Origin of the sequence: Streptomyces sp. CB01635, assembly GCF_002803065.1 — a bacterium.
GTDB lineage: Bacteria > Actinomycetota > Actinomycetes > Streptomycetales > Streptomycetaceae > Streptomyces.
On the sequence record NZ_NNBL01000012.1, the window covers coordinates 1 to 56164 of the forward strand.

The 56164-nt window shown below is 72.0% G+C and carries 53 protein-coding genes (1 of these 53 cut by a window edge); 29 read left to right on the top strand and 24 right to left on the bottom strand.

All coding sequences use genetic code 11. From position 1 onward, the window contains the following. The first annotated feature begins 353 nt into the window (after window positions 1–353). From CG723_RS26455 to CG723_RS26470, 4 genes are all read left to right on the top strand, one after another. Window positions 354–605 (top strand): DUF6400 family protein, encoded by a 252-nt coding sequence (locus CG723_RS26455; protein WP_100596003.1) that lies wholly within the window; start codon window positions 354–356, stop codon window positions 603–605. Continuing rightward, complete coding sequence (locus CG723_RS26460; protein WP_100596004.1) at window positions 589–828, top strand: hypothetical protein; 240 nt, start codon at window positions 589–591, stop codon at window positions 826–828. Before CG723_RS26455 ends, CG723_RS26460 begins: the two co-directional genes overlap by 17 nt. Window positions 829–985: 157 nt before the next feature. After that, window positions 986–1732: an enoyl-CoA hydratase family protein gene (locus tag CG723_RS26465; RefSeq protein ID WP_234374524.1), complete on the top strand. Its 747-nt coding sequence runs from the start codon at window positions 986–988 to the stop codon at window positions 1730–1732. Further along, complete coding sequence (locus CG723_RS26470; protein WP_100596005.1) at window positions 1720–2322, top strand: TetR/AcrR family transcriptional regulator; 603 nt, start codon at window positions 1720–1722, stop codon at window positions 2320–2322. The genes CG723_RS26465 and CG723_RS26470 overlap by 13 nt, the downstream gene beginning before the upstream one ends. Window positions 2323–2398: 76 nt before the next feature. On the opposite strand, the gene CG723_RS26475 is transcribed toward CG723_RS26470, so the two are convergent. Continuing rightward, complete coding sequence (locus CG723_RS26475) at window positions 2399–3529, bottom strand: citrate synthase 2 (RefSeq protein WP_100596006.1); 1131 nt, start codon at window positions 3527–3529, stop codon at window positions 2399–2401. 232 nt (window positions 3530–3761) lie between these two features. On the opposite strand from CG723_RS26475, the gene pdxH reads away from it, so the two are divergent. Continuing rightward, window positions 3762–4502, top strand: coding sequence for a pyridoxamine 5'-phosphate oxidase (gene pdxH / locus CG723_RS26480; RefSeq protein ID WP_100596007.1), 741 nt, complete (start codon window positions 3762–3764; stop codon window positions 4500–4502). 31 nt (window positions 4503–4533) lie between these two features. On the opposite strand, the gene CG723_RS26485 is transcribed toward pdxH, so the two are convergent. Continuing rightward, complete coding sequence (locus CG723_RS26485) at window positions 4534–5394, bottom strand: alpha/beta fold hydrolase (protein ID WP_100596008.1); 861 nt, start codon at window positions 5392–5394, stop codon at window positions 4534–4536. Between the two features lie 573 nt (window positions 5395–5967). Next, window positions 5968–6660 carry a metal-dependent transcriptional regulator gene (locus CG723_RS26490; protein ID WP_100596009.1) on the bottom strand — a complete coding sequence of 231 codons (693 nt, stop codon included), beginning with the start codon at window positions 6658–6660 and terminating at the stop codon, window positions 5968–5970. Between the two features lie 203 nt (window positions 6661–6863). On the opposite strand from CG723_RS26490, the gene CG723_RS26495 reads away from it, so the two are divergent. Then, window positions 6864–7619: an SIS domain-containing protein gene (locus tag CG723_RS26495; RefSeq protein ID WP_100596010.1), complete on the top strand. Its 756-nt coding sequence runs from the start codon at window positions 6864–6866 to the stop codon at window positions 7617–7619. A 14-nt stretch (window positions 7620–7633) separates the two neighbouring features. On the opposite strand, the gene CG723_RS26500 is transcribed toward CG723_RS26495, so the two are convergent. From CG723_RS26500 to CG723_RS26510, 3 genes are all read right to left on the bottom strand, one after another. After that, window positions 7634–9031: a PAS domain-containing protein gene (locus CG723_RS26500; protein WP_100596011.1), complete on the bottom strand. Its 1398-nt coding sequence runs from the start codon at window positions 9029–9031 to the stop codon at window positions 7634–7636. Window positions 9032–9532: 501 nt separating this feature from the next. After that, window positions 9533–10417: a formyltetrahydrofolate deformylase gene (purU, locus tag CG723_RS26505; RefSeq protein ID WP_100596012.1), complete on the bottom strand. Its 885-nt coding sequence runs from the start codon at window positions 10415–10417 to the stop codon at window positions 9533–9535. A gap of 70 nt (window positions 10418–10487) precedes the next feature. Beyond that, on the bottom strand, window positions 10488–10988 hold the full coding sequence (locus tag CG723_RS26510) for an SCO4402 family protein (protein ID WP_100596013.1): 501 nt from the start codon (window positions 10986–10988) through the stop codon (window positions 10488–10490). Window positions 10989–11105: 117 nt separating this feature from the next. Here CG723_RS26510 and CG723_RS26515 point away from each other — a divergent pair, with 117 nt between their 5' ends. Then, window positions 11106–12401, top strand: coding sequence for an ABC transporter substrate-binding protein (locus CG723_RS26515; protein ID WP_100596014.1), 1296 nt, complete (start codon window positions 11106–11108; stop codon window positions 12399–12401). 25 nt (window positions 12402–12426) lie between these two features. Here CG723_RS26515 and CG723_RS26520 read toward each other — a convergent pair whose 3' ends face one another. Together CG723_RS26520 and CG723_RS26525 are read right to left on the bottom strand one after the other, a co-directional pair. After that, window positions 12427–13956, bottom strand: a complete 1530-nt coding sequence (locus CG723_RS26520) for a hypothetical protein (RefSeq protein ID WP_100596015.1) — start codon at window positions 13954–13956, stop codon at window positions 12427–12429. Between the two features lie 216 nt (window positions 13957–14172). Beyond that, window positions 14173–15555: a transcriptional regulator gene (locus tag CG723_RS26525; RefSeq protein WP_100596016.1), complete on the bottom strand. Its 1383-nt coding sequence runs from the start codon at window positions 15553–15555 to the stop codon at window positions 14173–14175. Window positions 15556–15868: 313 nt separating this feature from the next. Here CG723_RS26525 and CG723_RS26530 point away from each other — a divergent pair, with 313 nt between their 5' ends. The 3 genes from CG723_RS26530 to CG723_RS26540 all read left to right on the top strand — a co-directional run bounded on the left by CG723_RS26530 (window position 15869) and on the right by CG723_RS26540 (window position 19045). Then, window positions 15869–16540 (top strand): bifunctional DNA primase/polymerase, encoded by a 672-nt coding sequence (locus tag CG723_RS26530; protein WP_199841905.1) that lies wholly within the window; start codon window positions 15869–15871, stop codon window positions 16538–16540. 112 nt (window positions 16541–16652) lie between these two features. Further along, window positions 16653–17465, top strand: coding sequence for an ABC transporter ATP-binding protein (locus tag CG723_RS26535; RefSeq protein ID WP_234374525.1), 813 nt, complete (start codon window positions 16653–16655; stop codon window positions 17463–17465). Continuing rightward, window positions 17462–19045: a transporter gene (locus tag CG723_RS26540; protein WP_234374526.1), complete on the top strand. Its 1584-nt coding sequence runs from the start codon at window positions 17462–17464 to the stop codon at window positions 19043–19045. The genes CG723_RS26535 and CG723_RS26540 overlap by 4 nt, the downstream gene beginning before the upstream one ends. A 42-nt stretch (window positions 19046–19087) precedes the next feature. Here CG723_RS26540 and CG723_RS26545 read toward each other — a convergent pair whose 3' ends face one another. Both CG723_RS26545 and CG723_RS26550 read right to left on the bottom strand, forming a co-directional pair. Then, a complete protein-coding gene (locus CG723_RS26545) occupies window positions 19088–20422 on the bottom strand; it encodes an MDMPI N domain containing protein (protein WP_100596017.1) in 1335 nt (444 codons plus the stop codon). Further along, window positions 20419–21006: a sigma-70 family RNA polymerase sigma factor gene (locus tag CG723_RS26550; protein WP_100596018.1), complete on the bottom strand. Its 588-nt coding sequence runs from the start codon at window positions 21004–21006 to the stop codon at window positions 20419–20421. Before CG723_RS26550 ends, CG723_RS26545 begins: the two co-directional genes overlap by 4 nt. 279 nt (window positions 21007–21285) lie before the next feature. Here CG723_RS26550 and CG723_RS26555 point away from each other — a divergent pair, with 279 nt between their 5' ends. Together CG723_RS26555 and CG723_RS26560 are read left to right on the top strand one after the other, a co-directional pair. Next, complete coding sequence (locus CG723_RS26555) at window positions 21286–21660, top strand: STAS domain-containing protein (RefSeq protein ID WP_100596019.1); 375 nt, start codon at window positions 21286–21288, stop codon at window positions 21658–21660. Window positions 21661–21849: 189 nt separating this feature from the next. Beyond that, entirely contained in the window at window positions 21850–22377 is a 528-nt protein-coding gene (locus CG723_RS26560) for an EF-hand domain-containing protein (protein ID WP_100596020.1), read from the top strand. Here CG723_RS26560 and CG723_RS26565 read toward each other — a convergent pair. After that, on the bottom strand, window positions 22361–23941 hold the full coding sequence (locus CG723_RS26565) for a class I adenylate-forming enzyme family protein (RefSeq protein WP_100596021.1): 1581 nt from the start codon (window positions 23939–23941) through the stop codon (window positions 22361–22363). The genes CG723_RS26560 and CG723_RS26565 overlap by 17 nt on opposite strands. A 156-nt stretch (window positions 23942–24097) precedes the next feature. Here CG723_RS26565 and CG723_RS26570 point away from each other — a divergent pair, with 156 nt between their 5' ends. From CG723_RS26570 to CG723_RS26590, 4 genes are all read left to right on the top strand, one after another. After that, window positions 24098–25297 carry an amidohydrolase family protein gene (locus CG723_RS26570; RefSeq protein WP_100596022.1) on the top strand — a complete coding sequence of 400 codons (1200 nt, stop codon included), beginning with the start codon at window positions 24098–24100 and terminating at the stop codon, window positions 25295–25297. Between the two features lie 11 nt (window positions 25298–25308). Further along, the gene (locus CG723_RS26575; RefSeq protein ID WP_100596023.1) at window positions 25309–26505 is read left to right on the top strand and encodes an acyl-CoA dehydrogenase; all 1197 of its coding nucleotides are present in this window, start codon (window positions 25309–25311) and stop codon (window positions 26503–26505) included. Between the two features lie 2 nt (window positions 26506–26507). Next, window positions 26508–27371, top strand: a complete 864-nt coding sequence (locus CG723_RS26580) for an acyl-CoA dehydrogenase family protein (RefSeq protein ID WP_100596024.1) — start codon at window positions 26508–26510, stop codon at window positions 27369–27371. Window positions 27372–27798: 427 nt separating this feature from the next. Continuing rightward, entirely contained in the window at window positions 27799–28260 is a 462-nt protein-coding gene (locus tag CG723_RS26590) for an ATP-binding protein (protein ID WP_100596026.1), read from the top strand. A 353-nt stretch (window positions 28261–28613) separates the two neighbouring features. On the opposite strand, the gene CG723_RS26595 is transcribed toward CG723_RS26590, so the two are convergent. Continuing rightward, window positions 28614–29540 carry a cyclase family protein gene (locus tag CG723_RS26595; RefSeq protein WP_100596027.1) on the bottom strand — a complete coding sequence of 309 codons (927 nt, stop codon included), beginning with the start codon at window positions 29538–29540 and terminating at the stop codon, window positions 28614–28616. A gap of 84 nt (window positions 29541–29624) precedes the next feature. On the opposite strand from CG723_RS26595, the gene CG723_RS26600 reads away from it, so the two are divergent. From CG723_RS26600 to CG723_RS26610, 3 genes are read left to right on the top strand one after another with little or no spacing between them, the layout of a single operon-like run. Continuing rightward, window positions 29625–30536 carry an SDR family NAD(P)-dependent oxidoreductase gene (locus tag CG723_RS26600; RefSeq protein ID WP_100596028.1) on the top strand — a complete coding sequence of 304 codons (912 nt, stop codon included), beginning with the start codon at window positions 29625–29627 and terminating at the stop codon, window positions 30534–30536. A gap of 27 nt (window positions 30537–30563) precedes the next feature. Further along, a complete protein-coding gene (locus CG723_RS26605) occupies window positions 30564–31763 on the top strand; it encodes an acyl-CoA dehydrogenase family protein (RefSeq protein ID WP_100596029.1) in 1200 nt (399 codons plus the stop codon). After that, entirely contained in the window at window positions 31760–32809 is a 1050-nt protein-coding gene (locus CG723_RS26610) for a Zn-dependent alcohol dehydrogenase (protein ID WP_100596030.1), read from the top strand. The genes CG723_RS26605 and CG723_RS26610 overlap by 4 nt, the downstream gene beginning before the upstream one ends. 7 nt (window positions 32810–32816) lie before the next feature. On the opposite strand, the gene CG723_RS26615 is transcribed toward CG723_RS26610, so the two are convergent. Further along, window positions 32817–33839 (bottom strand): GlxA family transcriptional regulator, encoded by a 1023-nt coding sequence (locus CG723_RS26615; protein ID WP_100596031.1) that lies wholly within the window; start codon window positions 33837–33839, stop codon window positions 32817–32819. Between the two features lie 86 nt (window positions 33840–33925). Here CG723_RS26615 and CG723_RS26620 point away from each other — a divergent pair, with 86 nt between their 5' ends. Continuing rightward, complete coding sequence (locus tag CG723_RS26620; RefSeq protein ID WP_100596032.1) at window positions 33926–35266, top strand: MFS transporter; 1341 nt, start codon at window positions 33926–33928, stop codon at window positions 35264–35266. Here CG723_RS26620 and CG723_RS26625 read toward each other — a convergent pair whose 3' ends face one another. From CG723_RS26625 to CG723_RS26640, 4 genes are all read right to left on the bottom strand, one after another. Continuing rightward, window positions 35267–35884: a flavin reductase family protein gene (locus CG723_RS26625; protein ID WP_100596033.1), complete on the bottom strand. Its 618-nt coding sequence runs from the start codon at window positions 35882–35884 to the stop codon at window positions 35267–35269. Between the two features lie 83 nt (window positions 35885–35967). Next, window positions 35968–36756, bottom strand: coding sequence for an enoyl-CoA hydratase/isomerase family protein (locus CG723_RS26630; RefSeq protein ID WP_100596034.1), 789 nt, complete (start codon window positions 36754–36756; stop codon window positions 35968–35970). A 64-nt stretch (window positions 36757–36820) separates the two neighbouring features. Continuing rightward, window positions 36821–39037 carry an acetate--CoA ligase family protein gene (locus CG723_RS26635; RefSeq protein ID WP_100596035.1) on the bottom strand — a complete coding sequence of 739 codons (2217 nt, stop codon included), beginning with the start codon at window positions 39035–39037 and terminating at the stop codon, window positions 36821–36823. Between the two features lie 219 nt (window positions 39038–39256). Further along, entirely contained in the window at window positions 39257–40408 is a 1152-nt protein-coding gene (locus CG723_RS26640; protein ID WP_100596036.1) for a flavin-containing monooxygenase, read from the bottom strand. A 149-nt stretch (window positions 40409–40557) separates the two neighbouring features. Between CG723_RS26640 and CG723_RS26645 the strand changes: the two genes are divergently transcribed. Genes CG723_RS26645 through CG723_RS26660 form a run of 4 tightly spaced genes read left to right on the top strand, consistent with a single transcriptional unit; the run spans window position 40558 to window position 42917 of the window. Continuing rightward, on the top strand, window positions 40558–41010 hold the full coding sequence (locus CG723_RS26645) for a DoxX family protein (protein WP_100596037.1): 453 nt from the start codon (window positions 40558–40560) through the stop codon (window positions 41008–41010). Next, window positions 41007–41423, top strand: coding sequence for a Zn-ribbon domain-containing OB-fold protein (locus tag CG723_RS26650; RefSeq protein WP_234374528.1), 417 nt, complete (start codon window positions 41007–41009; stop codon window positions 41421–41423). Before CG723_RS26645 ends, CG723_RS26650 begins: the two co-directional genes overlap by 4 nt. 24 nt (window positions 41424–41447) lie before the next feature. Next, window positions 41448–42335, top strand: a complete 888-nt coding sequence (locus CG723_RS26655) for a GNAT family N-acetyltransferase (protein ID WP_100596039.1) — start codon at window positions 41448–41450, stop codon at window positions 42333–42335. Window positions 42336–42341: 6 nt separating this feature from the next. Next, complete coding sequence (locus CG723_RS26660; protein ID WP_100596040.1) at window positions 42342–42917, top strand: GNAT family N-acetyltransferase; 576 nt, start codon at window positions 42342–42344, stop codon at window positions 42915–42917. Between the two features lie 10 nt (window positions 42918–42927). Here the strand turns inward: CG723_RS26660 and CG723_RS26665 are convergent, their stop codons facing one another. From CG723_RS26665 to CG723_RS26680, 4 genes are all read right to left on the bottom strand, one after another. Further along, the gene (locus CG723_RS26665; protein ID WP_100596041.1) at window positions 42928–43581 is read right to left on the bottom strand and encodes a pyridoxine/pyridoxamine 5'-phosphate oxidase; all 654 of its coding nucleotides are present in this window, start codon (window positions 43579–43581) and stop codon (window positions 42928–42930) included. A 98-nt stretch (window positions 43582–43679) separates the two neighbouring features. After that, window positions 43680–45131, bottom strand: a complete 1452-nt coding sequence (locus CG723_RS26670; RefSeq protein WP_100596173.1) for an amino acid permease — start codon at window positions 45129–45131, stop codon at window positions 43680–43682. A 153-nt stretch (window positions 45132–45284) separates the two neighbouring features. After that, window positions 45285–46241, bottom strand: a complete 957-nt coding sequence (locus CG723_RS26675) for a hypothetical protein (protein ID WP_100596042.1) — start codon at window positions 46239–46241, stop codon at window positions 45285–45287. A 223-nt stretch (window positions 46242–46464) separates the two neighbouring features. After that, window positions 46465–47643: a thiolase C-terminal domain-containing protein gene (locus tag CG723_RS26680; protein ID WP_100596043.1), complete on the bottom strand. Its 1179-nt coding sequence runs from the start codon at window positions 47641–47643 to the stop codon at window positions 46465–46467. A 203-nt stretch (window positions 47644–47846) separates the two neighbouring features. On the opposite strand from CG723_RS26680, the gene CG723_RS26685 reads away from it, so the two are divergent. Together CG723_RS26685 and CG723_RS26690 are read left to right on the top strand one after the other, a co-directional pair. Continuing rightward, window positions 47847–49055: an acyl-CoA dehydrogenase family protein gene (locus CG723_RS26685; protein ID WP_100596044.1), complete on the top strand. Its 1209-nt coding sequence runs from the start codon at window positions 47847–47849 to the stop codon at window positions 49053–49055. Continuing rightward, the gene (locus tag CG723_RS26690; RefSeq protein ID WP_100596045.1) at window positions 49055–49531 is read left to right on the top strand and encodes a nitroreductase family deazaflavin-dependent oxidoreductase; all 477 of its coding nucleotides are present in this window, start codon (window positions 49055–49057) and stop codon (window positions 49529–49531) included. The genes CG723_RS26685 and CG723_RS26690 overlap by 1 nt, the downstream gene beginning before the upstream one ends. Window positions 49532–49629: 98 nt before the next feature. On the opposite strand, the gene CG723_RS26695 is transcribed toward CG723_RS26690, so the two are convergent. Then, the gene (locus CG723_RS26695) at window positions 49630–50277 is read right to left on the bottom strand and encodes a TetR family transcriptional regulator (RefSeq protein ID WP_100596046.1); all 648 of its coding nucleotides are present in this window, start codon (window positions 50275–50277) and stop codon (window positions 49630–49632) included. Window positions 50278–50576: 299 nt separating this feature from the next. Between CG723_RS26695 and CG723_RS26700 the strand changes: the two genes are divergently transcribed. Both CG723_RS26700 and CG723_RS26705 read left to right on the top strand, forming a co-directional pair. Then, complete coding sequence (locus tag CG723_RS26700; RefSeq protein ID WP_100596047.1) at window positions 50577–51263, top strand: VOC family protein; 687 nt, start codon at window positions 50577–50579, stop codon at window positions 51261–51263. 225 nt (window positions 51264–51488) lie between these two features. Continuing rightward, the gene (locus CG723_RS26705; protein WP_100596048.1) at window positions 51489–53894 is read left to right on the top strand and encodes an outer membrane protein assembly factor BamB family protein; all 2406 of its coding nucleotides are present in this window, start codon (window positions 51489–51491) and stop codon (window positions 53892–53894) included. Here CG723_RS26705 and CG723_RS26710 read toward each other — a convergent pair. Beyond that, a complete protein-coding gene (locus tag CG723_RS26710) occupies window positions 53891–54721 on the bottom strand; it encodes a hypothetical protein (RefSeq protein WP_199841906.1) in 831 nt (276 codons plus the stop codon). The two genes, CG723_RS26705 and CG723_RS26710, sit on opposite strands and share 4 nt — an antisense overlap. Window positions 54722–54863: 142 nt before the next feature. On the opposite strand from CG723_RS26710, the gene CG723_RS26715 reads away from it, so the two are divergent. Then, a complete protein-coding gene (locus CG723_RS26715) occupies window positions 54864–55448 on the top strand; it encodes a hypothetical protein (protein ID WP_100596049.1) in 585 nt (194 codons plus the stop codon). Window positions 55449–55470: 22 nt separating this feature from the next. On the opposite strand, the gene CG723_RS26720 is transcribed toward CG723_RS26715, so the two are convergent. After that, window positions 55471–56164: the 3' portion of an enoyl-CoA hydratase/isomerase family protein gene (locus CG723_RS26720; RefSeq protein ID WP_100596050.1), read on the bottom strand. The gene runs 80 nt beyond the window's last position; 694 of the gene's 774 nt are visible here — the last part of the coding sequence; its start codon lies off the right edge, out of view — the gene reads right to left on this strand; the stop codon is at window positions 55471–55473.

Here is a 56164-nt window from a genome sequence, read left to right on the forward strand (position 1 = left end):
GCACATCTGAAGAAGCAGTCATACACAAACTAACGACGGATCTCCGGCGCAGGACACTAGCGACCTGAGCCGGAGGTTCGGGCCCCTGGGGGGTGTCCGGCGGATCATGGCCGGGCTCGCCCCGTGGGGCGCCGTGAAGTACGTCATAGTTCCGTCGGCGGATCGTGCCGGTCTCTTCGGGGCTGTCATCGGCAACGGCCCACCCCCGTAGGCGAATCCGAGGCCGTCCCGTCGACTGTCCGGGCGGTATGTCACCCTCGGCCACGACAAGGCAACTTAGGTAACCCTTTCCTGTGGCCGGGGGTGCCTGGTACTGATGGTCGGGTTCTGCTCGGCTCGTCGGAAGTCTCGCCATGAATCAAGACAATTCACCCGGCCTCATACCCTTCACGATCGACCTGACCTTCGAGGAGGCCCGGCGCCGTGCCGAGGTCGTGGCCGCGCTCGGCCCCGACTGGGATCCGGCGGCCGTCCTGCGGGGCGAGGACGAGGCGCACGCCCTCCTCTACTCGGGCCTGGACGCCGAGCAGCAGCGCACCTACGACCTTCTGGTGGCAGCCGGTGTCCTGCCGGGGGAGGAGTCGGGCCGTGCGTCTTCCCATTGATCCGCAGGCGGACATCGCCCGGCGCGCCTGGGTGGCGTGTCCCGTCTGTGACGACGCCCGCCACTGCGTGCCCTGCGCCGACCGCCGCAACTGCCGCGAGCACTGGCGCTACCTGATCTCCAACCAGGGGCCGGTCCTCCACCTCCAGTGCCCGCAGTGCACCCATATGTGGTCCCTGAACACCCGGCCGGGCGTGACCGGGCCCGACGGCAGAACGCTCTGACCCGCGACAGGACGGCCGGATCCTGATTCATGCAGGCGTGCTTGATTGTTTCTGTGGCCGCTGCCACTCTCTGAACGTCGCACCCACGTGACCGGAGAGGGGCCGTGCCGCGCGCCGCCTCCGGGATGATCCTCCGCCGACAGCTCCGGGAGACGTCGTGAGCATTGAAAAGCCCCTGGTCCACGCCTCGCACGAGCGCGGGATCACCACCCTCAGCCTCGACTCCCCGTCCAACCGCAACGCCCTGTCCGCCGGGCTCGTCGCCGAGCTGGCGGACGCGTTCACGGCGTGCGCCAAGGACGACGCCGTACGGGCCGTCGTCCTCACCCACACCGGCAACACGTTCAGTGCCGGCGCCGACCTGAAGTCCCCGCCCCCGCCGGCGGCCCTGGTCGCGCTCCTGCGGCAGATCGTCGCGCTCGACCGGCCCGTCGTCGCGCGGATCGCCGGGCATGTGCGGGCGGGCGGGCTCGGCCTGCTCGGGGCGTGCGACATCTCGGCCGCCTCGCACGCCGCTTCGTTCGCGTTCACCGAGGTCCGCATAGGGGTCGCGCCCGCCGTCATCTCGCTGCCCCTGCTCCCGCGCACCGACCCGCGGGCCGTCGCCCGCTACTACCTGACGGGAGAGCGCTTCGACGCGGCGGAGGCGGTCCGCATCGGGCTCCTGACGGCGGCGGGCGACGACGTCGACGCGGCCCTCGCCCCCGTCCTCGACGGGCTGCGCAGGTCGTCCCCGCAGGGCCTGGCCGAGACGAAACGGCTGCTCACGGCTAAGGTGCTGGAGGCCTTCGACCGGGACGCGGCCGACCTGAGCGCGCTCTCGGCCCGGCTGTTCTCCTCCGCACAGGCAAGCGAAGGGATGACGGCCTTCCTCGAACGACGGGATCCCGCATGGGTGCTGTGACCTCATCCGGTACGGCGGTGGAGCGCGCACCCAAACAGGACCGCAGCCGCGCCACCCGCCGACGCCTCCTCGAAGCCGCCGTGTCCTGCCTCGCCGAGCGCGGCTGGTCGGGCTCCACGGTCTCCGTCGTCGCCGAACGGGCCGGGGTCTCGCGCGGCGCCGCCCAGCACCACTTCCCGACCCGCGAGGACCTGTTCACCGCCGCCGTCGAGTACGTCGCCGAGGAGCGCTCGACCGCGCTGCGCGGCCTGCGTCCCCGGGGCCGCACCGAGGTCGTCGCCGCCCTCGTCGACCTGTACACGGGCCCGCTGTTCCGGGCCGCCCTGCACCTGTGGGTGGCGGCGTCGAACGAGCCGCAGCTGGGCGGCCGCGTCACCGAACTCGAGGCCCGCGTCGGCCGCGAGACCCACCGCATCGCCGTGGAACTCCTGGCCGCCGACGAGGCGCGCCCCGGCGTCCGCGAGACGGTGCAGGGGCTCCTCGACATGGCGCGCGGCCTCGGCCTCGCGAACCTCCTCACCGACGACGGGCCCCGCCGCGAGCGGGTCGTCGCGCAGTGGGCGGCGATCCTGGACGGGGCGCTGGGGTGACGCGGGGCGGATGACGTACGCGAACGGCGCCGCACGGAAGACCGCGCGGCGCCGCTCGCTGTGCCGAGGGCAGTACTCAGCCCGAGATGTCCCCGTACCCCTCGATGTCGCGCGGGTCGCGGGTGCCCGGGCCGATGTAGCGGGCCGAGGGGCGGACGAGGCGGCCCGTGCGCTTCTGCTCCAGGATGTGCGCCGACCAGCCGGCCGTGCGGGCGCACGTGAACATCGACGTGAACATGTGCGCCGGGACTTCCGCGAAGTCCAGCATGATCGCCGCCCAGAACTCCACGTTCGTCGCCAGGACCCGGTCGGGCCTGCGGGCGTGCAGCTCCGCGAGGGCCGCCTTCTCCAGCGCCTCGGCGACCTCGAAGCGCGGGGCGCCCAGCTCGCGGGCCGTGCGCCGCAGCACGCGCGCGCGGGGGTCCTCGGCGCGGTAGACGCGGTGCCCGAAGCCCATGAGGCGCTCGCCCTTGTCGAGGGCACGGCGGACGTACGCGTCCGCGTCGCCGGTGCGCTCGATCTCCTCGATCATGCCGAGGACGCGGGAGGGCGCGCCGCCGTGCAGGGGGCCCGACATGGCGCCGACGGCGCCCGAGAGCGCGGCCGCGACATCGGCGCCGGTGGAGGCGATGACGCGCGCGGTGAAGGTGGAGGCGTTCATGCCGTGCTCGGCGGCGCTCGTCCAGTACGCGTCGACGGCGGCGACATGCTTCGGGTCGGGCTCGCCGCGCCAGCGCTTCATGAACCGCTCGACGACGGTGTCCGCCTTGTCGATCTCGCGCTGCGGCACCATCGGCCGGCCCTGTCCGCGGGCCGACTGGGCGACGTACGAGAGGGCCATGACGGCGGCGCGGGCGAGGTCCTCGCGGGCCTGCGCCTCGTCGATGTCGAGCAGCGGTTTCAGGCCCCACACGGGCGCGAGCATGGCGAGCGCGGACTGCACGTCGACGCGGATGTCGCCGGAGTGGACGGGGATGGGGAACGGCTCGGCGGGCGGCAGGCCCGGGTTGAAGGCCCCGTCGACGAGCAGGCCCCAGACGTTGCCGAACGAGACATGGCCGACCAGATCCTCGATGTCGACGCCCCGGTACCGGAGGGCGCCGCCCTCCTTGTCCGGTTCGGCGATCTCCGTCTCGAACGCGACGACTCCCTCGAGGCCGGGCACGAAGCCGGGGACAGGGCCGGGGTCAAGGCCGGGGTCGGACATCAGGCGGCTCCTCTGAATGTGTACGACTCTGCGTCTGTACGACTCTGCATCTATCTGTACGACGGTGGACCGCGGTGGTGGCGCGGCCCCGGGGGCTCGCGGGCCGGATCGGTCACCCCGGTGATGCCCCGTTCGGCAGGCGGTCACCCAACCGAAGGGGCGGCGGGACCGACGACGATATCCGCTGGTGCCACCCTTGGGGAGAGCTCGCGGCACTCAGTGCCACTCAGTGATGAACTCCACGCGCCCGACTGCCCCATGCGTACGGCAGGATGACCGCGTGAGCGACCACCACGACCACCACGACCACCACGCGCCCCCGAACCCGGCCGTCATGCGTGCGCAGTACCGCCTGCCGGGTGAGGGGCTCCTGGAGGAGGACGTCCCCGCGCGCCCGATGGAACTGTTCGAGCTCTGGTTCAACGAGGCCACGCGGGCGCGCGGCGTGCTGTACGAGCCGAACGCGATGGTGGTCTCCACGGCGGACGCGGCCGGCCGGCCGAGCTCGCGCACCGTGCTGCTCAAGGCGTACGACGACCGGGGCTTCGTCTTCTACACGAACTACGGCTCCCGCAAGGCCCGCGACCTGGCGGCGAACCACGAGATCGCGCTGCTCTTCCCCTGGCACCCGATGGCCCGCCAGGTCATCGTCTCCGGCACCGTCGCCCACACGAGCCGCGAGGAGACGGCCGCGTACTTCCGCTCGCGTCCGCGCGGCTCCCAGCTCGGCGCGTGGGCCAGCGCCCAGTCACAGGTCCTGGCCACGCGCGCCGAACTCGACGCCGCGTACGCCGAACTCGCCGAGCGCTACCCGGAGGGCGAGAACATCCCGGTGCCCGACCACTGGGGCGGCTTCCGCGTCACCCCGCGCACGGTCGAGTTCTGGCAGGGCCGCGAGAACCGCCTCCACGACCGGCTCCGCTACGTCCACGAGCCGTCCGGCGCCTGGCGCGTCGAACGCCTGGGCCCCTGAGCTCCGGGTCCGCCGGTACGAGGTTCCGCCGCTACGAGGTGAGCACGCCGTCCAGGAAGGGCTCGATCGCGGAGCGCAACGCCTCCGGCCGGTCGTAGTGCACGAGATGCCCGGCGTCCGCGATCTCCGCGTACTCGCCCCTGGGCAGGACGCGGACCATCTCCTGCGACTCGGCGCGGCCCAGCTCGCCGTCGAGGCCGCGGACGACGAGGGTGGGACAGCGGACCTGGGCCAGCTCCTCCCAGTGCGCGTCGTAGACCCACGTGGCCCGGGAGACGAGCATCTGCCGGTGGTCGAACACGGGCCGCCAGCCGTCGGGGCTCTCCGCCATGACCTCGGCGTAGAACTCACCGCGCGAGGGCTGGGGCCGCTCCACCCACGGGTCGTCCTCGCCGAACCACTTCCGTACGTCGCCGAGCGTGGCGAAGGGCAGGGGCCAGGCGTCGAACCAGTCCTCCCACTCCCGCTGGGACGCCGCCCCGAGCGCGGAGGCCCGCATATCGCAGATGATCACGGCCCGTACGAGGTCCGGGCGGCGCGCGGCGAGCTGCCAGGCGGTGAGCGCGCCCATGGAGTGGCCGATGACGACGGCGGGCGCGAGGCCGAGCTGCACGAGGGCGGCCTCGGCGTCCTGGACGTACGCCTCGCGGTCGTAGGGACCCTCGGGGGGTTTCTGGCTCTGGCCGTGGCCGCGCTGGTCGAGCGCGACCGCACGATGGCGCTCCGAGAGCCAGCGGGCGGTGTTCGCCCAGTGCGAGGCGCGGCCCATGAGGCCGTGCAGTAACAGCACGCCGGGGGACTGGTCGACCTCACCCGTCTTGGGAGGGTCGGCGAACTCCCAAGCGGCGAGGCTCACGCCGCCCGCCCCGGTCACGTCGATGCGCCGCACCATAGGCCCTGGCACCCCCTTTTGGTCGCGCCTGCAGTCGCGTACCCGCGCACGCTATCGAACTCTTTTTCGAAAACGCGGTCGTTCTCGGCAATACCCCTCGTTCGAGTGACCACGCTCAAGGATTGATCGCCGTCGCCGAGGGGAGATCTTCAGCGGGAGGCGGACCGCTCGGGGAAATCGGTCCGAAGGGGATGACCCTGGGAGCTCGGGGCTCCGGGTCAGCACAGGGGAGGACAGGCCCCGGCGCCGCAAGGCGCCGGGGCCCTCTGTCTGAGTGCGCCCCGCCTGGGTGCTCCCCACCTGGGTACGTCGGCACATCGTCCTGCCCCCTCCCCGCCCGCGCGGCCGGACCGGTGCGGACCCGAAACCGAGACGGTCAGGAGTCCTCAGGTCATATGCCTCTCGCGACAGCCTTGCACGCAAAACGTCCGCGCGCTGCGATTCCACGCAGGGAATCCTGGTTTCTGCGAGAGTTCTCAGGGAATGCGATGACGTCCCAACTGTCCCTGTGGGAACAGGAGTTGACGCGTCGGTAAGTTGCCCGGACGCCTTTTGTCGCGCCCGGCGCCCGGCTCAGCGCTTGGCGACGAACACGTGCGAGGCGACATCTGCCACCAGCTCCGCAGCCTCACCGCTGCTGCCCACCAGGACCCCGCCCGGCGACGCCGTCACGCTGACCACGGAGCCCGGCTGGATGCCCGCACGCCGCAGCGTGTACATCAGCTGCGCGTCCGTCTGGATCGGCTCACCGATCCGGCGCACCACGACCGTCTTGCCGTCCGTGCCCGGGTCGAGGTCGGCGAGGGACACCATGCCCTCGTCGAGGAACGGGTCCGCGCCGTCCTTCTCGCCCAGCTCCTCGAGCCCCGGGATCGGGTTCCCGTACGGCGACTCGGTCGGGTGCCGCAGCAGCTCGAGGACGCGGCGCTCGACCGCCTCGCTCATCACGTGCTCCCAGCGGCAGGCCTCGGCGTGCACCTGCTCCCACTCCAGGCCGATCACGTCGACGAGCAGGCACTCGGCGAGGCGGTGCTTGCGCATGACGCGCGTGGCGAGCCGGCGGCCCTCGTCCGTCAGCTCCAGGTGGCGGTCCGTGGCGACGGCCACCAGGCCGTCGCGCTCCATGCGGGCCACGGTCTGGCTCACCGTCGGGCCGCTCTGGTCCAGCCGCTCGGCGATCCGGGCGCGCATGGGGACCACACCTTCCTCTTCGAGCTCGAGGATGGTGCGGAGATACATCTCCGTGGTGTCGATCAGTCCGGACATACGTGCCCCTCGATTAGCTCTGCTAGCTCACCGCTAGCTCGTGCGCTGGCCCTGAACCCAATTCTGACGCATAGCGCCGACAACCGTGCCGCGCCGGGGGAACCGGGCTCCGTACGGCAGGAACGTATTGACAGGGCACTGGTCCGGACCGCAACGTGATGCGCGGCACGCGGGCAGTAAGGGACGACGAAGGGGCTCCGCCGATGAGCGACAGCAAGCTGGCCGGTCAGTACCTCGACGCCGCGATCGGCCTGCTGAGGCGGGTGCGCGACGAGGAGGACCGCAACATCGCGGCCGCCGGCACGCTCATCGCCGACACGGTCGCCGAGGGCGGCCGGCTCTTCGCGTTCGGCGCGGGGCACTCCTCGCTCGCCGCGCAGGACGTCGTCTACCGCGCGGGCGGTCTCGCCCTGATGAACCTGCTCTCCGTACCGGGGGTCGTCGGCGTCGACGTCATGCCCGCCACGCTGGGCTCCGCCCTGGAACGTGTCGACGGGCTCGCGGGCGCCGTCCTCGACTCCAGCCCGGTCCGCGCGGGCGACACCCTGGTGATCATCTCGCTGTCCGGCCGCAACTCTCTGCCCGTGGAGATGGCCATGAACGCGCGCGCACTGGGCCTGCGCGTGATCGGCGTGACGTCCGTGGCGTACGCCGAGGAGACGAAGTCCCGCCATGTGTCGGGGACGTTCCTCAAGGACCACTGCGACATCGTCCTCGACTCGAAGATCGAGGTCGGCGACGCGGAGCTCACGTACGACACCGTCGACGCCCCCTTCGGGCCGGCCTCCACGATGGTGGCCAGCGCGCTGATGCAGGCCACCATGGCGACGGCCGCGGCCGAGCTCGCCGACCGCGGCATCCAGCCGCCGCTCCTGCGCTCCGGGAACGTGGACGGCGGCCACGAGTGGAACGGCCGCGTCTTCAGCGAGTACGGCGACCGGATCTTCTACCGGTACTGACGCGTGGCGCGCGGCTACCGGTCGAGCACCCTCGCCAGGTCGAGCGTCCCGGCGATCCGGGCCGCGACGCTCTCCGCGTACGTGGCGTCGGCCCGCTCGAACTGCGTACGGCTGGGCCCGCGCAGGAACGTCACCACGCCCAGAGTCCGCGCCCGGCTGCGCAGCACCGCGCACAGGGCGTGCACCGTGCCCTCGGGCCACTGTCTCGCCTCGGCCCACTCGCGCGCCCGCGTGGCGTCGCGCCCGCTCGCGCCGGCCCGCACCGAACCCGTGCGCTCCACGCACTGCAGCGCCGGGTGGCCCTCCAGATAGCGCACGGGCAGCGTCGTACGGGGCACCAGCAGGCTCGGCCCCGGCGCCCCCGAAGGCGTCGCGGCGGCCCGCGCCAGGCGCACCGGACCGGTACGTTCCCCGTCGGCCCCCCCATCGGCCTGCTCGTCCCCGACGACCAGATCGATCAACGCGTGGTCGGCGAACCCGGCCAGCGCGAAGTCCAGATGGATGGTCGCCGCCTCCGCCGGGTCCTCGCACTCGGCGGCGGCCCGCGAGGCCCGGTGCAGCTGGTTGGCCCGGAACCGCAGCTGCGCCGCCTCCTGCTCCGTCTGCTTGGCCTCGGTGACGTCCTGGAACAGCCATCCGACGCCCAGCGGTACGGGTTCCTCGGTCAGCGGTGAGGCGAGCCGCACGAAGCCGCTGCGCCAGCACCTGCGCGCGTCGCCCTCCGGGAGCCGCACCGTCACCCACAGCTCGGCGGGGGCCGGCGGCGCGCCCTCCGCGAGCACATGGGCGAGCGCGCTCTCCAGCTCCTCGACGCCCTGCGAGATCAGGTCGCCGAGGGGGCGTCCGAGCAGCGCGGTACGGCCGGAGCCGAGCGCTCGCGCGGCATGCACGTTCACGACGGCGGGCCGCAGGTCGGCGTCGACGAGGACGACTCCCCAGGCCGCGTCCTCGAAGAGGGCCTCGCTCAGGGCGATCGACCGCTCCAGGTCGATCTGTGTGTGCACCTCGCTGAACGCGCAGTACAGCCCGGCCGGCTTGCCGTCGGGCCCGCGCACGGCGGAGGACTGTGTCCGTACGAGGACGCGCCCGCCGTCCTTGGTGAGGAGGGCGAATTCGTGGACCTGCCGGCCCGGCGCCCGCATCGCGGCCATCAGCCGGGCCTCGACCTCGTCGGCGTCGGCGCTGCGCACCGCCCATCCGGAGAACCCGCGCCGTCCCACGGCCTCGGCCGCGGACCAGCCGAGGATCCGCTCGGCCTCACGGTTCCAATGGGTCACGATCCCGTCGGCGTCGAACGCGCAGAGCGCGGCGTCCATCCCGTCGAGCAACGCGGCAAGAAGATCGGCCCCGTCCCGCTCGGGCTCGTCGGGCCCGAGCTCGTCGGTGGCCCCACTACGCCGGGAAGCACTCACCTGGCACCCCCTGCAGGCTGTGTCCGCGTGTTCCGCACTTCAGATCATTCAACTCGAACGTGACGCAGCACACGCGGAGTTCGGGGAAATCGTTGCGTCCCGGAGATCCGGGGGGAACGTTCCGTCCTTGATCACAGCGTACGACCTCGCGGACGGGCCGAGTGTTGGGCCCGTTAATTCGCTTGAAGGCTCCCCGGACCCTTTTTAGAGTGGGGGTACACACGAAGGGAGGTGGTTCGGCAGATGTATGAATACCGGACGCGTGAGGTGACTGCGGGCTAGCAGCCCGGCGTCGCATCTCGATTTCGGCGCCGGACCAGCACGTGAGAGCTGCGTGCAGCCGGCCCCAATCCCAAGCAGTCACCCGACCCGCGAGCCGCCGGTACGTCCGGCCGGCTTCCGCCCGTCTCGTACGGGAGGAGACCTGGCTCGCGGGTCGTCTGCGTGTGAGCACAACCCGCGGGCGCACCACCCACGAGCCGACGACCCGCGCGCGGTGGATCAGGTGAAGACGACCGTCCGGCGCCCGTTCAGCAGGATCCGGCGCTCCGCGTGCCACTTCACGGCGCGGGCGAGTGCCTGGCACTCCACGTCACGGCCGATCGCCACGAGCTGGTCCGGTGTCACGTCGTGGCCGACGCGCTCGACCTCCTGCTCGATGATCGGGCCTTCGTCGAGGGCGGCCGTCACATAGTGCGCGGTCGCGCCGATCAGCTTCACGCCCCGCGTGTGTGCCTGGTGGTACGGCTTGGCGCCCTTGAAGCTCGGCAGGAACGAGTGGTGGATGTTGATGATCCGGCCGCTCAGCTCCTTGCACAGGTCGTCCGAGAGGACCTGCATGTAGCGGGCCAGGACGACCAGTTCGACATCCTCCGCGCGCACCAGGTCGAGGATCTGCGCCTCGGCCTCGGGCTTGTTGTCCTTCGTCACCGGGATGTGGTGGAAGGGGATGTCGTACGACTTCACGAGCTCGGCGAAGTCCGTGTGGTTCGAGACGACCGCCGCGATGTCGACCGGCAGGGCGCCGATGCTGGCGCGGAACAGCAGGTCGTTCAGGCAGTGGCCGAACTTCGACACCATCAGGACGACGCGCATCCGCTCCGCGGAGCGGTGGATCTGCCAGTCCATGTGGAAGGAGTCGCCGACCGCTGCGAAGCTGGCCCGCAGCTTCTCCGCGGTGACGGGCGCGTCCGCCGAGAAGTGGACCCGCATGAAGAACAGGCCCGTGTCGTGGTCGCCGAACTGCTGGCTGTCCTCGATGTTGCAGCCGGTCATGAAGAGATAGCTCGACACGGCGTGCACGATGCCCCGCTTGTCGGGGCAGGAGAGAGTCAGGACGTACTGCTCGCCGCCGGCGACGCCGGACGCGGGGGACTGCTCATTCATGCAGGCAAGGGTCCCATACACGTAACCCGCGCCGGGCCGCCGTCCCGCTGGTCGGACGGGCTCGCGGCGCTCAGGCCGCCCGCGTCATGATCCGCAGGACCTCGAGCGTGCGGGGCGCCGCGTCGGGGTCGTCGCCGTCGCTCGTGGCGAGCACGACGTGCGCGACCCGCGCGGACTGCACCGCTTCCGGCCACGCGTGGTGGTCGAGATAGGCGGAGACGGGGGCGTCCGGGCCCACCTGGTGCATGATCCGCAGCACGCGCAGCACCGCGGTGTCGACGAGCTGCGCCTCCTGGGAGTCCCGGAAGATCGTGCCGACGTATTTCTCGGCGGACCAGTTGTCGAGCCAGGTGTCCTCGACGAGGCGGTACACGGCGTCGGTGACGTCCCCGAACCCGTCCACGCCCGCGAGCCAGACGTCCCGCTGGAACGCGGGGTCGGAGAGCATGTGCAGCGCGGAGCGCACATTGCTGCGCCAGCGCCACCACGGCATGTCGTTGAGTGGCATGCCGCCCATGGTGGAGGAGCGACGGCCGCGACGGGAAGAGTTCTCCGAGCTTTGCACGGTCATCGATCGTACGTGCCGTCCCCGCCGGCCCGTCCGGACCCCCGTAATTCACCTCCACGTCACCGCACGTTGACCGCAGGTCACTCGCGGGTTAGGGATGCGGCGGAATCGTGCAGGTTCATGACTGGCCGTCGCCGCACCACCACCTCGCGCACCTCGCGCTCCCTCCGTTCCACCGTGCTTTCGGCGGCGGTGTGGGCGGCTTGCGCGTCGCTCGTCGCCGGGTGCGGACTCGTCTCCGACATCACCGGGAGCTCCAAGGACCCCATCACGGTGATGACGTGGGCGCCCGAGAAGACCCAGGCGACCAACATGCCCGGCATGCCCGCCATGGCGCGCGCCTACGCGCGCTGGGTCAACGCCCACGGCGGCATCGGCGGCCGCGACCTCAGGGTCATCACCTGCAACGACAACAACGACACCGTGGGCGCCGCCCGCTGCGCCAGGGACGCCGTCGAGCAGCAGGCTGTCGCGGTCGTCGGCTCCTACAGCCAGCACGCCCGCTCCTTCCTCGCCCCGCTGGAGTCCGCCGGCATCCCGTACATCGGCGGCTACGGCGTCACCGACGAGGAGTTCGCCAGCCCCCTGTCGTATCCGGTCAACGGCGGCCAGCCCGCCCTGATGGCCGGAAACGGACGGCAGCTGGCCGCCGCGGGCTGCGACCGCACCTCGCTCGTGCGCCCCGACACCGTCGCCGGCGACCAGCTGCCGCTGCTTCTCGACACGGGCCTGTCCGCGGGCCGCGACAAGGCCTTTGACGTGCGCGCCGCCGAGGACGCCACCGACTACACGGAGCAGGCCCGCCAGGCGCTCCAGCGGGCCGGTGCCGACCCGGTCGGGAAGGGCTGCGTGACGGCGGTCCTCGGCGACCGCACGGACACGTTCTTCGACTCGTTCCGCCGCACCCGCGACTCGTATCCGAAGGTGCGGATCTCGACCGTCCTCGGCAGTGTCGACCAGACGGTCATAGACCGCTCGGGCGGCAAGTCGGGCGTCTACGAAGGGGCGTACGTCACCGGCTGGTACCCGGTGGCGACCGACCGGCGGTGGGCGACGATGCGCAAGGTCATCAGCGAGCAGGCGTTCGGCGACAACCGGATCGACCCGGCGGATGCCGGCGTGCAGACGACCTGGATCGCGTACACCGTCCTGAAGCAGGTCATCGAGTCACTCGGCAACGGTGACGTGACGTCGCACACGGTGCGTGAGGCGCTCGACGGCGGCCTGAAGGTGCGTACGGGCGGCCTGACGCCGACGCTGAGCTGGCGCTTCGAGGACATGATCGCGGCCCGCGGCTTCCCGCGGCTCGTCAACGCCGACGTCACCTTCCAGGTGGTGCGCGACGGGCGGCTCGTGGCCGCGCGCCGCGGACTCGTCGACGTGTCGAGGACGCTGGAGGCGACCCCGACGGGCTGAGCCCGCCCGGCCGCCCCCGTATCAGCTAGAGCTGGAACGGCTTGCGCTGCGGAAGGTTCCACTGCGTCGCGATGGTGTTCCACAGCTTCGACGCCTGGGTCTTCTGCGTGGAGGCCGTGCCGCTCGCCTGGTCGCCCGCGCGGCGCTGCGGGGTGGGCTTGGCGCGGCCCTTGTGGCAGCCGCCCTTGCCCGCGACCTGGTCGGCCCACGCCGCGTAGTGGCTGTCCGCGGAGGCGGAGGCCTGCCACGCCTTGGTGAGGGACTGTGTGAGCGCCGCGTTGCTGGGCAGCTTGTCCACTTCGAGCGCGGCGAGCCGGGTGACGAGCCCGGTGCGCTGGGTGGCGGCGCCGCGCAGGTCACTGGCGGCCTTGCCGAGGTCCTTGCAGGCGCCGATGTTCGCGACGGCCCTGATGACCGTGTCGCGGCTGTTGTTCGAGTCGGCGAGGAGCTTGTCGAGCGCGACGGCCTGCGCCTTGGCGGGGTCGGCGGGCGTCGGGGACGAGCTGCCCGGCTCGCCGGTCGCGGCGGCCGGCTTGGCGTCGTCGCCCTTGTTCTCTTCGCCCCCGCCGCTGATGAGGGCGCCCGCGCCGATGCCGACGACGAGGATGCCTACGCCGATGGCGGCGATGAGCGGCACCTTCGAGCCGGTGCGGTTCTGGCCCTTGCGGGCCGCGGCCCGCCCGGTGGGCTCGTACGGGCCCTGTGGCTGCGCGGCCGGACCGGGTCTTCCCGGCCCGCCCGGTCCCGAGGGTCCGCCGGCGCGCGGGTCGAAGCGGGGCATCTGCTGCGTCGAGGCGGGTGCGTCCGGCTCCGGCTCGGTGCGGAAGAGGCTGTCGAACTCGGCCGGGGGCTGCCGGTCGCCGGGGGCGCCGGGGCGGATGCCGTAGGGCGCGCTCGGCGGCGGCGAGGGCACGGGCGCGATGTACTGCGTGGCATCGCTGTCGGTGCCCGCGGGCGGCATGGGCATGGAGCCGTACGGCTGCTGTTGCTGCTGGGGCGGCATCTGGCCGGGTGCGTTCGCGCGGCCCAGGTACTGGGTGGCGTCGGCGGGCACCTCGGGCGGCAGGGCCCCGGGAGCGACCGGCGCTATGTACTGCGTGGCGTCCGCGTCGGAGGGCGCGGTGGGGGCCATGTACTGCGTGGCGTCCGAGGCGGAGGCGGGCGGCAGTGGCGCGGAGCCGTACGGGGCGGCGTGCGGCGGCAGCGGGGCGGCCGGGGCTCCGGCAGGCGGCAGCTGCGCCGAGTACTGCTGCTGCGGTGCGGCCGGGGGCAGCGGGGCCGCGGCGTGCGGCGCGTTCTCACCCGGCAGCGCGGGCGACGCGGACGGCGCGCCCCACTCGTACGTGGGCATCGGGCCGCCGGAGGCCGCCTGCGCGGACTCGGGGCCCCACGGCTGGCCCCAGGGGCTGCCGCCCGAGGGGGCGACGTGCGACTGGTCGCCGAAGGTACCCGGCAGCAAGGGCTCGCTGCCGTCGGCGGGCAGCACGACGCCTTCGTGTGCCTGCCGCACCGAGGGAAGGTGCGGATCCTCGCCCTGTCCGCTCTGCTGCGTCACCGGGACTCCTACGACTGGGGGACCTTCGGAATCGTCGGCTCACGCTACCGGGTCCCCGCACACACGTGCCACGCAGCTCAGAACCCCACAGCCTCCCCACACCCTCAAGTAACAAAACAGGCCTGCGGAACGCTGATTAGCGCCCTCCCCAAGCGGGTTGAGGCGTCCGTCACACAAGCTTCACCCGTACGTCTCCTGCGCGCCGCCCACCAAACTTCACGCTGCCTGAAGATCAAGGCGCGCACCGAACTCCCGCACCACGGGTTCGTCCCGGTACGGCTCAAGGCGCTGCCTGAAGTCGTCCAGGTACTCGGCGCCCCGGTTCGAGCGCAGCGTGCCGAGGAGTTCCACCGCGCGCGTCCCCGTCTGACAGGCCTGCTCGACCTCGCGCTGCTGCACCTGCGCCGTGGCGAGCAGCACAAGGCCGATCGCCCGGCGCCGCGCCCGCGACTGAGGATGCCCGGCCAGGGACGCCTCGGCCTGCCGCCGCGCCGCCTCCGCCTGCCCCAGATCCCGGTAGCAGTGCGCCAGTTCGTCCGCGAGATACGCCGCGTCGAAGTGCGCGATCCAGGCCGGGTCGTCGCCCGAGTCCGGCTCGGCCCGCTCCAGCGCGGCCAGCGCGCTGCCCGCCACCGCCTGCGTGGCCCGCGCGTCCCCGAGCAGGGCGTGGCCCCGCGCCTCGGCCGCGTAGAACATCGCCTCCGCGCGCGGGGTCACCCGCCCGCGCGCCCCCTCCTGCGCCGCGCGCGCCAACTGGGCGATCTCGCGCGGGTTTCCGAGCTGCGCCGCCAAGTGGCTCATGGACGCGGCCAGTACGTATCCGCCGTACCCGCGGTCCCCGGCGGCCTGGGCGAGGCGCAGGGACTGGATGTAGTACCGCTGGGCGAGGCCCGGCTGTCCGGTGTCGACGGCCATGTAGCCGGCCAGCTCCGTCAACCGGGCGACCGCCGCGAAGAGTTCACGCCCCACGGCCTCCCGGTACGAGCCCGCGAGCAGCCCCGACACCACGCTGTTCAGATAGTGGACGACCACCGGCCGCACATGCCCGCTGCCGTACTGGTGGTCAAGGTCCGTCAGCGCCTGGGTCATCGCCCGCACGGCCGCCACGTCCGACGCCCCGACCCGCGGCCCCGCCGACCGCGCGACCTGCGAGTCGGGTACGGAGATCAGCCAGTCCCGGCTCGGTTCGACCAGCGCGGACGAGGCCACCGACGACCCGGACAGGAAGTCCCTGCGCCCCACGTCGCTGCGCCACAGCTCGCACACCTGCTCAATGGCGCCGAGGACGGTCGGCGAGAACTGGAGGCCGACGCCCGAGGCGAGGTTCTTGCCGTTGGCCATGCCGATCTCGTCGATCGTGACCGGGCGGCCGAGCTTGCGGCCGATGGCCTCGGCGATGATGCCGGGCGCCCGGCCGCGGGGCTGCTGCCCGCGCAGCCAGCGGGCCACCGACGTCTTGTCGTAGCGCAGGTCGAGGCCGTGCTCCGATCCGCACATGTTGACCCGGCGGGCCAGCCCGGCGTTCGAGCAGCCTGCTTCCTGGATGAGCGCCTGCAGCCGTTCGTTGGGCTGTCGCGCTACGAGAGGCCTTGCGGCCATGGCGTACCCCCCTGTGTGCACCGTGGACCATCGGGCTGGCTCGGGCAGAGCCCGCCTTGAGGTGATCAATGCCCTGAGATCAAACGGAAGATGCGCCACAAAGGAGGGCAAAAACAAGCAAGAGCCCCAACTGGTAGCCGGTCGGTGGACAACACCCTCGTCTGGTCCTCCGGGCTGGCTACCCCCCAGCCGGGGCCATTCCTCCCGCGCGCCCCCGCCCATGCATCCATGCGCCCCACGTGCCGGATCGGTGCTGCAGGCCCCCGCGCGCGTGCGGCCGTAACCCCGGGTGGCGGCGGGAGTTGAGAACGTCGTGGAAGAGACCATCGGAGTCACCTCGGCAGTCACCTCGCCTCCCCAGATCCCCAAGCAGCGCGGGGAGACCCTCCTCGACGCCGCCGTGCGCTACGCGGAGGAACGCCACTGGGACGTGTTCCCCGGCACCTGGCTGGAGGTCGACGAGGGCAGGCAGCACTGCTCCTGCGGCGACGCCAGGTGCGCGGCCCCCGGTGCCCATCACGCCCGCGAGGACTGGGCGAACCAGGCGACCGGGAGCGCGACCGCCGCCCGCCGGCTGTGGTCCAAGCACCCCGCCGCCTCGATCCTGCTGCCGACGGGCCGCACGTTCGACGCGATCGACGTGCCCGAGACCGCCGGGTTCCTGGCCCTGGCCCGCATGGAGCGCATGGAACTCACTCTCGGCCCGGTCACCTGCACCCCCGACCGCCGGATGCAGTTCTTCGTCCTGCCGGGCGCCGCCTCGAAGGTCCCCGACCTGGTCCGCAAGCTGGGCTGGCCGCCCGCCTCCCTCGACCTGGACGCGCTCGGCGAGGGCGCCTACGTCGCCGCGCCGCCCACCCGCGTCGGCGGCCGGGGCGCCGTCCAGTGGGCCTGCCGCCCCACCGCCGCGAACCGCTGGCTGCCCGACGCCGAGGAGCTCATCTCCCCGCTGGCGTACGCGTGCGGGCGGGAGGGCCGCCGGTAGACACCCGACAGTGATCCGCGCGGCCACGTATCGTGCGATGGGGTCCCCCCTGCTCGAGCGGAGCCGAGAGTTTGGGGGACGGTGACGGCGACGAAGGGCGGCGGGCGGCACAGTGACCGAGGCGGGGATCAGGACCGAGGCGGGGACCGAGGCCGGGGCGCCGGCCGTACGCGTACAGGACCTCTGGAAGGCGTTCGGCCAGAGCGTCGCCGTCGCGGGGATCGATCTCGCCCTTCCCGCGGGCAAGTTCATCGGCCTCGTCGGGCCGAACGGCGCGGGCAAGACGACCACCCTTTCCATGGTCACCGGCCTGCTCCGGCCCGACCGGGGCACCGTCGAAGTCGTCGGCCACGACGTGTGGCGCGACCCTGTCGAGGTGAAGGCCCGCATCGGGGTACTTCCCGAGGGACTGCGCCTGTTCGAGCGGCTCTCGGGGCGCGAACTCCTCGCGTACACGGGCAGGTTGCGCGGCCTGCCCGGCGCCGAGGTCGACAAGCGCGCCGCCCAGCTCCTCGACGTGCTCGACCTCACCGGGGCCCAGCACAAACTCGTCGTCGACTACTCGACCGGCATGCGCAAGAAGATCGGGCTCGCCGCCGCGCTCCTCCACAACCCCGAAGTCCTCTTCCTGGACGAGCCGTTCGAGGGCGTCGACCCGGTCTCCGCGCAGACCATCCGCGGCGTCCTGGAGCGCTACACCGGCTCCGGGGCGACCGTCGTCTTCTCCTCCCACGTCATGGAGCTCGTCGAGTCGCTCTGCGACTGGGTCGCCGTCATGGCCGCCGGCCGCATCCGCGCACAGGGGCCCCTCGCCGAAGTGCGCGGCGACGCGCCCTCCCTCCAGCAGGCGTTCCTCGAACTCGTCGGCGCGAACAGCCGCGACACCACCTCCGACCTGGACTGGCTGGGAGGCGGCAGCCGGTGACCACGACGACCGTCACGCTGGTCCGCCTCAAGCTGGCGCTCCTGCGCAACGGACTGCGCGGCTCCACGGGCCGCCGCGCCGCCTACATCGCCACGCTCGTCGTCGTACTGCTCGTCGCCGCGCTCCAGCTCATCGGCCTGATCGCCCTGCGCGGCAGCACCCACGCGGCGACCCTCTGCGTCATCCTCACCGCCGTACTCGCCCTCGGCTGGGCGGTGATGCCGCTCTTCTTCCCCTCCGGCGACGAGACCCTCGACCCGACCCGCCTCGTCATGCTCCCGCTGCGGCCACACCCCCTCGTACGGGGTCTGCTCATCGCGTCCCTCGTCGGGATCGGCCCCCTGTTCACGCTCTGTCTCGCGGTCGGCGCGGTGATCGCCCTGGCGCACGGGGCCGCCGCGTCCGCCGTCGCGGTCCTGGCCGTCGCCCTCACCCTGCTCACCTGCGTCGCCCTCGCCCGCGCCGTGGCCGCCGCCAACATCCGGCTGCTCACCAGCCGCAAGGGACGCGACCTCGCCGTCCTCAGCGGGCTCGTCATCGCCGTCGGCGCGCAGGTCGTCAACTTCGGTGCGCAGCGGCTCGGTTCGTCCGGCGGCCTCGGGGCGCTCGACCCGGCGGGCGACGTGCTGGCCTGGATCCCGCCCGCGTCCGCGATCGGCGCCGTCGACTCCGTGAGCCACGGCTCGTACGGCGTCGCGGCGGCCCGTCTCGTCGTGTGCGTGGCCGCCCTCGCCGGACTTCTGTACGCGTGGCAACGCGCCCTGACGCGTCTCATGACGTCCCCCGACGGCTCCACGCTCCAGGCCGCCGAGCCCACCCGCCGCAGGCGCACGTCCCGCGGCCCCCGCCTCCTGCCCGACGGCCGCACGGGCACGGTCATGGAGCGCGCCCTGCGCTATGTGTGGCGCGACCCGAAGACCAAGGCGGCCTGGGTGACGTCCCTGGCCATCGGCCTGATCGTGCCGGTCTTCAACGCTCTCCAGGGCACCGGCTCCATCTACTTCGCGTGCTTCGCCGCCGGAATGCTCGGCATCCAGATGTACAACCAGTTCGGGCAGGACACCTCGGCGTTCTGGATGGTCGCCATGACCATCTCCTCGCCGCGTGACGCCTACGTCGAACTGCGCGGCCGCGCCCTCGCCCTCCTGACGATCACCCTGCCGTACGCGACGCTGGTCACCGTCGTCACGACCGCGATGCTCGACGACTGGCGGGCCCTGCCCGAGGTGCTCGGCCTCTCCTTCGCGCTCCTCGGCGCGATGCTGGCCACCGGCGCCTGGTCGTCGGCCCGCTTCCCGTACTCGATCCCGCAGGAGGGCTACAAGAACGTCGCCCCGGGGCAGGCGGGCCTCGCCTGGATATCGATCTTCGGCGGGATGGTCGCGGCGGCCCTGCTGTGCGCGCCCGTCATCACCCTCGCGATCTGGCTGCACGTGTCGGGCGCCGAGTCCGCGACCTGGCTGCTGCTGCCGATCGGCGCCGCGTACGCGGCGGGGATCACCCTGGCGGGCCTGCGCCTGGCCGCCCCGCGCACGGCGGCCCGCCTGCCGGAGATCCTCGCGGCGGTCAGCAAGGGATGACGCGTGCCGCAGGGCGTATCCCGCGTATCACCCTGGAGCTCGTCACATCCGGCTGAGCGCCGCCGTCGCGTACAGGACGTCGTGGATGGCCTCGCGGTCGCCGTCCTGTCCGGCGGCCGCCTCCTCCGGAGTGACGTGACCGGCCGCCAGGCGGCAGAACTCGGCGCCGTCCAGGGCGACATGGGCAACCTCGTGCTCCTCCGAGCCGACCGCGCCGGGCGAGTCCAGGGCGATGAGCCACTCGCCGCCGCCCGCCCCCTCGACCTCGAGGCGCAGCGTGCGGCCCGGCGCGCCCGCGGCGACCAGGCTGCGGGCCGGTGCGGCGAGGCCCGCGCGGCGGCGCCCGGCGAGGGAGTCGGGAAGCAGCCGGGCCGCCAGATCGATCATGCGGTTCAGATGGCGGGCCGACGGCGGCTCGTACGGGTAGTCCACCGCCTCGGCGATGTCCTCGGCGTGCACCCAGCACTCGAAGGCGCGGTCCAGCATCGAGTCGCGCAGTGGCAGAGTGAAGTCCCCGTACGGGACCGCCAGTTGACCCGACGTGCGGGTGCGGCCCGAGGAGCTGCCCGGGTCGGCCGCGAACGACACCGTGCGGATCACGGCGTGCGACTGCTCGCGCCAGGGGCCGCGGACGGCACGGGTCGGCGGGAAGTGCGAAGCCTTCCAGAACGTCTCCGTGCGGCTCTCCGGCGTGCGGCGCTCCTCGGGTGTGACGCCGAACAGCGGGTCGTCGAGGCCGAGCGCGACGGCGACCAGGCCGTCCACGCTCATCAGGTGCGTGAGGACGCCGGCGACGGTCGTCTTGCGGCTGACCCGGTCGTCCCCTTCGTACCAGCGAAGCCGTACGGGCGCGTGCCACTCGGAGTCGCCGATGTCCTGGAGCAGGGCGTCGAGGCGGGCGGTCTCCGCGTCGTACGGGGCGGCCCACTCGGGGACCGGGATGCGGGGCGGGCGGCGGGTGAGGCAGCCCTCCAGGACGCGGGAGCGCAGCATCGGGTCGAGGTCGAGGCTCTCCTCGGAGTGCAGCAGGCCCACGGCGTCCCGCAGCCGCAGCGCCTCCTCGGCGCAGGGGCCGCAGTCGCCGAGGTGCTCCTCCACGGCGACGCTCTCCGCGGCCGAGCACGCGGCGAGCGCCCACGCGCCGAGGAGTGACTTGAGGACGCGGTGCTCCAGGACGAGCGGCTCGGGGAGGTGGTCCGGCAGCGGGCGCCGGGTGTCCTCCACGGAGGAGCGCGGCGTCGGTATCCGGGCGTTCGCGGCGGCGTCGGGACGCTCGGCGCCCTCGAAGCCTTCGGGTTGCCCGGCGCCCTCGCGGTTGTCGCGGTTGTCGGGGTTGTCGGGCTGCTCGGCGTTGCCGAAGGGGTTGGGCCCGCTCACAGCGCCCTCCCGTGTCCGGGAGATCCCGGCGGGGTGCCGGACGTGCCGCTGTCGTGGGCCGTGGACAGGAGCTGGAGTCCGAGGCGCAGGCGGCGGCGCGCCTCGTCCTCGGTGACGCCGAGGTCGACCGCGGTCTGGCGGTAGTCCCTGCGCTGGAAGTAGGCCAGCTCCAGCGCGGCGCGCAGCGGGGCGGGCATCGAGGTGACGATGTAGTCGGCGCGGGCGGCGGCGGAGGCGTGCCGCACCTTGCGCTCCAGGTCCTCCGTGGTGCCCTCGCCGCTGCGGACGAGGGCGGCGGACTCGGTCTGGCGCAGGCGGTGGACCGCGCGCCGGTGGGTGAGGGTGGCGATCCAGGAGCGCAGGGGCCCCTGCTTGGGGTCGTACGCGTCGGGGTTCTCCCAGACGTGGGTGAAGACGTCGCGCGTGATGCGGTCGGCCGCGTCCTCGTCGCCGAGTACGCGGTGCGCGAGCCCGTGCACGAGCGACGCGAAGCGGTCGTACAGCTCACCGAGCGCCGCGGCCTCCCCGTGCGCGAGCCGCTGCTGCATCCTCCGGTCCCACCGGGTCGGAGTCTCCTTGGCCATGCGGCCCCCTCACCGTGTGCCTTCCCTCGAATGTAGTCGGACGCACCGACAACGCACCTGCCTTTGCGTCAAAGGTCGACCTGGCCGGATGCGGATGGTAAGGAGGCAGTCACGTTGCGCGGACCTTTGGCGCCGAAAGCAGTGCAAAATCCGATCACTTGGGTCTTAACCGGGCCATATGTGATACGTCTGCAGTGGTGTTTCAGCACCTCGCGGTCGGGCAGCCGCGAGAGAAGACAAGCGTAAGCAGGGGTTCCGGATCAACGGGAGGAGTGGCGCGTGACGCTCAGAGTGACCGAGGGACAGCAGGGTGGCTGGGCCGTCGTGCGGGTGTCGGGCGAGATGGATCTCGCCACCTCTCCCGCGCTGCGCCAGCAGGTGCACGACGCGGTCGCGGACGGCCGGCACAGCCTCGTCCTCGATCTCTCGCAGGTCCTCTTCTGCGATTCGAGTGGGGTCGGCGTACTGATCGCGGCCCGCCGGCTGATGCGTTCCTGCCGCGGCGAGCTCCGGCTGATCCTGCCCGCCAAGGGGGCCGAGGACGGCTCGCACGTCAACCGCGTCCTGTCGGCGCTCGGCGTGCGCCGCCTCTTCGAGGTGTACCCGGACGTGCTGAGCGCCGTGAACGACGAGGCGTCGCCCCTCTCGGCCTGACCGCGCGGATCCGACCGGCGCAGACCCGTGCGTCCGGGCCGCCCGGCGCGGAAGTTGTTGCGGAATTTTTCCGGTCTTGGCACAAGCGTCGCTGTGAGGGCCCCCGGCGCCGCTCCACGACGTACGCTCCCTGGCGAGGGGACGGGCAGGACCCGTACCACCACCGATGCGAGAGGCGGCCGAGAGGACATGGACCACGCCGAGAGCACCGATCACGCCGAGTACGAGCGCAGGATCGCTGCCCGCTTCGCCGGCTTCGACCAGGACGGCAACGGCTACATCGACCGCGAGGACTTCGTGACCGCGGCCAAAGGACTGCTGGCCGAGTTCACCACGACGGCGCGCTGCGACAAGGGCCAGGCGCTCTACGCGGGCGCCGAGGCCTTCTGGCAGGGCATGGCCGGCATAGCGGATGTGGACGGTGACCAGCGTGTCTCCCGCGAGGAGTTCGTGACGGGCGCGGTGAAGCGGCTGCGGGACAACCCGAAGCGGTTCGCGGAGATCGCCCGCCCCTTCCTGCGGGCCGCCATCGCCGTCGCCGACCAGGAAGGTTCCGGGATCACCCCGGCGGCGGCGGAGCGCATCCTGCGCGTCCTCGGTGCCGACCCGTCCGTGGTGGGCACGGTGGCCGCCGCACTGGACTCGGACGGCGACGGGCGGATCTCCGAGGAGGAGATCGTCATCGCGTTCGCCCACTACTTCACCGTTCCGGAATAGCGTTCACCGGTCCTGTTTCCGAATAGCGCTCGCGCAGCTTGTACTTGAGCACCTTGCGCAGGGTGTCGTTGCGCGGAAGGGCGTCCACCAGTTCCAGCTGCTCGGGCAGCTTGTGCGTGGACAGCCCTTCCGACCGCAGATGGGACGCCATCGCCTCCAGGGTCAGCGGCTCGGTGCCGTCGCGCTGGACGACGACCGCGCACACCCGCTCGCCGCGCTCGGGGTCCGGGAGTCCCACGACCGCCGCGTCGCCCACCGCGGGGTGCGCGTGCAACAGGTCCTCGATCTCCTTCGCGGAGATGTTCTCGCCCTTGCGGATGATGATGTCCTTGGCCCGCCCGGTGAGCACCAGATGCCCCGTGTCCCTCACATGCCCGAGGTCGCCGGTGACGAGGAACCCGTCGCCGGCGAACGCGGCAGCCGACTGCACGGGGTCCAGATAGCCCTGGCAGACGGCCTCCCCGCGCAGCCTGACCTCGCCGTCCACGCCGCACGGGACCTGCTTGCCGTCCGCGTCCGTGACCCGGATCTCCATGCCCTCGGGGGGCTTTCCCTCTGTCGTCGCGAGGTTCTCGGCGGTGTCGTCGGGGGCGCCCATCGTGATCATGGGGACCTCGGTCATGCCGTACCCGTGGGTGAGCTGACAGCCCATCTCCCGTACGACCGCGTGGTAGATCTCGGGCGGCTTGGGCGCGCCGCCGCCCGCGAGGAGCCGCAGCGTCGGGATGAGCCGGTCCTCGGGGGACTTGCGCTGTTCGGTCAGGAACATGGAGTAGAAGGCCGTGGAGCCGCCTGCGACGGTGACCCCGTGCCGCCGGTAGCCGTCGAGCGCGTCCGGCAGCGCGAACTGCTCGAACATCACCGCGGGGAACCCGTACAGGAGCAGCATGACCGTGTAGTCGGGGCCGGCTATGTGCGCGAAGGGGAACGCCATCGAGCCGACGTCGGACGCCGACAGGTGCAGGGCGTGCGCGAGGCAGGAGCCGCCGGCGATCAGTGAGCGGTCCGTGTGGAGGACGCCCTTGGGGTCGGAGGTCGTGCCGGAGGTCCAGTAGATCCAGCGCACGGCCGTGCCGTCGGTGGGCGCGGGCGGCAGTACGGAGGGATCGCCGTCGGGCAGCGTGTCGTACGCCTCGAAGATCCCACGGGCGCCGAGGCGCCGGGCCATCTCCGTGTGGTCGAAGCCCCGCCACACGCCCGGGGTCGCGAAGAACTCGGCCTTCGACTCGCGCAGCGCGAAGCCGACCTCGCGGTCCCGGTAGAAGGGGATGACGGGGGACTGGACGGCGCCGATGCGGGCGAGCGCGAAGGAGAGCAGCGCGGTCTCGATGCGGGTCGGGAGCTGCCAGGCGACGACCGTGCCGGGGCGTACGCCCATGTCGTACAGGCCGGCGGCGACCCGCTCGCCGCGCCCGCGCAGCTCGCCGAAGGTCAGGCGCCGGTCGTCCTTCGCGTCGGGGGCGGACTGGATCAGTACGGGGGTGTCGGGGGTGAGGGCGGCGCGGCGCTCGATCAGCTCCCAGAGCGTCCCGGCGGCGCCCAGGGCGTGTGCGGTGTCGTTCACTGCTCCCCCTCGGAAAGACAGGCCGTACCTGACGGTTAGTCAGATCGTGCGCAGAGCGTAGAGCGCTGCGCCTTGTCGGTCCAGGGGTGCGGGGCTAGCCTGCTATCTGACGACCCATCAGAAACGCCATCAGAAACTGTCAGGTGAGGGGACACGATGGACCCGATGGAACTGCCCCGGATCATCAGCGTCGACGACCATGTGATCGAGCCCGCGCACCTCTTCTCGACCTGGCTGCCGGCGAAGTACCGGGACCGGGGGCCGCAGCCGCTCACGGCCGGGATCGGCGAGCTCGCCTACGTGGCGGGCAAGTACCAGATCACCATGGACCCGGACGGGCCCCCGACGGACTGGTGGATCTACGAGGACCTGAAGTTCCCGTACAAGCGCAACATCGCCGCCGTCGGCTTCGACCGCGACGACATGACCCTCGAAGGCATCACGCGCGCGGAGATGCGGCGCGGCTGCTGGGACCCGAAGGCCCGCCTGGAGGACATGGACCTCAACCATGTCGAGGCCAGCCTCTGCTTCCCCACCTTCCCGCGCTTCTGCGGCCAGACGTTCGCGGAGGCCAAGGACAAGGAAGTGGCGCTCGCCTGCGTGCGCGCCTACAACGACTGGATGGTCGAGGAGTGGTGCGGCGACAGCGGGGGCCGCCTCATCCCGCTCTGCATCATCCCCCTGTGGGACATCGACCTCGCCGTCGCCGAGATCCGGCGCAACGCCGCGCGCGGCGTCAAGGCCGTGACGTTCTCCGAGATCCCCACCTACCTGGGGCTCCCGTCGATCCACTCCGGCTACTGGGACCCGTTCTTCGCCGTGTGCCAGGAGACCGGGACGGTCGTCAACATGCACATCGGCTCCAGCTCGCAGATGCCCGCCGCGTCCCCGGACGCCCCGCCCGCCGTCCAGGCCTCGCTCAGCTTCAACAACGCGATGGCGTCGATGATGGACTTCCTCTTCTCCGGGGTCCTGGTGAAGTTCCCGACGCTCAAACTCGCCTACTCCGAGGGGCAGATGGGCTGGATCCCGTACGCCCTGGAGCGCGCGGACGACGTCTGGGAGGAGCACCGGGCCTGGGGCGGGGTGCGCGACCTCATCCCCGAGCCGCCGTCGACGTACTACTACCGCCAGATGTTCTGCTGCTTCTTCCGCGACAAGCACGGGGTGGCGTCCCTCGACGTCGTCGGCCGGGACAACGCGACCTTCGAGACGGACTACCCGCACGTCGACTCGACCTTCCCGCACACCAAGGAGGTCGCCCTCGACCATGTGAAGGGCCTCGACTCCGAGACGGTCTACAAGCTCATGCGGGGCAACGCGATCCGCATGCTCGACCTGGACCTCGACAGGTAGCGGGCCGCGCCGTGGATCTGACGTACACGGACGAGGAAGAGGAGTTCAGGGCGCGGCTGCGGGAGTGGCTCGCGTCCGTCCTGCCGGGGCTGCCCCCGAAGCCGTCGCCGAACGACTGGCCGGGCAGACGCGCCTACGACCTCGGCTGGCAGCGCAGGCTGTACGACGCCGGGTACGCGGGCCTGCACTGGCCCGCCGACGCGGGCGGCCGCGGTGCCACGCCCACGCAGCACCTCATATTCCTGGAGGAGACGGAGAAGGCGGGCGCGCCGTACGTGGGGGCCAACTTCGTAGGGCTGCTGCACGCCGGGCCGACGATCGCCGCCGAGGGGACGCCTCGGCAGCGGTCCCGCTGGCTGCCGCCGGTCCTGCGCGGTGACGAGGTGTGGTGCCAGGGGTTCAGCGAGCCCGACGCAGGCTCCGACCTCGCGGCGCTGCGCACGCGCGCGACGCGGGACGGCGACCACTACGTGGTCAGCGGGTCCAAGATCTGGACCTCGCACGCGGAGGTCGCCGACTGGTGCGAACTCCTCGTGCGCACCGACCCGTCCGCCCCGAAACACCGCGGCATCTCCTGGCTCGCCATGCCGATGGACGCGCCCGGGATCACCGTACGACCGCTGCGCACGCTCGCCGGGTCCGCCGAGTTCGCCGAGATGTTCCTCGACGACGTACGCGTCCCGGTTGCCAACCGGGTCGGCGAGGAGAACGACGGCTGGCGCGTGACGATGGTGACGCTGTCCTTCGAACGCGGCACCGCGTTCGTGGGCGAGGTCGTCGCCTGCCGCCGTGTCCTCGGCGAACTGGCCGCGCAGGCCCGTAAGAACGGCCGCTGGGACGACGCCGTGCTGCGCCGCAGGCTCGGCCGCCTCAACGCCGAGTTCCGCGCCCTGTGGCGGCTCACCCAGTGGAACGTCAGCGAGGCCGAGCAGGCCGGCGGCGTCCCCGGTGCCGGCGGCTCGGTCTTCAAGCTGCGCTACTCGCACGCCCGCCAGGAGCTGTTCGACGCCGCGGCCGAGGTGCTCGGCGTCGCGGGCGCGCTCGACACGGACCAGGAGTGGACCCTCGACCGCCTGTCGTCCCTCTCGTACACGATCGCCGCCGGCACCTCCCAGATCCAGCACAACATCGTCGCCGAACGCATCCTCGGCCTGCCGAAGGACCGGCCCGGCCAACGGCCGAAGGATCTTCAGAAGGGAGGGCGGTGAGCATGCGCTTCCAGCTCACCGACGACCAACGCGCCCTGCGCGACGGCGTACGGGACCTGCTCGCCGGACGCTTCGACCGCGACGCCCTGCGCACCGCCGTGGACACGCCCGGGCACCTGGACCGGGAGCTGTGGCGGGCCCTGGGCGACGCGGGCTTCTTCGCCCTGTGCCTCCCGGAGGCGGACGGCGGCGTCGGCCTGGGGCTGCCCGAGGCCGTCCTCGTCTTCGAGGAGGCGGGCCGGGTCCTGTTGCCGGGCCCGCTCGTCGCCACGCATCTCGCCGCGGGCACCGTGCCGGGCGCCGCGACCGGCGAGGCCGTCGTGACGGCGCCCGCCGGGGAGCTCCTCCCGTGGCGGGACGCGTCGGACGTCGTCCAGGGCGACGCGACCGGCGCCGTACCCCTGGCCTCCGTCGACCCGCTCACGCCTCTGCACAAGCTGCCGCGCCCGCACGCGCCCCGCAGCCCCGAGGCCGTACTCCTCACCGCCGCCGAACAGCTCGGCTCCGCCACGCGCACCTGCGAGCTGGCGGTCCAATACGCCCGCGAGCGCGAGCAGTTCGGGCAGCCCATCGGCGCGTTCCAGGCCGTGAAGCACCTGTGCGCCCAGATGCTCGTACGGGCCGAGCCGGCCCGTGCGGCCGTGTACGCGGCGGCTGTCACCGCCGACCCGGTCGAGATCGCCGCCGCCGAGCTGCTCGCCGACGAGGCGGCCGTGCGCAACGCGCGCGACTGCGTCCAGGTGCACGGCGGCATGGGCTTCACCTGGGAGGCGGACGTGCATCTGCATCTCAAGCGGGCCTGGGTGCGCGCCGGGACGGGCCGTACGGCGCGCGAGACGGAGGAGGAGCTGGCGGCGGCGCTGTGACGTCCGGGGTCGCGCTCAGGGCGGGGCGAACCCATGTACGGACGGTCACGGAACGTCGATATCGGGTTGTGTCCTGCGCGGGACTCGTCACGGCACGGAGTCGGGGTCCCGCTCGGGTACCTTGTGTGGGATGCGAGTGGTTCCGAGTCCGAGCCATCCCGGTGTTGCCCCTGAGGCGGCTCCGGATCCGGCGATGCGCGCCGTTCGCAGCGCATGGGAGGGCCGCACGCCCGCCCGTTCGACTCCCCGCAGGACGCGTCGCACAGTATGGCGCACGCGTACTCCTTCGCGCTGGAATATGCCCGAAGCGCTTGTTGGGGTGACTGTACGTCAACCATGCTGTCTCCCAAGGGGATCACGGTCCGTGAGCTCCTTGACTTGTCACAGTCCCGAGGCGATGTGTCCGCCGGTTCGGATGGTGTGAGCGGTGCAGGTGCTTCAAGTTCAGCTGGAGGTCGGGGCGGATCCCGCGGAGGTGGGGCGAGCCCGCAGGTGGGCGCGCTCGCGCCTCGCAGGGTCGGGGATAGAGGCCGATGAGCCACTGGCGGAGACGCTCATCCTGATCGTCTCCGAGCTCGTCACCAACGCCGTGGTGCACACCGGCTGTCCGGCCGTCCTGCGGATGCTGCTGCCGGGCGTCCCGGCGGAGGTCAGCGCCGGCACGGTCCGCGTGGAGGTGGCCGACGCCAGCGACCGGCCCCCCGCGCCGCGGCACGCCGACGGGGATGAGACCAACGGCCGCGGCCTGGAACTCGTCGACGGTCTGGCGGACCGCTGGGGCTGGCGGCCCGAGGGCACGGGCAAGGCCATCTGGTGCGAGATCGACCGCTGCGGCGCGCAGGGCGCGGGGGCGGGGACGTATCAGGGGATGGCGTACGAGGCCGTGTAGTCCGCCTCCCGGTGCGTCGGTTCCGACTTCCGGTGCGCCGGCGTGCCTCGCCGTTCCTCGGTGTGTGTCGGTTCGCGCCGGGCGTGCGCCGTCATAAAAGTCACATAACTGGCAAATCTCCTTACCGGTGTTGACGCCGGGTGTCCGTTTGATCACGCTTGTGGTCAGCGATTCGTGGCGAGGGGACGCCAAGGGTTCCGGTGACGGGAGCCCTCGGTGAGTACGGGTCGCGCCGCGGCGGGCGGCTCTCCCAGGGGCCGGGGGAGCAGGGCCCGGGCGCCGGGGGCCGGACGGCGGTGCGAGCGCATCGCCGTCCGGCCCTGAACTTCCGTACGGGACAAGCCTCTTGATGCCTAAAGGATCGCGACCGGGGCCACGGGTGTGCCCGTGCCGCCCACGAAGGGCTCGGGCATCGCCGAGAGCAGGAACGCGTAGCGCGCATCTTGTCCACAGGCTGTGGACAAGTTCTCCAGATTCCAGTTCTGGCCCTGGATCATGCCCATTTCGACCAGGTCGAGGGCGTGCACCGGCAGCCAGAGGTTCTCGTGCTCCGGCGGGAAGATCTCGAAGGTGAGGGTGTCGTTCGCGACGGCGGCCACGTCGCGCGCGTGGAACCACTCGGGCGTGCGCACGGACAGGCCGGGGGACGGATAGCCGTACGCGTGCTTGTCGCCCGCGAGGTACGTCTGGATCTGGCCGGTGCGGACGAGGACGATGTCGCCGGCGCGGACGGTGACATGGCCGAACTCCTCGGCCTCGGACAGGTCTTCGGGGGTCACGGCGTGATCGCCGGGCAGCCGGTCCACGCCCTTCGCCGCCGCGACGTCGAGCAGGACGCCGCGCGAGACGATGTACGGGGCCTTGTCGATGCCGCTGAACCGCGCGCCGCCGTGCGCCGTGATCGTGTCGGCGGGGCGGCCGTTGTAGATCCGTCCCGAGTGCGAGATGTGGGTGAGGGCGTCCCAGTGTGTGGCCGCCTGGAGCCCCATGGTCACCGCGTCGTCGCTGGTGGCGACGGTGCCGGGACCGAACAGCTCGTGGTTGATCTGGACCATGGTGTGGAACGGGTTGACGCGGCCCGGGATCAGTCCGGTCTGCACCCCGTCCTCCTTGAGGGGCAGCGCGAGGGGTACCCGGCGGCCCGTGCGGATGGTCGACGCGGCCTCGCGCACGACCTCGTCGGTGACCAGATTGAGCGTGCCGATCTCGTCGTCGGCGCCCCAACGGCCCCAGTTGTTGACGCGCTTGGCCATTTCGTGGAACTCGGCAGGCAACGACATGAGTGCTCCCCGGGGCTTGTCTTCCGGTATCTGACGGGTCATAGAATCTAACGGTCCGTCAGAAACCGCGGGAAGGGGCCGGACGTGGGGAACTTCTTGGCAGGCAAGGTGGTGGCTGTCACCGGGGCCGGGCGCGGCATCGGCAGAGCCGTCGCGCTCGCCTGCGCCGCCGAGGGCGCACGGGTCGTCGTCAACGACTACGGGGTGTCCATCGAGGGCGGCGAACCGGCGAGCGAGATCGCCGAGTCCGTCGTCAAGGAGATCGAGGCGGCCGGCGGCGAGGCCGTCGCCGTCGCCGACGACATCTCGACCATGGCGGGCGGTCAGCGGATCGTCGACGTGGCGCTCGCCCGGTACGGGCGGATCGACGGCGTCGTGTGCGTCGCCGGGATCCTGCGCGAGCGGATGCTGTTCAACATGTCCGAGCAGGAGTGGGACCCGGTGGTCGCCACGCACCTGAAGGGCACGTTCACCGTGTTCCGGGCGGCGTCCGCCGTCATGCGCAAGCAAGGGTCGGGCACGCTCATCGGCTTCACCAGCGGCAACCACCAGGGATCCGTGGCGCAGGCCAACTACAGCGCCGCCAAGGGCGGGATCATCTCGCTCGTGCGCAGCGCCGCGCTCGGGCTGCACAAGTACGGCGTCACGGCGAACGCGGTCGCGCCCGTCGCCCGTACGCGGATGTCGGCGAACGTGCCCATGGAGCTCAAGGAGATCGGGGAGCCGGAGGACGTCGCCGCGCTCGTCGTCTATCTGCTCAGCGAACGCGCCCGCGCCGAGAAGATCACCGGGCAGGTGTACACGATCGCCGGGCCCAAGATCGCGGTCTGGGCCCAGCCGAGGGAGCTGCGCTCGGGCTACGCGGAGGGCGGCTGGACGCCGGACAAGATCGCGGACTTCCTGCCGGGCACCGTGGGCGTCGATCCGATGCCGATGCTCGCGCAGCTGGAGGCGATGGCCGAGGCGGCCGCCGCGAAAGCGCGGCCCAATCAGTGACGTCGAGGCCGGGGGCGGAGGCGCGTGGTGGAGTTCGGGTTCGGGGATGAGGACGAGGCGTTCCGGCGGGAGGCCCGCGCGTGGCTCACGGAGCACCTCACCGGCGAGTACGCCGTCGCCCGGGGGCGCGGCGGGCCCGGGAGCGAGCACGAGGACGCCGGCGTACGGCGGGCCTGGGAGCTTGAGTTGGGCGCGTCCGGGTGGATCGGGCTCGGCTGGCAGCGCGACGGGTACGGCAACCGGGTCGCCTCACCGACCCAGCAGGTCGTCTGGGCCGAGGAGTACGCGCGGGCCCGCGCGCCCGCACGCCACGGGCACATCGGCGAGAACCTGCTCGCCCCGACCCTGATCGCGTACGGCGACGAGGAGCAGCAGCGGCGCTTCCTGCCGCCGATCGCCTCCGGCGAGGAGCTGTGGTGCCAGGGCTACAGCGAGCCCGGCGCCGGTTCCGACCTCGCGAACCTGCGCACGACCGCCGTACGTGACGGGGACACGTACCGCGTCACCGGGCAGAAGGTGTGGACGTCGCTCGCGCACGAGGCCGACTGGTGCTTCGTGCTCGCGCGCACCGAGGCCGGGTCGCGGCGCCATCACGGCCTGTCGTTCCTCCTCGTGCCGATGGACCAGCCGGGCCGGATCGAGGTGCGGCCCATCCGGCAGCTGACCGGCACAGCTGAGTTCAACGAGGTGTTCTTCGACGGCGCGCACGCGCCCGTGGAGCACGTCGTCGGCGGCGAGGGGCAGGGCTGGCGGGTCGCCATGGGGCTGCTCGCCCTGGAGCGCGGCGTCTCGACGCTCGCCCAGCAGATCGGCTTCGCCGCCGAACTCGCCGAGGTCGTACGGACCGCGGTGCGTACGGGCGCGGCCGACGACCCGCTGTTCAGGGACCGCCTCGTACGGCAGTGGGCCGAGCTGCGCGTCATGCGGTTCAACGCGCTGCGCACGCTCGGCGGCGCGCAGGACCCGGGCGCCCCGAGCGTCGCCAAGCTCCTGTGGGGCCGCTGGCACCAGCGTCTGGGCGAACTCGCACTCCAGGCGCGGGGCGCGCTCGCCGCCGCCGGGCCTGGGGACTGGGCGCCTGACAGTACGTACGAACTCGACGCCGCACAGCGGCTGTTCCTCTTCAGCCGGGCCGACACGATCTACGGCGGCTCGGACGAGATCCAGCGCAACATCATCGCCGAGCGCGTGCTCGGGCTGCCCAGGGAGACGAGGGAGTCGTCATGAGGGGTGTCGTGTTCGACGGGGTCCGGGCCGACGTGGTCGACGATCTCGAGATACGCGATCCGGGACCGGGCGAGGTGCTCGTCGACGTCGCCGCCGCCGGGCTGTGCCACAGCGATCTGTCGGTGATCGACGGGACCATCCCCTTCCCGGCGCCGGTCGTGCTCGGACACGAGGGCGCGGGCGTCGTGGAGGCCGTCGGCGCGGGCGTCACGCATGTGGCGCCCGGGGACCATGTGGCGCTGTCCACGCTCGCCAACTGCGGCGCCTGCGCGGACTGCGACCGGGGGCGGCCGACCATGTGCCGCAAGGCGATCGGGATGCCCACGCAGCCGTTCTCGCGGGGCGGCACACCGCTCTACCAGTTCGCCGCGAACTCCTCGTTCGCCGAGCGGACCGTCGTGAAGGCCGTGCAGGCCGTGCCGATCCCCGCCGATATCCCGCTGACGTCGGCCGCGCTCATGGGGTGCGGGGTGCTGACCGGCGTCGGCGCCGTCCTCAACCGGGCGCGCGTCGACCAGGGTGACACCGTCGTCGTCATCGGGACCGGCGGGATCGGCCTCAATGTGCTCCAGGGGGCCCGGATCGCGGGCGCGTCCAGGATCGTCGCCGTCGACGCGAACCCCGACAAGGAAGCGGTGGCGCGGCAGTTCGGGGCGACGGACTTCCTGACCTCGGCCGCCGGGGTCAGGGACGTCCTGCCGCACGGCGCCGACCATGTCTTCGAGTGTGTCGGCCGCGTCGAGCTGGTCCGCCAGGCCGTCGACCTCCTCGACCGGCACGGCCAGGCCGTACTCCTCGGCATGCCGGGCGCCGACGCGGAGGCGTCCTTCGTCGTCGCCTCGCTCTTCCTCGACAAGTCCATCCTGGGCTGCCGCTACGGCTCTTCGCGGCCCCAGCGCGACATCAGGCTCTACGCCGACCTGTACCGCCAGGGCCGGCTGCTGCTCGACGAGCTGGTCACGGAGACGTACCCGGTCGAGGACTTCGCGAAGGCGGCACAGGACGCGCAGCAGGGGAGGGTGGCGCGGGGGGTGCTGGTGTTCTGAGCCGGGCCTATGTGTTCTGCATCGCGCCCTGCACGGCCGTGGCGTGGAACGTGCGGCGGTACGCCGTCGGCGTCACGCCCAGTGCCGCCTGGAGGTGCTGCCGCATCGACTGCGCCGTGCCGAAGCCCGACTCGCGCGCCACCTGGTCCATCGACAGATCGCTCGACTCCAGGAGGTGCCGGGCCCGCTCCACCCGCTGCTGGGTGAGCCACTGTCCCGGGCTGACACCGGCCTCTTCGCGGAAGCGGCGCGTGAAGGTGCGTACCGACATCGCCTCCTGGGCGGCCAGGTCGCGCAGCTGGAGCGGTTCGTGAAGGCGGGCGAGCGCCCAGGCGCGCGCCTTCGTCGTCGTCGCGAGCTGGGGTTCGGGGACGGGGCGGTGGATGTACTGGGCCTGCCCGCCGTCGCGGTGGGGCGGGACGACGGTGTGGCGGGCCACCTCGTTGGCCACCGCCGTGCCGTGGTCCCGGCGGACCAGGTGCAGGCAGAGATCGATGCCCGCGGCGACGCCGGCCGACGTCAGGACGTCCCCGTCGTCGATGTACAGGACGTCCGCGTCGACCTTGATCTCGGGGAAGAGCCGCTGGAAGTGCTCCGCCGACGTCCAGTGAGTGGTCGCCGGGCGCCCGTCCAAATAGCCGGCCGCCGCGAGGACGTAGCTGCCGGTGCAGATCGACACCATCCGTGTGCCGGTCCTGACCTGCGCGAAGGCCGCCGCCAGCTCGTCGGTGAGTACGCCCTCGTTGACGACGGGGCCGAGCTCGTACGACGCGGGCACGACCACGGTGTCCGCGGTGGCGAGCGCCTCCGGGCCGTTTCTGATCAGCACGGCGAAGTCGGCGTCCGTCTCCACGGGGCCGGGTTCCCTGACCGAGCACGTCACGACCTCGTAGAGCGGCCGGCCCGCGGAGTCCTTGGCGCGGCTGAAGATGCGCTGGGTGATGCCGAGTTCGAAGGGGAGCACGCCGTCGAGGGCCAGGACGACCACACGGTGGGGGCGCTGCGTTCGGGGCGCGGGAGTCTCGGGCATGGCTCCGAGTGTATGGCCCGATCCTAGCGAAGGCTGTCTTTCGGGCCACTCGCCCGGAGCGGGTCCGTGATCCGATGCTGTCTGCTGTGACGCACACAACCGACATCGACGCCGCGGCCAAGGACTCGCCCGGCGCGGGCGCATCCCGTCCGCCCCGCCCCCGTCCCCGTATCCACCGCGCCTGGTTCGTGGCCGCCGTCACCTTCGTGACGATCATTGGAGCCGCCGCCTTCCGGTCCCTGCCGGGGCTCTTGATCGACCCGCTGAACGAGGAGTTCCACTGGTCGCGCGGCACCATCGGGCTCGCCGTCTCCATCAACCTCGCGCTCTACGGGCTGACCGCGCCCTTCGCCGCCGCTCTCATGGACCGGTTCGGAATCCGGCGCGTGGTCGCCGTCGCCCTGGTCGTCATAGCGGCCGGCTCCGGCCTGACCGTGTGGATGGACTCGGCCTGGCAGCTCCTGCTGTGCTGGGGCCTGCTCGTCGGACTCGGCTCCGGCTCGATGGCCCTCGCCTTCGCCGCGACCGTCACGAACCGGTGGTTCACCGCCCGGCGCGGGCTCGTCACCGGGATCCTCACGGCCGCTTCCGCGTCGGGGCAGCTCATCTTCCTGCCGCTGCTCTCGTGGATCGTCGAGGTGCACAAGTGGCGGCCCGCGGCCGTGACGGTGGCGCTCGCGGCCCTCGCCGTCGTGCCGTTCGTGTGGCTGCTGCTGCGCGACCACCCGGCCGACGTGGGGACCACCCCGTACGGCTCCGCGGAGTTCGTCGAGAAGCCGCCGCCCGTCACCGGGGCCGCCCGCCGCACCGTGAGCGTGCTCTTCAAGGCCGCCCGTACGGGTCCCTTCTGGCTGCTCGCCGGGACGTTCGCGATCTGCGGCGCCTCCACGAACGGGCTCGTCCAGACGCACTTCGTACCGGCCGCGCACGATCACGGGATGCCGATCACCGCGGCGGCCTCGCTGCTCGCCGTGGTGGGAGTCTTCGACGTCGTCGGGACCGTGGCGTCGGGCTGGTTCACCGACCGCTTCGACCCGCGGCGGCTGCTCGCGGTGTACTACGCGCTGCGTGGGGTCTCCCTGCTGTTCCTGCCGATGCTCCTCGCCCCGTCCGTCCACCCGCCGATGGTCTTCTTCATCGTCTTCTACGGGCTCGACTGGGTCGCCACCGTGCCGCCCACCCTGGCCCTGTGCCGTGAGTACTACGGCGAGGACAGCGCGATCGTGTTCGGCTGGGTGCTCGCCTCGCACCAGGTGGGTGCCGCGCTCGTCGCCTTCCTCGGCGGCGTCGCCCGTGACACGTTCGGCTCGTACGACGTCGTCTGGTACGCGTCCGGCGCGCTGTGCGCGGCGGCGGCCCTGATGGCGCTGGTCATCCGGCGCCGGACCGCCGATGCCGATGGGCTCCTGGTGGCCGACCTCGCCTGATCAGTGCTCGAAGCGGCCGAACGCGCCCTTGTGGAACAGCAGCGGGGACGCCTCGCCCTCCGCCGTCCCGAGCGCCTCCACCCGGCCCACCACGATGAGGTGGTCCCCGCCCGTGTGGACCGCGTGGATCGTGCAGTCGACCCACGCGGGCGCGCCCGCGAGGCGCGGCGAGCCCGTCACCGGCGCCGCGTCGTGCTCGACGCCCGCGAACTTGTCCGTGCCGCGCGCAGCGAAGGACCGGCACAGCGCGCCCTGGTCCGCGCCCAGGACGTTCACGCAGAAGACGCCGGCGCTCGCGATGCGCGGCCAGGTCGTGGACGTACGGGCCACCATGAACGCCACCAGTGGCGGGTCCAGGGAGAGCGAGGAGAAGGACTGGCAGGCGAAGCCGGCTGGGGGAGCGCCGGGGTGCGGGGGCGGCGCCGTGACGACCGTGACGCCGGTGGCGAAGTGGCCGAGGACGCGACGGAACTCGCCGGGGTCCAGTGGCGCCCGCTCGTCCTCGCCCACCGCCCGTAGCTCCGGACGCGGCAGCACGTCCACCGGCTCGGCGGACGTGGGCGCACCGACCGACCGGAGGTACCTGACCACCGTCGCTGCCATTCCTGCGTGTCCCATCACACCTACGATTGAAGCTGACGATGCGTCAGATAGGAAGTGGTGGGCCCGAATTCGATGACGGCGTCCAGCTGCGAAGTCGGCTAGCGGCCCTTGTACGTCGGGTCGCGGCGCTCCTTGAAGGAGGCGACGCCCTCCTGTGCGTCCGCCGTCGTCATGTTGATCTCCTGTGCCGTCGCCTCCGCCGCGAACGCCGTCGCGCGGTCCGACTCCAGGGAGGCGTTGACCAGCTGCTTGGTCATGGCGATGGCCCGCGTCGGACCGCTCGCCAGGCGCGCCGCCCACTCCTGGGCCGTCTTGCGCAGCTCCCCGTCCGGGACCGTGCGGTTGACCAGGCCCAGGCGTTCCGCGTCCGCCGAGGAGAGCGCGTCGCCGAAGAACATCAGCTCCTTGGCCCGCTGCGGCCCGATGAGGCGCGGCAGCAGATAGGCGCCGCCCCCGTCGGGGACCAGGCCGCGGCGCACGAAGACCTCGATGAACCGGGCCGACTCAGCCGCGAGCACCAGATCGCACGCGAACGCCAGATGCGCCCCGATCCCGGCCGCCGTCCCGTTGACCGCCGCGACGACCGGCTTCTCGCAGTCCATGACCGCCGCGATCAGACGTTGCGCGCCCAGCCGGATCGTGCGTGCCACGTCACCGGGCACGCGCGGCCCCGAGGCCGGCGCACCCCGCAGGTCCGCCCCGGCGCAGAACCCCCTGCCGGTCGCCGTGATGACGACGGCGCGCACGTCGGGGTCGGCGGAGGCGCTGTTCAGGATGCCGATGATCTCCTCACGCTGGTCCCAGGTCAGCGCGTTCATGGCCTCGGGACGGTTGAGCGTGATCCAGGTGACGGCGTCGGTGGTGGTGCACTCGATGGTGGCGGACATGACCTCTTCTTCCCTGTACGGAGGCGGGCGCGGGCGGCGGGCGTGTGCGCGGTACCGGCCGGGCTCAGTGGCAGACGGCCAGCGCGTCGAGCGCCACCGCGCCCTGGCCCCGGGGGAGCACCATCAGCGGGTTGATGTCCAACTCCGCGAGTTCGTCGCCCAGTTCGAGGGCCATCCGCTGGACCCGCAGGACGACCTCCACCAGCGCGTCCATGTCCACGGGCGGCGCCCCCCGCATCCCGTCCAGAAGCGGCCTGCCCCGCAGTTCGTCGAGCATCGCCCGCGCCTGGTCCTCCGCGAACGGCGGCACCCTCACCGCCGTGTCCCGCAGCACCTCCACGAGTACGCCGCCCAGGCCCACGGTCACCGTCGGGCCGAACAGGTCGTCCTGCGTGACCCCGACGACCATCTCGACGCCCCGCTCGACCATCTGGCAGACCAGGACGCCGTCCAGGTCGAGGCCCTCGTAACGGGCGATGTCGGTGAGTTCCCGGTAGGCGTCCCTGACCTGGCTGGCCGAGGTCAGGCCGACCTTGACCAGGCCGAGGTCCGACTTGTGCGCCAGCCGCGCCCCGGACGCCTTCATGACGACGGGGTAGCCGACCTGCCCGGCCGCCCGTACGGCCGCCGCGGCGCTGGTGACGAGCTGCTCGCGCGGTACGCGGATGCCGTACGCCCGCAGGAGCTGCTTCGCGGCGTGCTCGCTGAGCTGGCGGCCCGGGCGCATCAGGGCCTGGGCCTTGCGGAAGGAGGGGGAGGGCGTGCGGGGCGCCTCGGTGAAGGGCGAGCGGTAGGCGGCCGTGAACCGGTGGTGGTCCAGATAGGCGCGCACGGCCGTGATGCAGTTCCCGAACGTGCGGAACGTCGCGAGGCGCGAGGAGCCGAGAAGCGTCTCGCGGTAGGCGTCCTCGGTGCCCAGCGGCGAGCCCCAGACGACGCAGATCAGCTTGTCCGTGCGCTCCGCCGCCTCTGCCAGGTCCCGGGCCAGCTTGTCGCTCATCGGGGGGAACGGGCCGGTGATCGGGCAGATCAGGACGCCTATGGACGGGTCCTGGAGGATCGACTCGATGATTTTGGGGCCGCGCCAGTCACCCACGGGGTGGCCGCCGTTGTCGATCGGGTTCGCGACGTTGAGGTACTCCGGGATCCACTGGTGCAGCTCCTGCTGCTTCGCCTCGGACAGCGCCGGCAGGGTCAGGCCCGCGCGCGTGGCCAGGTCGGCGAAGTGGGCACCGGTGCCGCCGGATATCGAGTAGACCGCCACGCCGTCGGCGCGCGGGGGCCGCGCCCGCGCCAACAGGGCAGCCGTGTCCTGGAGTTCGTCGAGTCCGTCGACCCTGATCACGCCGAACTGGCGCATCGCCGCGTCCACCACCGTGTCCGCGCCGGTCAGCTTGCCCGTGTGCGAGGCCGCCATGCGGGCACCCGTCTCGGTGCGGCCGACCTTGACGGCCACGACGGGTACGCCGTTGCGCGCCGCGCGGTCCGCCGCGAGCAGGAAGCCGCGCCCGTCCTTGAGGCCCTCCACGTAACACGCGATCGCCCCGACCTCCGGGCGCTCGGCGAAGTACGAGATGAAGTCCGCGGTCTCCAGGTCCGCCTCGTTGCCCGTGGGCGCCCAGTGCGAGAGCCGTACGCCCAGCTCCTGCATCGTGTAGAGGGGGCGGCCCTGGTGGCCGGACTGCGTGATCAGGGCGATGGCCGGCCCTTCGAGGTCCTCGCGGAACTCGGAGAACGCGTTCAGGTTGGTGTTCGGGCCGAGCAGGCGCATACCCGAGCGGCTGACCGCCGCGGACAGGGACGACTGCGCGGCCGCCCCCTCCTCGCCCGTCTCGGCGAAGCCCGACGCGAAGGCCACCGCGAACTTCACCTTGGCCTGGGCCAGTTCCTCGATGACCGGCAGCGGGTCCGAGATGAGGAGTACGGCGAGGTCGACGGGTTCGGGCAGCGCGGAGACGCCCGGCGAGCACGGGATGCCGAAGACGGTCTCGCGGGTGGGGTGCACGGGGTGGAGGCGGGCGCCCACGCGCTCCGCCCACGCGATCAGCTGCCGCGTGATGCCCGTGTTCGGGCGGCCCTCGGCGTCGGACGCGCCGATGACCGCTATCGATTCGGGCCGGAAGAAACGGTCCAGGTCGGGCACCTCGCGGTGCAGTGGCCTGCCGCTCACGTCCAGGTCGTCCGCCCTGCTGTGCACGGCGGGTGCCGGCTGCTCTCCGCAGGCGATCGTGCGGGCCCGGCGGGGGTCGGTGGTCAGGGTGCCGTATGTCGATCCAAGCATCGGGTCCGCCCGCTCCTCGACTGGTGCTCACGTAACTGACGTAGTGTCAGATTACTGAACTGACGCTGTGTCAGGAACAGGGCTGCACGCAAAGGCTGTCACGGGTGTTCCCGCGGGCGTACGGGTTGGAACGGCGGGATGTGGCCACTGTGCAATGGGTGGCGTCGCGAGCGGATGGCTGCGTGCGGGTCGGTGGCCGGCCGGCGGCGCCGGCCGGGATCAGCCCGCGATCGCCTTCGCGATCTTCCGTGCGTCCAGGGCCAGTTCGCGGAACATGCCGCTGATCGGGTTCGTGTAACCCGTGAAGTAGAGGCCGGGTGCGGCGGGATCGGTCCGCCGGCCGTGCCTGGTCGGGCGGCCCCGGTCGTCGAGGACGCCGAGGTGGCCCACCAGGTCTTCCAGTGCGCGCCGGTACCCCGTCGCCGCGATCACCGCGTCGGGGGTGATGTGCGCGCCGTCGGCGAGGAGCACCTTGCCGTCCTCGAACGACTCGACGGCCGCGACCGGTTCGACCCGGCCCGTGCGTACGGCGTCGATCAGGCCGACGTCCTGCACGGGGATCGCGCCCTCGCGCACCCGCGAGTAGAGGCCGGTCGTGGGTCTGGGCAGGCCCTGTTCCGCCAGGTCGGGCACGCTGAGCTTCGCCATCGGGCGGGCCAGGCGGTCCACGAGCGCCACGGGCAGCCTGCGGCACAGGATGCCGGTCCGCTGTGCGGGCCAGCCCGCGGTGGACCGGCGCACGATGTGGGGCGCCGTGCGGACCGCGAGCCGGACGCGGGATGCGCCGCCCTCGGCGAGGTCCACGGCGATCTCGGCGCCGGTGTTGCCGACGCCGACGACCAGTACGTCACGGCCCGCGTACGGCTTCGCGTTGCGGTAGTCGCCCGCGTGGAGGAGCTCGCCCGTGTACGAGGAGCGGCCCGGCCAGTCGGGCAGGCGCGGGGTGTGGTTGTAGCCCGTGGCCACCACGACGGCGCTCGCGGCCAGTTCACGGCCGCCCGAGGCGCGTACGAGCCAGCCGTCCTCTGTGCGCTCCACGCGCGAGACCGCCACACCCGTGACGATCTCCAGCTGGTGGTGCTCGGCGTACTTCTCCAGGTAGCGCACGACGTCGTCGCGGGACACCCAGCGGCCGAAGCGGCGCGGGATCGCGAGGCCGGGGAGCCCGGAGAGCTTGCGGGTGGTGTGCAGGTGGAGGCGGTCGTAGTGGCGGCGCCAGGACGCCCCGACGTGCTCCGACTTCTCCAGGATCACGGCCCGTACGCCCCGCTCGCGCAGCGCCGCGGCTGCGGCGAGGCCGCCCGGGCCGCCCCCGATGACGTACACGGGGCGGTCCTGGTTGCGTGCGGCGGGCGCGGGCTCGGTGACCATGAGTGCGAGCGTAATCACCGTTCGATTTGATGGGTCTCGGTCAAGACCGGAATCGGTTGCGAATTCATCACGGCGTACGCCCCTTGCGGTAGCGCCCCCGCGTGCGCTGAACTGACGTTCCGTCAGAAACGGAGAGGAGGGCCCCGGTCGTGGACTCGATCTGGCTCGACGGCGTCGAATGGCTGGCCGTGCTGCGCATAGGCCTCGGACTGTGGTGGCTGGAGAGCTGGCGGCACAAGGACAAGAAGGGCTGGTTCGAGCGGGGCACCGGCATCGCCTGGGCCGCCGACGTCGCCGCGAAGCACCGGTGGAACGCCGTGCGCAGCGGCTTCGGCGCGGTCGTCACCCCCCGGCCGAAAGTGATGGCGTACATCGTCGTCTACGCCGAACTGGCCCTGGGCCTCGGTCTCGTGGCGGGGCTGCTGACACCCGTGGCCCTCATCGGCGGGCTGCTCCTGAATCTCCTGTACCTGGTCCTGATGATCCACGACTGGGCCGAGCAGGGACAGAACGCGATGATGGCCCTCATCTCGCTCGTGGCGCTCTTCGCCATGTCCTGGCAGGCATGGTCTCTCGACGCGGCGATCGGACTCTTCCTGTGACTCTTCCCGCGACCGTACGGTTCGACCTGCCCGAGCCCGACGCCTTCACCCGCCCCTACTGGGATGCGGCCGCCGACGGGACCCTGCTGCTCCGCCGCTGCCGCGCGTGTGAGCGAGCCCATCACTATCCGCGCGAGTTCTGCCCGCACTGCTGGAGCGAGGACGTGGTGTGGGAGCGGGCGTCCGGGACGGCCGTCCTCTACACCTGGTCCGTCGTCCACCGGAACGACCTGCCGCCCTTCGGCACCCGCACCCCGTACATCGCAGCCGTCGTCGACCTCGCGGAGGGCCCGCGGATGATGACGGAAGTCGTGGACGCGGAGGGCGACGAGCTGCGCGCAGGAATGCCCCTGGAGGTCACCTTCCGTCAGGTGGAGGGCTTCGCCGTCCCCGTATTTCGCTCGCGGACGTGAGGGGACGGGCGGCACCATGCGGTCATGACAGAGAGCCCCGCTCCCTTGCCCGGCTGGCACCTCACCGCTGACGTCGACGAGTTCCTCGCCCGCGCGGGCGACTACCTGCGCGCCGAGCCCGCCCTGCACACGGTCGCCCTCAGCGTCACCGCGAGCCTGCGGGAACGGGGGCCGGCGGTGTACGGGGCGCGGGGGCAGCTCTTCGGGGTGCTGTACGGGCCGGACGGCCGCGTGAGCGGGACGTTCCTGTGGACGCCGCCGTTCCGGATCAGCGTCAGCCCCCTGGACAGGGAGCAGGCGGACGCTCTTGCGGTCGCGCTCCAAGGGCGGCCGGTGCCCGGCGTGTTCGGGGTCGACGCGGCCTCGGCCGCCTTCGCCGACGCCTGGCAGTCCCGTACGGGAGCGCGGGCCCACCGCGCCGTCGAGCAGCGCCTCTACCGGCTCGGGGACCTCACCCCGCCGCATCCCGCACCCGCCGGGCGGCACCGCGTCGCCACCGAGGCGGACCGGGAGCTGCTGGTCCGGTGGCGCACCGCGTTCGCCGCGGACGCCGGCACTCCGGGCGGCGCCTCGGGCTCGGCGGAATGGGCCGACGAGCGGATCTCGTACGGCGGCGTCACCCTCTGGGAGACCCCGGACGGCGTGCCCGCCTCCATGGCCGGCGTGACCCGCGAGGCCGCCGGAGCGGTCCGGGTCGCGCCCGTCTACACCCCGGAGGAGCTGCGCGGCCGCGGCTACGCGGGAGCGGTCACCGCCGAGGTCAGCCGCGCCGCCCGGGCCGCGGGCGCGAGCGAGGTGCTCCTCTTCACCGACCTCGCCAACCGGACCAGCAACGGCCTCTACCTGCGCATCGGCTACCGTCCCGTGCGGGACTTCGCCGTCCACACCTTCACCGCCCCCGAGAACGGCTGACAGCTCATGATCGAAACCCCTGAGATACGTGGCCACGGACTGCTTCTGCGGGCCTGGCGGGCCGGGGACGAGGGGGACGCCGCCGCCGTACTGCGCGGGCTCGGCGATCCCGAGTTCCGGCGCTGGAACACCCCGCTCACCCCGGTCGACGACCTCGCCGGGGCCCATGAGTACCTGCGCTCGCGCCAGGAGGCGCTGGCGAGTGGTGAATCCGTGGCGTGCTGCGTCACCGACGAGAGCACGGGGGAGGTCCTCGGGCACGTGGGTCTCAACGCGATCATGCCCGTGTTCCGCAGCGCCCACGTCGGCTACTGGGTACTGCCCGAGGCCCGTGGGCGCCGTGTCGCGACCCGTGCGCTGAACCTCGCGTCACGGCTGGCCTTCGGTGAACTCGGCCTCCACCGGCTCGAACTCGGCCACGCACTCGGGCACGAGGCGTCCTGCCGGGTCGCCGACCGCGGCGGCTACCGGTATGAGGGCACGCTGCGGGGCGCGATGTTCGAGGCGGGGCGGCAGGACGCCTTCCGCGACGTGCACCTGCACGCCCGCCTCGCCTCGGACCCCGAGCCACCGGTGGCGTGAGCCGGCCGCGTCACGGCCAGAGAAGCTCCCGTACCCAGCCCGTCTGCGTGCTGCGGTACCTGAGGCGGATGTGGCGGCGGCGGGCGTCGCCCTGGAAGAACTCCACCTCGCGCGGGGCCAGCGCGTACGCCGTCCACGTGGGGGCGGGGGCCTTCGGGTCGGCTTGCGCGCGCTCCCAGGCCGCGACCGACGCCTGCTCCAACTCGTCCTGTGAGCCGAGGACTTCGCTCTGGTGGCCGACCAGGGCTGCGGCCAGCGCTCCCGTCGAGCGGACGTGCAGGTCGGCCTGGCCCACCTCGGGGGTCTGAGTGGTGACATCACCACGAACACGGATCTGGCGGCCCTGCGACGGCCAGTAGAAGCCGAGCGCGGCCCGGGGGTGCGCCGTGAGCTGGCGGCCCTTGGCACTGCCCGCGTGGGAGGCGAAGTGGAAGACGTCCTCGTCGGCGCCGTGCAGCATCACCGTACGGACGTCGGGCAGGCCGTCCCCGTCCACCGTCGCGAGCGACATGGTGTGCGGCTCGGTCTGGCCGGCGGCCACCGCCTCGGCGAACCACTCGACGAAGAGCGGCAGCGGGGCGGACGGGGCCGCGGACGGGTCGAACGCGGGCAGTTCGGTGTCCCAGACGCGCAGGGACTTCAGGATCTCTTGCAGTTCGGGCATGCACCGATTCTCGCGGTGAACGCGAGCGCCCCGCCGACCGGTCCGTCCGGAAGGCGGGGCGACGCGTAGGACAGGCGAGTCCCGTCGGATGAGTCGCGTCAGATGAGGTCCATCGCCGCGACCTCGTCCGGGCTGCCGTAGCTGACCGGGCCCTGGAAGCGGCGGCGGGCCGTCGCGAACCACCACACCGTCGCGATCACGAGTACGGCGACCAGGGCGATCGGCGCGTAGTTGAACGACGTCGCATTGATGGGGGACGCCTGCGGCAGCATGAACAGGACGCTGCTCGCCACGATCCAGACCACCGCGATCGCGGCGACGGGCTTGCCCCAGCGGCCCAGGTTCCACGGCCCCTGCTGGAAGTCGTCGTGGCGCAGGCGCAGATAGATCGGGACGGCGTACGCGAGGTAGAGACCCACGACGTTGACGCTCACGATCGCGGTGAACGCCGTGTGCGACCACCAGCCCGGCACCACGAGGACCAGCGAGCAGGCCGCCGCGAGCCACACGGCCTTCACGGGCGTGCGCGTGCGCGACGAGACCGAGTGCCACCAGCGGGAGCCCGGCATGGCGCCGTCACGCGAGAAGGCGAAGATCTGACGGGTGTTGCTCGTCATGTTGGCCAGGCCGCAGAACAGCATCGAGCCGATCACGATCAGCAGCAGGAGCTTCGCCGTCGTCATGCCGAGGGCGTCGATGAGGATCTGCACGGGCGGCGCCGACGCGCTCGCCTCCGCGGCGTAGTCCCCGATCGCGAAGACGAGGGCCAGCATCAGGATCAGGCCGGTGACGGCGGAGTAGCCGATCGCCCGCATGATGCCCTTGGGCGCGTTGACCGTCGCCTGGACCGTCTCCTCCGACATGTGGAAGCTGCCGTCGAAGCCGGTGAACGTCCAGCTGGTCACGAGGAGGCCGAGCAGGGCCGCGTAGATCCCGTTGGAGAAGCCGGTGTTGTTGGTGAACTGCGTGACGACCGACGCGGACTGGTGGTGGTCCGGTACGGCGATCAGCGCGACCACGATGACCACCATGCCGACGAGGAGCCACCACACGGAGATCCGGTTCACCAGTGCCACCAGCTGCACCGTGTACGTGTTGGCGAGCGCCTGGAGCAGCAGGATCACCGCCGTGATCAGAACCGTCTGCTGCGCCGTCGCGTGGTACGACGGCCACTGCATGACGACGAACGCCTGGATGAACGTCGCCGCCGCGTAGCCCGTCGCCGCCGTGCCGCCGACCTGCCCCACGAAATTCAGCCAGCCCGTGTACCAGGACCAGGCGCCCTTGTGCCGTTTCGCCAGCTTTCCCGCCGAGAAATAGAGCGCACCGCTCGTCGGATACGCCGATGCAATTTCGGCCATCGACGCTCCGACGAAAAGCACCATGGCCGCGACGGCTATCCAGCCGAACACGAGAATGCGCGGTCCTCCGGCGTTCATCCCGAACCCGAAGGAGGAGAAGATGCCGGAGATGATGTTGATGATCGTGAAGGAAATCGCGAAATTGTCGAACGCCTTGAAGCGCCGGGTCAGCTTCCGCGGGTAGCCCATCGCGTGCAGCGTCGCGTCGTCGTCGAGCGCGGCGGCGGGCCGCCCGGATCTGCTGGGGGACGTGGGGGGAGTGGGTGCGCTGGTCAGGGGGTCGGACACAACCTCGGCCTTCCGGTGTGGGGGAATTTCCGAAACCTGTGGGGCGGGTGGGGGTCAGGTGCTGTGGGGGACCGGCAGGCCGCACGCGCGCCGCGCCCTGCTGAGCTGTTCCCCGGGGTCACCGAAGACGCTCCACGGCATGCGGGACGCGTACGGGCCCATGGCCGTGAGCACCGCCCGCGCCTCGAAGGCGCACTGCGCCATGTGCAGCGCGTGCGCCAGATACGCCAGGTCGAGGACCGGCGTGAAGCGGTAACCCGCCACCTGCGGCAGCCAGTTCCGGTACGCGCCGAGCGCCGTCGCCTTCCACTGCGGCTGGTCCCAGGTGTGCTCGGAGAGGAGGTGCGCCGGGTTGTGGCCCTCGACGAGGGTGACCAGGGGCAGCAGGCGCAGCGGCGACGAGGCCGGGGCGCGCTGGCTCAGATACGCGGCCACGTCCCAGGCCGCGTTCGCGGTGCCGCCGTGCCGGGTGAAGAAGAACGCCAGGAACTGGTGGTGGGCCTCGCGGTGCCAGGGGTCGAGGCGCGTGACGTGCTCGAACTGGGCCCAGGGGCCGCGGGGTTCGGTGAGCAGGCCCTGCGGCGCGCGGTCGCGGGGCCGCTGGAGGCGGGCCATGGAGAGCCGGGCGGCCCACGGGGTGGGGTCCTTGGGCGCGAGGTCCGCGGCCCGGTCGCAGGCGGCGAGCGCTATCCGCCCGAGCGCCCCGATGCGCCGGTCGTGGGACTGGGCGGCGCGCAGGGTCCGGAACACGGCGACGCGCGCCCACAACAGGGCGGCGTCGGGGCCGGGCTCCTCCTCCAGCCAGCGTTCCGCGAGGTCGGAGTCGGCGGCGACGGAGGCCAGGACGAGGGAGCGGTGGGCGCGCAGTCCGAAGTCGCCGTGCGTCTCCTTGAGGACCGAGTGCGCGCCGAAGTAGCGGCCCGCCTTTAAGTCCGTGCAGGCCCTGGCCAGCTCTCGGTCGTCGGCGGCGGGATGCCAGACGTACTGTCCTTCGAACGAGCCGGCGGTCATGCTCCCCTGCCACTGTTCTGCTTTTCCGTACGGACGACGGGGAGCACCCTACTCAGGATCATGGCCTACGGAAACTGTGCATCCGAAATAACAGGTTCCGGGTTATTTATGACGCGGCTCGCGTCTCACCATCCGATTTCGGGTTCGCGATCGGTTTATTGAAATTGCAAATTTATTGTGCCGGTTCCCGGTTTCTTATGGACGCGGCCTCATGGACGAGGTCTCAGGATGTGCCGAGCACCACCGTTCCCGACGAGCAGAACCATCCGCCCGTGCCGGACGCCACCGCGAGCCGCGGCAGCCGCCCGCCCCCCTTGCGCACCTGGCGCTCCCCGGCCTCGCCCCGCAGCTGCCGTACCGCTTCCACCAGCAGGAACAGGCCCCGCATCCCCGGGTGTTGGGCCGACAGGCCACCGCCGTCCGTGTTCGTGGGGAGCCCGCCGTCCCGCAGCAGCCGTCCCTTCTCCACGAACGGTCCGCCCTCGCCCTTCGCGCAGAACCCCAGATCCTCCAGCGTCACCAGCGTCATGTACGTGAAGGCGTCGTAGATCTCCGCGAGGTCGATCTCGTCGGGCGTGACGCCCGCCCGCTCGAAGGCGAGCTTCCCGCTGACGGCCGCCGGGGACACGGTGAAGTCGTCCCACTCGGACATCGTCGTGTGCGACACGTACTCACCCGAACCGAGCACCCACACCGGGGACTTGGCGCAGTCGGGGAGCAGGTCCTCGGCGACGAGCAGCACGGCGGCGCCGCCGTCCGAGCGTATGCAGCAGTGCAATTTCGTGAACGGGTCCGCGATCATCGGCCCGTCGAGCACGTCGTCCACGGTGACCGGGTCGCGGAACATGGCCTCCGGGTTCAGCGCGGCGTTCGCCCGCGTCTGCACGGCGACCTCGGCGAGCTGTTCAAGGGTGGTGCCGTACTCGTGCATGTGGCGTCGCGCCGCCATCGCGTACTTGGCGATCAGCGAGTGCCCGTACGGCACCTCGAACTGGAGGGGGCCGCGGGCACCGAAACTCAGGTTCGACGTGCGCCGTCCGGCCTTGATGTCGGCGCGGGCCGTCGACCCGTAGGCGAGCAGGACCGCGCGGGCATGGCCCTGGGCGATGGCGTCCGCCGCGTGCGCCGCCATCACCTCCCAGGTCGAGCCGCCGACCGAAGTCGAGTCCACCCAGCGGGGTTTGAGCCCCAGATACTCGGCTACCTCGACCGGCGCGAGAATGCCGAGGCCCGCGCCGGCGAACCCGTCGACGACGTCGGGGGTGAGTCCGGCGTCGGCCACGGCGCGGCGGGCGGCCTGGGCGTGCAGGGCGTAGGGAGTGGCCTCGTCCACGCGGCCGCAGTCGGAGAGGGCGATGCCGGCGATGGCGACCCGGCGGGAACCGTGAAGTGCGGCAGTCATGAATCTGACGGTACATCAGATCGGCTGATCCGCCAGAGGATGTCTCTGCGCGTATGTCCGTGCACACCTCCGCGCTTACGTCTGCGCATATCGCTGTACATGCCTCTGCGCATATCTCTGTGCATCCCGTCCCCGCCGCCCTAACATGACGCCCCGTCAGAACAGGGGTTCCGGGGTCGCCGGACCCCCGGGGAGGAGCCCGTATGGACGCCGCCTTCACCGCGGAACAGGACGAGATCCGTGGCACCCTGCACGAACTCATGAACAAGCGCTGCGGACCCGAGGACGTCAAGGCCGCCGTCGGCACCCCCGCCGGCTACGACCCGGCCCTGTGGTCGGCCCTCGGCGGCGAACTGGGCCTGCCCGGCCTGGCCCTCCCCGAGCAGTACGGCGGAGTCGGCTGCGGGACCACCGAACTGGCCCTGGCCTGCGAGGAGTCGGGCCGCGCACTGGCCCCCACCCCGCTCCTGGCCACCGCTGCGCTCGCCGCCCCGCTCGTCCTCGCCCTCGGCACCGAGGCCCAGCGCGCCGCACTGCTGCCCCGCATCGCCTCAGGCGCCCTGACCGCCACGCTCGCCGTACCCGGCGAGGGCCTCGCCACCGCGCTCGGCCTGACCGGCGACAACCGCGGCGACTGGTCGGGCGGTGGCCGCGCGGGCGGCGTCCAGGCCAGGCAGGACGACCGCCATGACGGTGGCTGGAGGCTGTACGGGCAGGCCGACCAGGTCCTCGACGGACACAGCGCCGGCCTCTTGATCGTCGCCGCGCACACCGGCGGCTTCGCCCGCTCACGCACCCTGCTCTTCCTCGTGGACGGCGACGCGGAGGGAGTCGTCAGGACCCGCCAGACGTCCCTCGACGAGACGCGCCCCCGCGCCCGGGTCGAACTACGGCATGTGGCAGCCGAGTTGCTCGGCTCGGCGGAGGGTGAGGGCGGCGAGGTGGCCGGCGCCCTCGCCGCCATGGGCGACGCGGCCGCGACCGTACTCGCCGCGGAAGCCGTCGGTGCCGCCGAGCGCGCCCTGGAACGGACCGTCGAGCATGTGCGCCAGCGCGAGCAGTTCGGGCGGCCCATCGGCTCCTTCCAGGCGGTCAAGCACCGCCTCGCGGACGTCTACGTCCAGGTGCAGGCGGCGCGCTCCGCGGCGTACTACGCGGCTTGGGCGGCGGGCTCCGGGAGCGGCGAACGGACGGGCGGTCTCGCTCTCGCCCAGGCCCTGGAAGCGCTGCGCACCGCAGCGTCCGAGGCCGTCCAGCTGCACGGCGGCATCGGCTTCACCTGGGAACATGACGCCCACCTCTACATCAAGCGCGCGACCGGCGACGAACTCCTCTTCGGCCCCGTCCACCTGCTGCGCGCACGCGCCGCGGAATCCGCCGAGCTCTTCACCCGCCAGGAGGCGACTGCCTGATGGCACCACCCGGAGCAAGACTGATGCAGAAGGTCTCGTCGACCCGCGCCTTCGCCCGCGTCGCCCCCCATTTCATCCCCGCGATGGACCGCACCGTGCACCGGCTCACCCGGGGAAAGGTGCTGCTCAGCGCCCAGATGCTGCCGGGGGTCATCCTGACCGCGCGCGGTGCGAAGAGCGGACTGCCACGGCGTACGCCACTCGCCTGCATGCCTGAGGGCGAGGCGGGCACCTGGCTGCTGATCGGGTCCAATTTCGGCCGCCCGGGACACCCCGCGTGGACGGCGAACCTGATGGCCCACCCGGACGCCGACATCAACTGGAAGGGCGAGGACATCCCGGTCACCGCCCGGCTGCTCGACTCCGGCGAGCGGGCACAGGCCTGGGCGGCGGTGCTCACGTTCTGGCCGCCGTACGCGAAGTACCAGGCGAGGGTGGAGCGGGAGATCAGGCTCTTCCGGCTGGTGCGCCGGTAAGGCGGACCAGCGACTGAAACTGCAACAGCGGCGGCTCACGTGAGACGCGAACCGCCGCTGCTCGACAGGACCGGGAAACCCGAAGGACCGCTTCGGGGTTACTTCGTCGGCTTCTTGCCGGTGACGCCCAGGTGCACCAACAGGGCCAGATTGGGCTTGAGTTCGGCCTGCTTGACGCCCCAGGTCTGGAAGCCCTTCTGATGAGAGGCCACCGCCGCGAGCATCGCGACGAGCGAACCGGCCATCGCGGCGGGGCTCACGTCCTTGTCGACCTTGCCCTTCGCCTGGAGCTCCTTGACCGTATCCGTAAGGGAGTTGTTCACGGAGTTCAGGATCTTCATGCGGATCTTGTAGAAGCGCTTGTCGCCCTCGGCCGCGCCGAGGTCGACGACGCGCAGGATCGCATCGTTCTTTCGCCAGAACTCCAGGAACCCGTCCACGAGTTCCTGCGAGGTCTGCCAGCCGGCCTTGCCGACCCACGAGCGGCCCTCGAGGAGCTGGGTCAACCCGGCTCCCTCCGTGGCCATTTGCTCGGCAATCTCCAGGACGGCGCCCTCGACGTCCGGGAAGTACTGGTAGAAGGTCGCCGGTGAGGTGCCTGCCTTCCGGGCCACATCAATGACTTTGACGTCCCGGTAGGGCGAGGAGCTGAGCATCTCGCCGAGGCACTCCAGCAGCTTCTGACGCGTCGCCTGACCACGCCGTCCGGCCACTCGGCCGTCGACGGTACGTACTTGTCCTGTCATGCCGTCAGCTTACCGAGGGGTGATCGGAGCGCGATTCGGCCGACTGCAAATGGGGTTGGAGGCTCCGGCACATGGGTTGATGAGGGGCCGCCCGGGGCTTTTGCGCATGTGGGGGCCGGTGGGGTCGCGAACGTTATCAACAGCCTGTGGAAAACCCCGTGGATAAAATTGGCCAAGTGTTCGAATTGCGCGTGTCACCGGCCCGCGGACGCGGCACCCTGCCACCCAGGAGACACCCATCCCCATAGTGACGTACGGCACACCCGCGTACGGCAGGTGAACAGGAAGGACGCACGCCGATGGAGTTCGCCGAGGGCGCCCCCTGCTGGGCCGACGCCGCGCTCCCCGACGTGGAGTCGGGCAAGCGCTTCTACGGCGACCTCTTCGGCTGGACCTTCGACGAGGGCGCGGGCGTGGAGTACGGCTACTACACGCAGGCCTACAGCGACGGCAGGAGCGTCGCCGCCCTCGCCCCGGACCGCGACGGCCGCACGCCCACCGGCTGGACCGTCTACTTCAAGGCCCGCGACGCCGAGACGCTCGCCTCCGCCGTGCGGGACGCCGGCGGGCGGCTGCTCGTCGAACCCCTCTCCATCGGCCCCTTCGGCACGATGGCGCTCGCGGCCGACCCCGGAGGCACCGTGTTCGGACTCTGGCAGCCCGGCACCCACATCGGCTTCGAGGTGCAGGGGGAACCCGGCACGTTCCGCCGGGCCGAGCTCCACGCGCGCGACAGGGCGACCGTCGCCCCCTTCTACGCGTCGGTCCTCGGCCACGGCCCCACCGGCCTCGGCTTGTCCATCGCCACTGGCGACGCCCCCGCCCGCTTCCTCGTCCACTTCGCCGTCACCGACTGCGAGGCCACGGCCGACGCCGCCACCCGCCTCGGCGGCCGCGTAAAGGAAGAACCGTTCGACACCGCATACGGACGCGTGGCCGTCCTCACCGACAACCAGGGCGCCGCCTTCGCCCTCCAGCAGGGCTGAACGGGCCCCTCCGCGCCCCTCCCACTCCCTCCCGCTCCTCTTCCTCCTCCGCGGAACCCACCCGTAATGCGGCACCTCTCCCGTGACACCCCGATTTGCCCCCGGGTTCGCAACCGGAGCCCCGTACAGGAAGAATCGGGGTGCGTGCCGCCGTAGCGCTTCGGTGGTGAGACGCTGACCGGGGACTGTGCACAGCGACCCGGTCCCGTACGGGGAGGCAGGCAAGTGGTGGATCAGCTGACGCAGCACGATCCGAGGCGGATCGGCCCGTTCGAGGTCCTGGGACGGCTCGGCGCCGGCGGCATGGGACTCGTCTATCTCGCGCGCTCGGCATCCGGCCGGCGCGTGGCGATCAAGACCGTGCGGACCGAACTCGCCGAGGACCAGCTCTTCCGCGTCCGCTTCACCCGCGAGGTCGAGGCGGCCCGCGCCGTATCCGGCTTCTACACGGCAGCCGTCGTCGACGCCGACCCGCGCGCCGCCGTGCCGTGGCTCGCCACCGCCTACGTCCCCGCGCCCTCCCTCGAAGAAATAGTGAACGAGTGCGGGCCGCTGCCGGCCCAGGCGGTGCGCTGGCTCGCCGCCGGAATCGCCGAGGCCCTCCAGTCCATCCACGGCGCGGGCCTCGTCCACCGCGACCTGAAGCCGTCGAACGTGCTCGTCGTCGAGGACGGCCCCCGCGTCATCGACTTCGGCATCGCGTCCGGCGTCTCCAACACCCGCCTGACCATGACGAACGTCGCCGTCGGCACCCCCGCCTACATGTCGCCCGAGCAGGCCAAGGACTCCCGGAGCGTCACCGGGGCCTCCGACGTCTTCTCCCTCGGCTCCACCCTCGTCTTCGCCGCCACCGGACACGCCCCCTTCCACGGCGCCAACCCCGTCGAGACCGTCTTCATGCTGCTGCGCGAAGGCCCCGACATCGAAGGACTGCCCACCGAGCTGCGGCCGCTCATCGAGTCCTGCATGAAGATGGAGGCACCGCTGCGGCCCTCGCCCGCGGATCTCCAGGCCCAGCTCGCCCCGCACCTCTTCGGCTCCGGCAGCGACGACAGCGGCACCGCGTCCGCCTGGCTCCCCGAGCGCTCCGTCGCGCTCATCGAGGAACGCAGGGGCGGACGGCCCCCGGTCAAGAGCAGCGGGCCCGGCCGCGGCGGCAGCGGCGGACGGGGCGTGCACGGCGGCGCCCCCGGCCCCATGCCGGCCATGCCTGCCCAGCCCCCCGGCCCGCCCCCGTCCCACGCCCCCGGCACCGGTGGCTGGCGCCCCGCGCCCGCGCCCGTCGGCACCTCGGGCCTCGCACCCGACGCCGGGCCCGTACGCCTGGCCGGGGCGCAGGTCCCGATCGGCCCCGGCCCGCGCGTCGCCGACGCCCGCGCCGCCGCGGTGAAGGCACCGCCCGCCGACGCGGGCCTCGCCGCGTCCTGGTCCCGCCCCAAACCCGGCGTCAACGGCGCCCCCGATCCCGTGATCCCCGCCCCGGCCCCCGAGGCGGGCGCCGCCTGGCGGCCCTGGCGCTTCCGCATGTCGAACGACGTGTGGGGCACCCCGTCCGTGGCCGGCGACCTCGTCTACGTGACCTCTTTCGAGGTACACGCACTCGACGTGTCCACCGGCCGCCGCCGCTTCAAGACGCGCGACGTCGCCTGGTCCATGGCCGTGGCCGACGGCCGTATCCACGCCTCCGACGGCCCCACCCTCTACGCGCTCGACGCCCGCGAGGGACACGACCTGTGGCGACTGCAGACCGACGCCTGGGTGTACTCCCTCAAGGCCGACCGCGGCACCGTCGTCACCGGCACCCGCGGCGGTGGCGTACAGGCCTGGGAAGCCGTCAACGGCGACAAGCTGTGGGAGATCACCGGCGCCCAGACCGACTTCGAGTCCCCCGAGGCCGGACCCGTCATCCACGACGGCACCGTCTACGTCTGGAAGGACGCCCGGCTGCGCGCGCTGGAGGCCCGTACCGGCGAGGAGCGCTGGTCGTACCCGATCGGCGACGCGGCCTCCTGCGGCGGCGTCCCCGTCCGCCTCACCCAGGCCTCCGACGGCTACGTCTACGTGGCCGCCGGCACCCGCGTCCTGGCCGTCGACGTCGCGAGCGGCCACGTCCGCTGGCACTTCGAGGCGCCCGCCGTGTTCCTCTGCCCGCCCGCCTTCGCCCCCGGCCCGGCCGTCACCGGCGGCGGCGTCTACCTCGCCGACCACCTCGGCACCGTCTACGCCCTCGACGCCACCGACGGCCGCGACCGCTGGCGCATCGCGACGGAACCCCGCCCCTCGTCCATCGAGCCGGTTCTCGTCTCGCACGGCCACGTCCACGTCGGCAGCGGCCAGGGCCTCTACACCCTCGACGCCGTCACCGGCACGCCCAAGTGGCGCTTCCAGGCGGGCGGCGAGGTCGTCGGCTCACCCGTCGTCGCCGACAACCGCATCCACTTCGGCGCCACCGACCACCTCCTCTACACCCTCAAGGCCGACGACGGCCGCCTCCGCTGGAAGCTCGCCACGGGCGGCGAGATCACCGGCGCACCCGTGGTCAAGGACGGCGTGGTGTACGCGTGCAGCAAGGACCGCTGCGTGTACGCACTGGACGCGGAAAAGGGCACGGGGACGGCCTCGGCGCGCTAGGGCCTGTCGGTCGGCCTGTCACCCGGGCGCCGGCCAGGCTGCTCACCCGGCTGCTCACCCGGCCGCTCGTAGGGCTCGGTCGGCCTGTCGCGAGGCTGCTCACCCGGCTGCTCACCCGGCCGCTCGTAGGGCTCGGTCGGCCTGTCGCGAGGCTGCTCGTACGGCTGCTCGTACGGCGCGGTCTCGTCGTGCCGCCGCTCCTCCTCGTACCGCTCGTCCTCGTAAGACGGCTCCTCGTAAGGGGGATCCGGATACGGGGGCTGTTCGGCGTACGGCTGCATCGGGCCCTCCAGCGTGTGCTGGGGACCGTCGAGCGTGGGTGCCGGCGGTGGGACGGGGTCGGTGAAGTGCGTGGGCTCCGGGCCGCTGTCACCGGCGTACCCCTGGTCCGCGTCCTGGGGGAGCCGCTTCTGCCGCCCGCTCATCACGGCCGCACCCAGCAGCAGCAGGACGCCGCCGACGGCCGCGCCGGCCACCCCCACACCGAGACCGGAACCGTCACCGGCCACCACCATCCGTCCCTCCGCCTGCCCCACCCGCACCATCCACAGCACGGTGAACGCGAGCACCACCACGCCCGCGAACGCGACGAGCAGCCGCGACCGCAGTGCGAGGCCGATCAGCGTCGCGGCGGCGGCCACCGCGAACGGCAGGAAGAGGGAACCGAACAACTCCGCACGCGCGTCCGTCACTCCGGCACCCGAGAACAGGTCACCGAGGCGGTAGTAGCGCCCGTGACGGCCGTCGTACCACGCACGGAAGGGGCTGGAAACGGCGGCCGTCGCTCCGAGGAGAGCGAGGATCGACCCAAGGACGTTGCGGACCATGCGCAGCCTCCTGAGTGCGGCCCGGTTCGGCTCTCGGTCCCGACGCTACGCCGGGAGCACACCCCTCGCCACGCGGCGCTGCTACGGTGTCGGGTCGCCAAAAGGAACGCACGGATCACCATATTTTCGGGGGAGCAGAAGGATGCTGCGACGAGGACTGAAGCTCACGGCACTGGCGGCCGTGGTCGTACTCGCACTGACCGGATTCTCGACGGGCCGCGGCCACGGTTCGGGCAAGAGCAGGGGACACAGCAGCAGTAGCAGCGGAGGCGGCTGCTCCAGCTCGAAGCAGAACCACAGCGGATCGTCGTCGAGCACGACAGGCGGTTCGAGTTACGACGATGACGACGACTCGTACGGCAGCTCCAGCTCGGGCTCCTCGGGCTACACGTCGGGCGGCAGCAGCTACAACAGGCGCCCCACCCGCACCCCCAGCACCTCGGGGAGCGGCCGGAGCGCCGACATCACGGCGAAGGTCCTCAAGTGCGCGGGCAAGGACTCCCCGTACGCGTCCGTCGAGCTCAGGAACCGCGGCGGCCGGCAAGGCCGCTACAACCTCACCATCCACTTCCAGGACGCGAGCGACATCACCGTCATCGACGGCAGCACGTCCGTCACCGTCCCGGCCAACGGCACGAAGGTCGCCAAGGTGAAGCCCGGCGGCGGCGCGGACCTGCTCCAGTCCATCGACCACTGCCAGCTCGACGGCGCCCCTGCCCCGAGCTGAGGCCCTGCTTCCCCGCTGCCGGTCACCGCACCCGGAACCCGCCCGGCCGCCGGGCGGAGAACAGCTCGGCCTGCCGCTCCGGAGGCAGATTTCCCAGGGCGATCAACTGCGGCGCGTGCGCGAGGGCCTGCGTGCGCGCCGCCTCCCTGGCCGCCCACACCGCCCGCACCGTGCCCTGCACGGCCTCGGTCGGATACGACGCGATCGTCTCGGCGCAACGCACCGATGCCGCCAACGCACCGCCGGGCACGGTCAGTTCGGACACGAGCCCGGTCTCGTGAGCGCGCCGGGCCGAGATCCGCTCGGCGGTCCCCATGAGCGCCATCCGAGCCACCTCGCCGAACGGCATGCGCTGGGCGAGGTGGATGGTCTCGTAGGCGCTGACCATGCCGTAGGTCGTATGCGGGTCGAAGAACGTGGCGCTCTCGTCGGCCACGACGAACTCGCTCTCGCCGATGAGATAGAACGCCCCGCCGCACGCCATCCCGTTGACGGCGGCGACGACGGGCTTCCACAGGTCATTGGCCTTCGGCCCGACCGCGACGAGCGGATCGTCGATGCTGTACGGGGAGTGCGGCTGCGGCACATCGGCGTCGCGGTCGATCCCCGTACAGAAGGCCCGCTCACCGGCGCCGGTGATGACGACGGCGCGCACGGAGTCGTCGAACCTGAACCCCCGCCACACGGCGGCGAGTTCATCGGCGGTCACCAGATCG

Coding starts and splice junctions, on each gene's coding strand:
- CG723_RS26455 (WP_100596003.1), top strand. CDS start 354: ATGAATCAAGACAATTCACCCGGCCTCATACCCTTCACGATCGACCTG.
- CG723_RS26470 (WP_100596005.1), top strand. CDS start 1,720: ATGGGTGCTGTGACCTCATCCGGTACGGCGGTGGAGCGCGCACCCAAA.
- CG723_RS26475 (WP_100596006.1), bottom strand. CDS start 3,529: ATGTCCGACCCCGGCCTTGACCCCGGCCCTGTCCCCGGCTTCGTGCCC.
- pdxH (WP_100596007.1), top strand. CDS start 3,762: ATGAACTCCACGCGCCCGACTGCCCCATGCGTACGGCAGGATGACCGC.
- CG723_RS26485 (WP_100596008.1), bottom strand. CDS start 5,394: ATGGTGCGGCGCATCGACGTGACCGGGGCGGGCGGCGTGAGCCTCGCC.
- CG723_RS26490 (WP_100596009.1), bottom strand. CDS start 6,660: ATGTCCGGACTGATCGACACCACGGAGATGTATCTCCGCACCATCCTC.
- CG723_RS26495 (WP_100596010.1), top strand. CDS start 6,864: ATGAGCGACAGCAAGCTGGCCGGTCAGTACCTCGACGCCGCGATCGGC.
- purU (WP_100596012.1), bottom strand. CDS start 10,417: ATGAATGAGCAGTCCCCCGCGTCCGGCGTCGCCGGCGGCGAGCAGTAC.
- CG723_RS26510 (WP_100596013.1), bottom strand. CDS start 10,988: ATGACCGTGCAAAGCTCGGAGAACTCTTCCCGTCGCGGCCGTCGCTCC.
- CG723_RS26515 (WP_100596014.1), top strand. CDS start 11,106: ATGACTGGCCGTCGCCGCACCACCACCTCGCGCACCTCGCGCTCCCTC.
- CG723_RS26525 (WP_100596016.1), bottom strand. CDS start 15,555: ATGGCCGCAAGGCCTCTCGTAGCGCGACAGCCCAACGAACGGCTGCAG.
- CG723_RS26550 (WP_100596018.1), bottom strand. CDS start 21,006: ATGGCCAAGGAGACTCCGACCCGGTGGGACCGGAGGATGCAGCAGCGG.
- CG723_RS26560 (WP_100596020.1), top strand. CDS start 21,850: ATGGACCACGCCGAGAGCACCGATCACGCCGAGTACGAGCGCAGGATC.
- CG723_RS26570 (WP_100596022.1), top strand. CDS start 24,098: ATGGACCCGATGGAACTGCCCCGGATCATCAGCGTCGACGACCATGTG.
- CG723_RS26580 (WP_100596024.1), top strand. CDS start 26,508: ATGCGCTTCCAGCTCACCGACGACCAACGCGCCCTGCGCGACGGCGTA.
- CG723_RS26595 (WP_100596027.1), bottom strand. CDS start 29,540: ATGTCGTTGCCTGCCGAGTTCCACGAAATGGCCAAGCGCGTCAACAAC.
- CG723_RS26610 (WP_100596030.1), top strand. CDS start 31,760: ATGAGGGGTGTCGTGTTCGACGGGGTCCGGGCCGACGTGGTCGACGAT.
- CG723_RS26615 (WP_100596031.1), bottom strand. CDS start 33,839: ATGCCCGAGACTCCCGCGCCCCGAACGCAGCGCCCCCACCGTGTGGTC.
- CG723_RS26625 (WP_100596033.1), bottom strand. CDS start 35,884: ATGGGACACGCAGGAATGGCAGCGACGGTGGTCAGGTACCTCCGGTCG.
- CG723_RS26630 (WP_100596034.1), bottom strand. CDS start 36,756: ATGTCCGCCACCATCGAGTGCACCACCACCGACGCCGTCACCTGGATC.
- CG723_RS26635 (WP_100596035.1), bottom strand. CDS start 39,037: ATGCTTGGATCGACATACGGCACCCTGACCACCGACCCCCGCCGGGCC.
- CG723_RS26640 (WP_100596036.1), bottom strand. CDS start 40,408: ATGGTCACCGAGCCCGCGCCCGCCGCACGCAACCAGGACCGCCCCGTG.
- CG723_RS26655 (WP_100596039.1), top strand. CDS start 41,448: ATGACAGAGAGCCCCGCTCCCTTGCCCGGCTGGCACCTCACCGCTGAC.
- CG723_RS26660 (WP_100596040.1), top strand. CDS start 42,342: ATGATCGAAACCCCTGAGATACGTGGCCACGGACTGCTTCTGCGGGCC.
- CG723_RS26665 (WP_100596041.1), bottom strand. CDS start 43,581: ATGCCCGAACTGCAAGAGATCCTGAAGTCCCTGCGCGTCTGGGACACC.
- CG723_RS26670 (WP_100596173.1), bottom strand. CDS start 45,131: ATGGGCTACCCGCGGAAGCTGACCCGGCGCTTCAAGGCGTTCGACAAT.
- CG723_RS26675 (WP_100596042.1), bottom strand. CDS start 46,241: ATGACCGCCGGCTCGTTCGAAGGACAGTACGTCTGGCATCCCGCCGCC.
- CG723_RS26680 (WP_100596043.1), bottom strand. CDS start 47,643: ATGACTGCCGCACTTCACGGTTCCCGCCGGGTCGCCATCGCCGGCATC.
- CG723_RS26685 (WP_100596044.1), top strand. CDS start 47,847: ATGGACGCCGCCTTCACCGCGGAACAGGACGAGATCCGTGGCACCCTG.
- CG723_RS26690 (WP_100596045.1), top strand. CDS start 49,055: ATGGCACCACCCGGAGCAAGACTGATGCAGAAGGTCTCGTCGACCCGC.
- CG723_RS26695 (WP_100596046.1), bottom strand. CDS start 50,277: ATGACAGGACAAGTACGTACCGTCGACGGCCGAGTGGCCGGACGGCGT.
- CG723_RS26700 (WP_100596047.1), top strand. CDS start 50,577: ATGGAGTTCGCCGAGGGCGCCCCCTGCTGGGCCGACGCCGCGCTCCCC.
- CG723_RS26710 (WP_199841906.1), bottom strand. CDS start 54,721: ATGGTCCGCAACGTCCTTGGGTCGATCCTCGCTCTCCTCGGAGCGACG.
- CG723_RS26715 (WP_100596049.1), top strand. CDS start 54,864: ATGCTGCGACGAGGACTGAAGCTCACGGCACTGGCGGCCGTGGTCGTA.